Source organism: Corynebacterium sp. 51B, assembly GCF_008930785.1.
Taxonomy (GTDB): Bacteria; Actinomycetota; Actinomycetes; order Mycobacteriales; family Mycobacteriaceae; genus Corynebacterium; species Corynebacterium megadyptis.
Map to the genome: position 1 here is coordinate 57,672 of NZ_PQMK01000008.1, position 57,671 is coordinate 115,342.

At 61.5% G+C, this 57,671-nt stretch carries 50 protein-coding genes and 1 tRNA gene (2 of these 51 cut by a window edge); 32 read left to right on the plus strand and 19 right to left on the minus strand.

The window, feature by feature from the left end:
• A protein-coding gene (gene cysS / locus GBB14_RS09665; protein WP_151529820.1) for a cysteine--tRNA ligase crosses the window boundary here: on the plus strand, window positions 1-229 show its end. 1,148 nt of this gene lie to the left of the window's left edge; the window shows 229 of its 1,377 coding nt (coding positions 1,149-1,377); its start codon lies beyond the left edge, outside the window; it ends in the stop codon at window positions 227-229.
• Window positions 230-362: 133 nt separating this feature from the next.
• Window positions 363-1,307 carry a 23S rRNA (guanosine(2251)-2'-O)-methyltransferase RlmB gene (rlmB, locus tag GBB14_RS09670; protein ID WP_151529819.1) on the plus strand — a complete coding sequence of 315 codons (945 nt, stop codon included), beginning with the start codon at window positions 363-365 and terminating at the stop codon, window positions 1,305-1,307.
• A gap of 88 nt (window positions 1,308-1,395) precedes the next feature.
• On the opposite strand, the gene GBB14_RS09675 is transcribed toward rlmB, so the two are convergent.
• The 6 genes from GBB14_RS09675 to GBB14_RS09700 form a co-directional block, all read right to left on the minus strand.
• The gene (locus GBB14_RS09675; RefSeq protein WP_151530501.1) at window positions 1,396-3,207 is read right to left on the minus strand and encodes an ABC transporter ATP-binding protein; all 1,812 of its coding nucleotides are present in this window, start codon (window positions 3,205-3,207) and stop codon (window positions 1,396-1,398) included.
• Window positions 3,204-4,817: an ABC transporter ATP-binding protein gene (locus GBB14_RS10785; RefSeq protein ID WP_151529817.1), complete on the minus strand. Its 1,614-nt coding sequence runs from the start codon at window positions 4,815-4,817 to the stop codon at window positions 3,204-3,206. Before GBB14_RS10785 ends, GBB14_RS09675 begins: the two co-directional genes overlap by 4 nt.
• 78 nt (window positions 4,818-4,895) lie before the next feature.
• Window positions 4,896-6,278 carry an MFS transporter gene (locus GBB14_RS09685; RefSeq protein ID WP_151529816.1) on the minus strand — a complete coding sequence of 461 codons (1,383 nt, stop codon included), beginning with the start codon at window positions 6,276-6,278 and terminating at the stop codon, window positions 4,896-4,898.
• Window positions 6,279-6,622: 344 nt separating this feature from the next.
• Window positions 6,623-7,504: a metal ABC transporter permease gene (locus GBB14_RS09690; RefSeq protein ID WP_151529815.1), complete on the minus strand. Its 882-nt coding sequence runs from the start codon at window positions 7,502-7,504 to the stop codon at window positions 6,623-6,625.
• Entirely contained in the window at window positions 7,505-8,203 is a 699-nt protein-coding gene (locus GBB14_RS09695; RefSeq protein WP_151529814.1) for a metal ABC transporter ATP-binding protein, read from the minus strand.
• A gap of 94 nt (window positions 8,204-8,297) precedes the next feature.
• Window positions 8,298-9,344, minus strand: coding sequence for a metal ABC transporter solute-binding protein, Zn/Mn family (locus GBB14_RS09700; RefSeq protein ID WP_151529813.1), 1,047 nt, complete (start codon window positions 9,342-9,344; stop codon window positions 8,298-8,300).
• A gap of 77 nt (window positions 9,345-9,421) precedes the next feature.
• Here GBB14_RS09700 and GBB14_RS09705 point away from each other — a divergent pair, with 77 nt between their 5' ends.
• On the plus strand, window positions 9,422-10,558 hold the full coding sequence (locus tag GBB14_RS09705) for a LacI family DNA-binding transcriptional regulator (RefSeq protein WP_151529812.1): 1,137 nt from the start codon (window positions 9,422-9,424) through the stop codon (window positions 10,556-10,558).
• 24 nt (window positions 10,559-10,582) lie between these two features.
• Here GBB14_RS09705 and otsB read toward each other — a convergent pair whose 3' ends face one another.
• From otsB to GBB14_RS09730, 5 genes are all read right to left on the minus strand, one after another.
• Window positions 10,583-11,344 carry a trehalose-phosphatase gene (otsB, locus tag GBB14_RS09710; protein WP_225976615.1) on the minus strand — a complete coding sequence of 254 codons (762 nt, stop codon included), beginning with the start codon at window positions 11,342-11,344 and terminating at the stop codon, window positions 10,583-10,585.
• Between the two features lie 42 nt (window positions 11,345-11,386).
• The gene (locus tag GBB14_RS09715) at window positions 11,387-11,857 is read right to left on the minus strand and encodes an META domain-containing protein (RefSeq protein WP_151529811.1); all 471 of its coding nucleotides are present in this window, start codon (window positions 11,855-11,857) and stop codon (window positions 11,387-11,389) included.
• A complete protein-coding gene (locus GBB14_RS09720) occupies window positions 11,857-13,374 on the minus strand; it encodes a trehalose-6-phosphate synthase (protein WP_151529810.1) in 1,518 nt (505 codons plus the stop codon). Before GBB14_RS09720 ends, GBB14_RS09715 begins: the two co-directional genes overlap by 1 nt.
• Window positions 13,375-13,450: 76 nt before the next feature.
• Window positions 13,451-13,858 (minus strand): hypothetical protein, encoded by a 408-nt coding sequence (locus tag GBB14_RS09725; protein WP_151529809.1) that lies wholly within the window; start codon window positions 13,856-13,858, stop codon window positions 13,451-13,453.
• An 83-nt stretch (window positions 13,859-13,941) separates the two neighbouring features.
• Window positions 13,942-15,405, minus strand: a complete 1,464-nt coding sequence (locus GBB14_RS09730; protein WP_225976616.1) for a threonine/serine exporter ThrE family protein — start codon at window positions 15,403-15,405, stop codon at window positions 13,942-13,944.
• Window positions 15,406-15,703: 298 nt separating this feature from the next.
• On the opposite strand from GBB14_RS09730, the gene GBB14_RS09735 reads away from it, so the two are divergent.
• Window positions 15,704-15,776, plus strand: a tRNA-Thr gene (locus tag GBB14_RS09735).
• 209 nt (window positions 15,777-15,985) lie between these two features.
• Window positions 15,986-16,768: a formate/nitrite transporter family protein gene (locus GBB14_RS09740; RefSeq protein WP_151529808.1), complete on the plus strand. Its 783-nt coding sequence runs from the start codon at window positions 15,986-15,988 to the stop codon at window positions 16,766-16,768.
• A gap of 432 nt (window positions 16,769-17,200) precedes the next feature.
• Here the strand turns inward: GBB14_RS09740 and GBB14_RS09745 are convergent, their stop codons facing one another.
• Window positions 17,201-18,868 (minus strand): ABC transporter ATP-binding protein, encoded by a 1,668-nt coding sequence (locus tag GBB14_RS09745; RefSeq protein ID WP_151529807.1) that lies wholly within the window; start codon window positions 18,866-18,868, stop codon window positions 17,201-17,203.
• 1,812 nt (window positions 18,869-20,680) lie between these two features.
• Between GBB14_RS09745 and GBB14_RS09750 the strand changes: the two genes are divergently transcribed.
• The gene (locus GBB14_RS09750; RefSeq protein WP_151529806.1) at window positions 20,681-21,625 is read left to right on the plus strand and encodes a diaminopimelate dehydrogenase; all 945 of its coding nucleotides are present in this window, start codon (window positions 20,681-20,683) and stop codon (window positions 21,623-21,625) included.
• A gap of 140 nt (window positions 21,626-21,765) precedes the next feature.
• On the opposite strand, the gene GBB14_RS09755 is transcribed toward GBB14_RS09750, so the two are convergent.
• Entirely contained in the window at window positions 21,766-23,082 is a 1,317-nt protein-coding gene (locus GBB14_RS09755) for an MFS transporter (protein ID WP_151529805.1), read from the minus strand.
• A 382-nt stretch (window positions 23,083-23,464) separates the two neighbouring features.
• Between GBB14_RS09755 and GBB14_RS09760 the strand changes: the two genes are divergently transcribed.
• The 3 genes from GBB14_RS09760 (at window position 23,465) to GBB14_RS09770 (ending at window position 27,475) form a co-directional block, all read left to right on the plus strand.
• Window positions 23,465-25,213 carry a pyruvate dehydrogenase gene (locus GBB14_RS09760; RefSeq protein ID WP_151529804.1) on the plus strand — a complete coding sequence of 583 codons (1,749 nt, stop codon included), beginning with the start codon at window positions 23,465-23,467 and terminating at the stop codon, window positions 25,211-25,213.
• Window positions 25,214-25,363: 150 nt separating this feature from the next.
• Window positions 25,364-26,074 (plus strand): response regulator transcription factor, encoded by a 711-nt coding sequence (locus GBB14_RS09765; protein ID WP_151529803.1) that lies wholly within the window; start codon window positions 25,364-25,366, stop codon window positions 26,072-26,074.
• A 6-nt stretch (window positions 26,075-26,080) separates the two neighbouring features.
• Complete coding sequence (locus GBB14_RS09770) at window positions 26,081-27,475, plus strand: cell wall metabolism sensor histidine kinase WalK (RefSeq protein ID WP_151529802.1); 1,395 nt, start codon at window positions 26,081-26,083, stop codon at window positions 27,473-27,475.
• Here the strand turns inward: GBB14_RS09770 and GBB14_RS09775 are convergent.
• Together GBB14_RS09775 and GBB14_RS09780 are read right to left on the minus strand one after the other, a co-directional pair.
• Window positions 27,472-27,750: a 2Fe-2S iron-sulfur cluster binding domain-containing protein gene (locus tag GBB14_RS09775; RefSeq protein WP_151529801.1), complete on the minus strand. Its 279-nt coding sequence runs from the start codon at window positions 27,748-27,750 to the stop codon at window positions 27,472-27,474. The genes GBB14_RS09770 and GBB14_RS09775 overlap by 4 nt on opposite strands.
• 12 nt (window positions 27,751-27,762) lie before the next feature.
• Window positions 27,763-28,185 carry an HIT family protein gene (locus tag GBB14_RS09780; RefSeq protein WP_151529800.1) on the minus strand — a complete coding sequence of 141 codons (423 nt, stop codon included), beginning with the start codon at window positions 28,183-28,185 and terminating at the stop codon, window positions 27,763-27,765.
• An 86-nt stretch (window positions 28,186-28,271) separates the two neighbouring features.
• Between GBB14_RS09780 and purD the strand changes: the two genes are divergently transcribed.
• From purD to GBB14_RS09850, 15 genes are all read left to right on the plus strand, one after another.
• A complete protein-coding gene (gene purD / locus GBB14_RS09785) occupies window positions 28,272-29,561 on the plus strand; it encodes a phosphoribosylamine--glycine ligase (protein ID WP_151529799.1) in 1,290 nt (429 codons plus the stop codon).
• Window positions 29,562-29,673: 112 nt separating this feature from the next.
• A complete protein-coding gene (locus tag GBB14_RS09790; protein ID WP_151529798.1) occupies window positions 29,674-30,327 on the plus strand; it encodes a sugar O-acetyltransferase in 654 nt (217 codons plus the stop codon).
• Between the two features lie 209 nt (window positions 30,328-30,536).
• Complete coding sequence (locus GBB14_RS09795) at window positions 30,537-31,805, plus strand: TrkH family potassium uptake protein (RefSeq protein ID WP_151529797.1); 1,269 nt, start codon at window positions 30,537-30,539, stop codon at window positions 31,803-31,805.
• Entirely contained in the window at window positions 31,798-32,433 is a 636-nt protein-coding gene (locus GBB14_RS09800; protein WP_151529796.1) for a TrkA family potassium uptake protein, read from the plus strand. The genes GBB14_RS09795 and GBB14_RS09800 overlap by 8 nt, the downstream gene beginning before the upstream one ends.
• A gap of 84 nt (window positions 32,434-32,517) precedes the next feature.
• Entirely contained in the window at window positions 32,518-33,945 is a 1,428-nt protein-coding gene (purB, locus tag GBB14_RS09805) for an adenylosuccinate lyase (protein WP_151529795.1), read from the plus strand.
• 81 nt (window positions 33,946-34,026) lie between these two features.
• Complete coding sequence (locus GBB14_RS09810; protein WP_151529794.1) at window positions 34,027-34,920, plus strand: phosphoribosylaminoimidazolesuccinocarboxamide synthase; 894 nt, start codon at window positions 34,027-34,029, stop codon at window positions 34,918-34,920.
• Window positions 34,921-35,247: 327 nt separating this feature from the next.
• A complete protein-coding gene (locus GBB14_RS09815; protein ID WP_151529793.1) occupies window positions 35,248-36,453 on the plus strand; it encodes an ABC transporter substrate-binding protein in 1,206 nt (401 codons plus the stop codon).
• Between the two features lie 68 nt (window positions 36,454-36,521).
• Entirely contained in the window at window positions 36,522-37,670 is a 1,149-nt protein-coding gene (locus GBB14_RS09820; RefSeq protein WP_225976617.1) for an iron ABC transporter permease, read from the plus strand.
• The gene (locus GBB14_RS09825; protein WP_225976618.1) at window positions 37,667-38,455 is read left to right on the plus strand and encodes an ABC transporter ATP-binding protein; all 789 of its coding nucleotides are present in this window, start codon (window positions 37,667-37,669) and stop codon (window positions 38,453-38,455) included. The genes GBB14_RS09820 and GBB14_RS09825 overlap by 4 nt, the downstream gene beginning before the upstream one ends.
• Before the next feature lie 32 nt (window positions 38,456-38,487).
• On the plus strand, window positions 38,488-38,622 hold the full coding sequence (locus tag GBB14_RS10760) for a hypothetical protein (protein ID WP_255443849.1): 135 nt from the start codon (window positions 38,488-38,490) through the stop codon (window positions 38,620-38,622).
• A gap of 135 nt (window positions 38,623-38,757) precedes the next feature.
• A complete protein-coding gene (locus GBB14_RS09830; RefSeq protein WP_151529791.1) occupies window positions 38,758-40,863 on the plus strand; it encodes a S9 family peptidase in 2,106 nt (701 codons plus the stop codon).
• Between the two features lies 1 nt (window position 40,864).
• On the plus strand, window positions 40,865-41,482 hold the full coding sequence (bluB, locus tag GBB14_RS09835) for a 5,6-dimethylbenzimidazole synthase (RefSeq protein WP_151529790.1): 618 nt from the start codon (window positions 40,865-40,867) through the stop codon (window positions 41,480-41,482).
• A 60-nt stretch (window positions 41,483-41,542) separates the two neighbouring features.
• Complete coding sequence (locus tag GBB14_RS09840; protein WP_151529789.1) at window positions 41,543-42,232, plus strand: DUF2334 domain-containing protein; 690 nt, start codon at window positions 41,543-41,545, stop codon at window positions 42,230-42,232.
• Window positions 42,233-42,241: 9 nt separating this feature from the next.
• On the plus strand, window positions 42,242-42,721 hold the full coding sequence (locus tag GBB14_RS09845) for a glutathione peroxidase (protein WP_151529788.1): 480 nt from the start codon (window positions 42,242-42,244) through the stop codon (window positions 42,719-42,721).
• 147 nt (window positions 42,722-42,868) lie between these two features.
• Window positions 42,869-43,156 carry a hypothetical protein gene (locus GBB14_RS09850; protein ID WP_151529787.1) on the plus strand — a complete coding sequence of 96 codons (288 nt, stop codon included), beginning with the start codon at window positions 42,869-42,871 and terminating at the stop codon, window positions 43,154-43,156.
• 253 nt (window positions 43,157-43,409) lie between these two features.
• On the opposite strand, the gene GBB14_RS09855 is transcribed toward GBB14_RS09850, so the two are convergent.
• Window positions 43,410-44,396, minus strand: a complete 987-nt coding sequence (locus GBB14_RS09855; RefSeq protein ID WP_151529786.1) for a sialidase family protein — start codon at window positions 44,394-44,396, stop codon at window positions 43,410-43,412.
• A 430-nt stretch (window positions 44,397-44,826) separates the two neighbouring features.
• Here GBB14_RS09855 and GBB14_RS09860 point away from each other — a divergent pair, with 430 nt between their 5' ends.
• A complete protein-coding gene (locus GBB14_RS09860; protein WP_151529785.1) occupies window positions 44,827-46,218 on the plus strand; it encodes a GntP family permease in 1,392 nt (463 codons plus the stop codon).
• On the plus strand, window positions 46,219-46,776 hold the full coding sequence (locus GBB14_RS09865; RefSeq protein WP_151529784.1) for a gluconokinase: 558 nt from the start codon (window positions 46,219-46,221) through the stop codon (window positions 46,774-46,776). It abuts the gene before it with no gap.
• 193 nt (window positions 46,777-46,969) lie between these two features.
• Here the strand turns inward: GBB14_RS09865 and GBB14_RS09870 are convergent, their stop codons facing one another.
• Window positions 46,970-47,464: a ferritin gene (locus GBB14_RS09870; RefSeq protein WP_151529783.1), complete on the minus strand. Its 495-nt coding sequence runs from the start codon at window positions 47,462-47,464 to the stop codon at window positions 46,970-46,972.
• Between the two features lie 596 nt (window positions 47,465-48,060).
• Here GBB14_RS09870 and nrdF point away from each other — a divergent pair.
• The 6 genes from nrdF to GBB14_RS09900 all read left to right on the plus strand — a co-directional run bounded on the left by nrdF (window position 48,061) and on the right by GBB14_RS09900 (window position 55,515).
• Window positions 48,061-49,074, plus strand: coding sequence for a class 1b ribonucleoside-diphosphate reductase subunit beta (gene nrdF / locus GBB14_RS09875; RefSeq protein ID WP_151529782.1), 1,014 nt, complete (start codon window positions 48,061-48,063; stop codon window positions 49,072-49,074).
• Between the two features lie 327 nt (window positions 49,075-49,401).
• Complete coding sequence (ctaD, locus tag GBB14_RS09880; protein ID WP_151529781.1) at window positions 49,402-51,096, plus strand: cytochrome c oxidase subunit I; 1,695 nt, start codon at window positions 49,402-49,404, stop codon at window positions 51,094-51,096.
• Between the two features lie 359 nt (window positions 51,097-51,455).
• On the plus strand, window positions 51,456-52,667 hold the full coding sequence (serB, locus tag GBB14_RS09885) for a phosphoserine phosphatase SerB (RefSeq protein WP_225976624.1): 1,212 nt from the start codon (window positions 51,456-51,458) through the stop codon (window positions 52,665-52,667).
• A gap of 13 nt (window positions 52,668-52,680) precedes the next feature.
• Window positions 52,681-53,415, plus strand: a complete 735-nt coding sequence (locus GBB14_RS09890; RefSeq protein WP_151529779.1) for a peptidyl-tRNA hydrolase — start codon at window positions 52,681-52,683, stop codon at window positions 53,413-53,415.
• 45 nt (window positions 53,416-53,460) lie between these two features.
• The gene (locus GBB14_RS09895) at window positions 53,461-54,621 is read left to right on the plus strand and encodes a hypothetical protein (RefSeq protein ID WP_151529778.1); all 1,161 of its coding nucleotides are present in this window, start codon (window positions 53,461-53,463) and stop codon (window positions 54,619-54,621) included.
• Between the two features lie 45 nt (window positions 54,622-54,666).
• Window positions 54,667-55,515, plus strand: a complete 849-nt coding sequence (locus GBB14_RS09900; RefSeq protein WP_151529777.1) for a YwiC-like family protein — start codon at window positions 54,667-54,669, stop codon at window positions 55,513-55,515.
• Here GBB14_RS09900 and GBB14_RS09905 read toward each other — a convergent pair.
• Complete coding sequence (locus tag GBB14_RS09905) at window positions 55,512-56,912, minus strand: class I adenylate-forming enzyme family protein (protein WP_151529776.1); 1,401 nt, start codon at window positions 56,910-56,912, stop codon at window positions 55,512-55,514. The genes GBB14_RS09900 and GBB14_RS09905 overlap by 4 nt on opposite strands.
• Window positions 56,909-57,671: the final stretch of an ATP-dependent DNA helicase gene (locus tag GBB14_RS09910; protein ID WP_151529775.1), read on the minus strand. 1,250 nt of this gene lie beyond the right edge of the window; only the last 763 of its 2,013 coding nucleotides appear in the window; the start codon falls outside the window, past its right edge — the gene reads right to left on this strand; its stop codon occupies window positions 56,909-56,911. The genes GBB14_RS09905 and GBB14_RS09910 overlap by 4 nt, the downstream gene beginning before the upstream one ends.

Here is a 57,671-nt window from a genome sequence, read left to right on the forward strand (position 1 = left end):
GGTGCTGGGTGTGGATCCACAGTCGCCAGTGTGGGCCGCCCGCCGCGATAGCGGCGACTCCGAGGCCACCAAGGCCCTGGACGTCTTGGTCGGAGCCGAGCTGGAGCGCCGCGCCGAGGCCCGCGCCGCCAAGGACTGGGCCACCGCCGATGCGGTGCGGGATCGCCTCCAGGCCGCAGGCATCACCGTGGTAGACGGCAAAGATGGCGCGAGCTGGACTTTAAGCTAAGCTAACCGGATGCGCTGGCACCGGCGCCACCGTAGATGCGAGCCCAGTGACAGTTCATCGCAGACGCGGCGTTGCGCCCTGGAGAAGGCACCCGCGGTGTGCGCGAGACGATGTATGAGGAATAGAGACAATCATGGGACAGAAGAACCGGCACGGCGGCGTTCGTAAATCCAATAAGAAGGGCGCGCCCAAGGGCAGCGGCGGTTTGGGGCGCAAGGCTCTGCGCGGCAAGGGGCCGACCCCGAAGGCCGAGGACCGCGAGTACCACAAGGCCTATAAGGCCAAGCAGGAAAAGAAGCGCCGCGATCAGGGCCGTCACTTTAAAAAGACCACCGTGGATGAGTTGGTCGTCGGCCGCAACCCGGTGGTGGAGTGCCTGCACGCCAAGGTGCCCGCCCAGACTCTATACGTGGTGGCGGGAACCGCCTATGATGAGCGCCTCAACGAGGCCGTCACCTTGGCCAAGTCCAAGGACATCGCCATCGTGGAGGTGCCGCGCCCCGAGCTGGATCAGATGACCGGCAATGGCCTGCACCAGGGTATTGGCCTGCTCATCGAGCCCTATAGCTACAAAAACGTGGAGGATCTCATCGCCGAGATCGCCGCGCTCCCCGAACCGGGCATGGTGGTGTGTTTGGATAACATCACCGACCCGCGCAACCTGGGCGCGATCATCCGCTCGGTGGCAGCCTTCGGTGGCCACGGAGTCGTGATTCCCGAGCGTCGTTCCACCCACGTCACGGGCGTGACCTGGCGTAGCTCCGCGGGCACGGCCGCCCGCGTGCCCGTGTCGAAGGTGACGAACATGACGCGCACCGTCAAGACCTTCCAAGACAATGGCTACCAAGTCGTCGGCCTCGATGCCGGCGGCGATCACACCCTCGATACCTACGATGGCACCACTCCTGTGGTGATCGTGGTCGGCTCTGAAGGCAAGGGTATTTCCCGGCTGGTGCGGGAGAACTGTGACACCCTGATGTCCGTGCCCATGGCGGAGTGGGTGGAATCACTCAACGCCTCCGTGGCAGCGGGCGTGGTGCTCAGCGAGTTCGCCCGCCAACGCCGCGTCGGCCACTAGCAGCAGAACGCAGCACTACGCAGCAGCGCCTCCTGGGATTCTTTCGGGAGGCGCTGCTGCGTGTTGCAAAGAGGATATCCGCGCGGGGCTAGCCCGCCCATTGGGCATAGAGGCTGGCGTAGTGTTCCCCATTGGCGATGAGCTCCTCGTGCGTGCCATCTTCGATGATGCGGCCCTGCTCCATGACGAGGATACGATCAGCACTGCGGGATTGGTCGAGCCGGTGCGCGATCACCAAGGCGGTGCGACCCTCGACGGCGCGCTGGGCGGCGGCCTCGAGATCCTGGGCATAGTCCGAGCCCGCCTCTGAGGTGGCCTCGTCCAGGATGAGAACGGGCGGATCCACCAAACTGATCCGGGCCAGCGCTATCTGCTGCATCACCTCTGGGGCGAGGTCCTCGTGCCCAGCACCGACCTCGGTGTCGAGTCCCTGGGGCAGCCAGCGCTGCCAGAGCGGAGACCGCGGCTGCAGTCCCGCGGCCGCCAGCGCCGTCATGAGCTCCGCGTCTTTCGCGCCGGGCCGAGCAAGCTGCAAATCCTCCCGCAAGGTGCCCGAGAAGACGTGCATTTCCTGGTTGGCCATGCTGATATGTCGCGCCACCCAGTTATGCGAGACCTCCGCGGTGTTGATGCGGCCGGTGGGGGTGTCTACGTAGATGGCGCCGCCACTGGGCTCGAGCAACCCGCTCAGCAATTGGGCGAGGGTTGATTTTCCGGCGCCAGAGGTGCCCACGAGCGCGGTGGTACTGCCGGCCTCGAGCGTGAGGTTGAGAGGTTCAATCACATTCGATTGGCCGCCGTCATAGCTGAAGCTCAGATTCTCCACGGTGATCGCGGGAGGGGTGGTGAGATCCTCCTCGTTATCGTCCTTGTCCTGGCCGCTGAGCAGCGCCAAGGACACCGCGCGGCCCAAGGAGGTAGAGGCCGATTGGATCATGCTGGCGAAGTCGAGCACATTGAAAATATGAATTTCCATGCGGAACGCTAGGAGGATCGCGGCGGCCGCTTCGCCGGGGGTGATGATCTCCTGCACCGCCATCCACGCGCCCAGCGCGGTGGTGGAGAGTAAAAGAATAGAGAATCCGACATAGCCGCCGCTGAGGATGCGCGCATTGAGAGGAATAATGATGCGCTCGGCGTTGATGACCTGCCACGAGGTAGTAGTCATGCGGTGGCGGGCCCAGCGGGACAACCCATAATTGTGGATAGTGTCGAAACCCCGGATCGAGTCGAGGAGCACGTTATTGCGCTGCGCCTCGGCGGCAGCGGCACGGTTGACCGCGGCGGGTAGTTCGCTGAGCGAGCGGCGCAAAAATAGCCCCACGGGCACGGCCACGAGCACCCAGCACAGCAGGAACGCGGGGTGGATCGCCACCGTGGCGATGAGCGTGAGCGGAAACATCACCAGGGTGATCACCAGCCGCGCCCCCACCATGGTGACGGTGCGGTAGAGGTTATCGATATCGCGCGTCAGGCGGGTAATCACATTGCCCGTGCCGAGCTCCAAAATGCGTGGTGCGGGGGCGCGGAGCACGGCCGAAAGACAGCGCTGGCGCAGCTCAACCGAGACCGTGCGGGTGAGAATGGACAACATATACACCACGAGCTCGGTGGTGAACATCCGGACTAGGGTGAGAGCGCCGATGGCGATAAGTACCCAGGTGACCGCGGCGGGGCCGGAGCCAAAAATACTGAAGGAACGCCCCGCGAACACGTCGATGGAGCGGCCCATGATGACCGAGCTGAGGTTTTGCGCCGCCACTGTCACTATCGCCACAGCCACCAGCAGTGCCCACCACCAGCGGCGGGGATAGGCGCGCAGGCTACGCAGATAGCGCAGGCTCTCGCGGGGAGTAGCGGGGGCGAGGGCATCGGCCCCAAGATTCTCGCTCTGGCTCATGAGGCGTCCTCCTTATCCTGCGTCGCAGCGCGAGCGGGTGTGTCCTCGGCAGCGAGAATGCGATCGGCGGCGTGGCGCCATGCCCGCGAGCTGCTGATCACCACGGTGAGCTGGGTGGCACGCTGCTGCTTCACGTTGTGAATCACCCGCGAGAGCGTCACCGCGTCCAGGCCGGTGGTGGGTTCATCGAAGATGAGCACCTCAGCGTCGCTGAGTACGGCGCGGGCCACGCCGATGCGCTGGCGCTGCCCGCCCGAGAGATTCAACCCGGCCTCGCCGATGGCCCCAGTGGGTAGCTCGCCATCGGGCCCATAGCCGCCGAGGCGGCGCACGATGTCGTCACAGCAGGCGACATCGAGGGCGTGGCGTAGTTCCGCGTTGCTGTGGCTGTGCTCGGGATCCAGGTTTTCCCGCAGGCTCGTGGCGAAAATGGTGCTCACATGCGGCACCCGCAGCCCTGCCCAGCCGGGATCGCTATCGGCCACAACTAGGCCGGTAGCGGAGGTAGTGGTGTAGCGCTGTGCGGCGCTCGTGGTATCGAAGCCCGCCACGAGCTGGTGAATACGACCGGCGGAGGTGCTGGCGCGGGCCACGGTTTCCACCGAGAGCCCCAGGGCCTTACCGCTGATAAATAGTGCCGGTGGAGCACTGAGCATAATCGTCATGAACTCGCCGGCGGTGATATCACCCGAGCTCACCAAGGTTCCGGCCAGAGCCACGCAGGCAACAATGAACACCACGGGGACGAACTGCCGGGCAAGGGAGGCATAAAACGCGATGCGAGCGTCGTGAAGCATGGCCCGCAGCGAGTGAGTGGCGGCCTCATCGAATCGCTTCTCGCAGGTGTCGACCGCGCCAAGCCCCTTGATCACGCGGGAGCCCTGGGCAAAATCGGTGCCCAAGGAGACAACGTGAGCCTCAGCGGTGCGGCGCGAGGACGCAACCTGAGTGATGAACCGGCCGGTGTACATCGAGGCGGCGAGAGTGGTGAGGCCACCGAGGGGGATGAGCAGGGCTAGGCGGTAGTCGATGGGAATCGCCACGATCGTGGTGGCGAGGAGCATCATCACCATCTGCAGCGGGAAGGTATTGAGGTACTTAGTAAGCGAGACGGTGTGGGAGTCCTCGTCGATGGTGTTCATCACCGTGCCCGGTGATGTGTGCAGATCATGGGCGCTTAAGAGCCGCTCAACCACGGCATTACGGATGCGGTGCACGAGACGGACACGCCCGAGCTCCACGAAGGCGGCGCTGTGTATCTCGGCGATCCAGCTGATGACGTAGAGAACCACGATGATCAGCAGGGGAATGAGCACCTCTGCAAAAGAGATGGTCTCGCCGAGGAGACGATCGGTGATGACACCGAGCAGGCGTGAGACCACGACAGATAGAGGGGTGATCAAAAGCCCCAAGGCCAGCGAGAGCGAGGCGACCTTGGGGAAGGAGAAGAAGGCGCGCCACGTGGCGCGAGTATTACCCGGCCACGAACCCTCCGCCGCAGAACGAACGAGGGCGATCTCTTCTTCCTCGGGCGGGTTCGTGGGCGCGAACCACAGCCACGTAGGAAGCGGGCGCGGCCTCGTGAGCTGAGAAAAAGATGTCCGAGCCATAATGCCCAAGCTACAACACGATAGTGAGATAGCGCACTAAAGGATGCCCTGTGCTCGGCAGGCGAGCACAGCGGGCTACTAGGACATGGTGGCGGACTCTGCCTGCGGGGCCGGCTGGAACCGGAAGTGGCTTTCGGACTGGCGGGACTCGTGGGTGGGAGTCAAGGGAATGCCGGCGCGTTCCCGCAGGATGAACGCGCAGAAGAAGCCAACGCACGAGGCGATGACCAGGTAGACGCTCACAGCGAAGGTCGTGCCGGTGGCGCCCACCAGTGCCGCAGCAATGGTCGGGGCGAAGGCGCCGCCCACGATCGAGCCGAAGGCGTAGGTGATGGACACACCCGAGGCGCGGATAGAGGCGGGGAAGAGCTCGGCGTACATGGCGGACTGCTGGCCATAGGTCAGGCCGAGGCCAACGGTGAGCAGAATGAGCGCCATGTAGAGCTTGCTCACATCGCCGGTATTGGTGAGTGGGAAGAGGGCAGCGGCGCCCACGGCCTGCAGCACGAAGCCGATGAGATAGGTGCCGCGACGGCCGATATAGTCCGAGACCCAGCCCGCGAACAGAGTGAAGATCATCCACGTGAACGCCGAGACGGTGACGGCATTGAGCACCACGGAGCGCTCAATGCCCACATTGTCGCTGGCGTAGTTCTGAATGTAGCCGCCGGCCGTCATATAGCCCACGGCGGAGTTGCCGGCGAAGATGAGGGCGCCGGTGATGACCACGGGGAGGAAATTCTTGAAGAGCACACCGATGGGGTTGGTCACTTCGTCCTGCTTGCGTTCGGCGATCTCGGAGAACACCGGGGACTCGTCTACCCCGCGGCGCACGAAGTAGCCGATCGCCACCAGCACGATGGAGAAGAGGAAGGGGATGCGCCAGCCCCACTCCATGAAGGCATCACCGGGCGCGATATAGGTCATCATCGACAGCGCAGCCGAGGACATCAGCAGGCCCAAAGGCACACCGATCTGTGGGCCGGCGCCGTAGATGCCGCGCTTGTTATTGGGGGCGTGCTCAACGGCCAGCAGTACCGCCGAGCCCCACTCGCCACCGGCAGAGATGCCTTGGATGATGCGTAGGGCAATAAGCAGGATCGGGCCCCAGATACCGGCGGTCTCATAGGTGGGCAACAGGCCAATGAGGGTAGTAGCCAAGCCCATGGCAAAGAGGGTGATCATGAGTACTACGCGGCGGCCGACGCGATCACCGTAGTGGCCAGCGAGGAAGGCACCCAGGGGGCGGAAGAGGAAGGACAGGCCAACGGTGAGGAAGGCAATGACCGTGGCCAATCCACCTTCGAGGGAACCGAACATGGTGGTTTTGAAGACCAGTCCGGCAACCGCGGCATAGAGGAAGTAGTCGTACCACTCGATGGCAGTGCCGATAGTGGTGGCCGCGAGGACGCGGCGTCGCTCGGCAAAAGAAATGCCCTGAGTGTGTGGTTCGTGTGCCATATGTATATCCGTGAGGTAGGAGGGATTTATGGAAATTGACGCAAGTATATTTTCAGCCGTCCTTCCAAGCAACTGCGAGGCACGTGGCATGGAAGGTTAAAATTCGGGGCACGGTCGCCTCGTGAGGGTTAGCTAGCCCGCGGTGTGGCGCGTGTTGTGTGCTGACTCACTGAATACTAGCAAACGTTATTGATTTGTAATATTTTCCGGCTGAGCACCAGCAACTCTGCCGCGGAGTGCATGGAGTGCATCGGGAGTGAGCTAGGGGCACAGAGTGGAAAAGTGAAAAGTGCACGCCGAGCGTTTCGAACGCTCGGCGTGCACTCAACAAAAGGATGCTGCCTTTATAAGGGATCGCAGTGTGGTTCCTGCAGGTGCTGCGAGTGTTCCGCTGGGGTGATGCGGCGGTCCCGAACCGCTCCGATGCCGCGGCATACGAGATAGATGAGAAAGGACAGCGTAGTGACAAATACTGAGACGGGAAGGCCTGGGGCGAGCGAGAGGATAATGCCGCCCACCGCAGAGATTTCCGCAAACAGGGTGGAATAAATCACGGCGCGCACGGGGTGGGAGGTAATCTGCACGGCTGCCGCGCCGGGGGTGATGAGCAGGCTCATCACGAGCAGGGCACCCACAATCTGCACCGACTGGGCAGCGGTGAGGCCAACCAGAACTGCGAAGCCAACAGCCACCCAGCGGGTGGGGATGCCGCTCGCGGCGGCCAGCTGCGGGTCGGCGCTGGCAAAAAGTAGCGGCCGCCAGAAGATCACCACGGCCCCCACCACGACCACGACCACGGCGGCAAGAAGCCACAGCGAGGCAGAGGATACGCCCACGATTTGCCCAGTGAGGAGAGAAAAGGCGGTAGAGGTTTTGCCGGGGTAGAGGTGAATGAACAGCACGGACAGGCCCATGCCGAAGCTCATCACCACGCCCACGGCGCTGTCTTGGCGTTTCATGCCCAAAAGTGCCAGTACAATCGCGGCGATCACGGAGCCAATCACGGCTCCCAGACCGATATTCATGCCAGCCAACAGTGCGGCGGAGGCGCCCATCAGGGCGAGCTCTGAGGTTCCATGCACAGAAAAGGACATCTGTCGTAGCACAATCAGAGGTGTCATCACGCCTGAGACAATGCCGAGCAGAGCGGCTGCGATGAGTGCATCCTGCACGAAGCTGACGCCCAGCAGGTAGGCGGTGTCTTCTATGAGGGTCGAGATAGTCATTTACACCACCACCAAACGGCCATCGACCTCGGCGACCGTGACCTTAGTTCCGTATAGCTCACTGAGGATCTCCGAGCGCATCACCTCAGAAACCGTGCCCAAGGTGTGGCCTCTCGGACCGATGTAAAGCACGCGGTCGGTGACCGAGAGAATCGGGTTAATCGAGTGCGTAACAAACACCACCGCCATGCCGGCGCGACGTCGCTCATCAAGGCGCCGCACTGTCGCGCCAGAGGCGCGGAAGTCGAGGGAGAGCAGGGGCTCGTCACAGAGCAACAGCTCGGGGTCGCCGCCGAAAGCCTGTGCCTGGCGAATCAACTGCTGCTGTCCGCCCGAGAGCCGGCCCACGCGCGTCGAGCCGAAGCTGCTCGCCCCCACCATTGCGAGGAGCTCATCAACTTGGCCGGCCCGTGGGCGGCGATGACGCAGTACCCCGTGTGCCAAGGACAGCGATACAAGGTCGCGGGCGCGTAGTGGCAGTTCGGGATCAAACATTCGCTGCTGGGGAATGTAGCCGATCTTATTGGTTGCGGAGATCGAGCCTGAGGAGAGTTCGCGGTTGCCCATGATGGCGTGGAGCAGCGTGGATTTTCCCACGCCATTGGGGCCCAATACGGCCAGAAACTCCCCTGGCGTGAGATCGAAAGAAAGATCGTGCCATAGGGGAGTCACCGTCGCGCTAGTCAGCGAAAGGATCATTGCTGCAATTCTAGCCTTCGTGTCCGCCGGTTCTGGGACGGTTATCGTCCCAGAACCGGCGGGTTGGCGTTGAGGTAGGTGAAAAGGGGCTGGCCTACTGCTTAATGTGCTCGGCCTTCTCCTTCAGCTCCTTCACGATGTTGTCGAGGAAGTCGAAGAAGTTCTCTCCCTGTGCAGGGGTCTCGGTGATTTCCACGATGGGAATATCCTTCTCCTCCGCGGCATTGCGCAGGCGCTCGGTGTACTCGGTGGAGGTCTCTGGGGTATCGACCATCAACTCCACCTCGCCACCGTTGACAGTCTCCAGCGCCTCGGCGAGGGCTGCTGCCGAGGGCTCCGAGTGGTTCAAGGTGGCCTTGCGGTAATCCTTGGGGGTCACATCGTGGAGCTCGGTGTGCAGGAAGAGCTGGTCTGCGATCGGGTGAGTCTGCAGGAAGTGAATGTGTGGCAGCTCGTGAAGCTGCTCGTGCAGGCTGCCCATGCGCTCGTCGACGCGCTGTGCATCCGCATCAACCCCAGGGTGGTCCTTCTCCAGACGCTGGTCCAGGTCGTTTGCCACGGACATCACGAGCTTCGGGTTGAACCAGGAGTGCTCGTTCTCAGCGGCGCCATCGACATGGGAGTGCCCATGGTCGTGGGCGTCTTCGCCTTCGTGGCTGTGGTCGTGGCCATGATCGTCTTCGCCTTCGTGGTCGTGGTCGTGGCCATGATCGTCTTCGCCCTCGTGGTCGTGGGCGTGGCCATGATCGTGATCATGGTGGTGCTCGGTGAGCGGCAGGGCGTGGATGATCTTGTCGTTGTTGTCGAGGGCGTTGTAGAGCCAGGCGTCGTAGCCGCCGCCACCGACGATGACATAGTCGGCTTCTTCAACCTTGGCCATGTCAGAGGCGGTGGGCTCGAAGGAGTGGGGATCGATACCATCGCCGTCGATAATCGGGGTGATGGTGACGTCGTCGCTGTCCACTACCTCGTCGGCCACATCGGACCAGATGGAGGTAGAGGTGACGATGGTGATGGTGTCAGCGTTAGTGCTGGAATCCGAGGCCGAGCTAGAGTCGGCCGAATCGGAGGCTGAGGAACATCCGGCTAGTGCAAGGGCACTGGCACTGGCAATACCAATGAGGGCTTTTAGGTGCTTCATACTCAACAGTGAACGTGTACTGAAAAGCATTGTCAACTGGAAATCAGTGAAAATGGGCGGCGTGCTAGATTTTGGCTATGGCCACCAACTCTCGCAGGCGTCATAACGGGCGCAGTACCACCGTCAGTAGAGGGACTCTTGCCTCCATAGCCGCGGAACTCGGTGTCAGCCGCACCACGGTGTCGAATGCCTATAATCACCCCGAACAGCTCTCTGAGGCGCTGCGCGAAAAGATACTGGCCACCGCTCGTCGCGTGGGCTATACCGGCCCCGACCCCACCGCCCGCTCGCTGCGGATGAAGAAGACAGGCAATGTGGGCGTGCTCCTCACCGAGCACCTGCCCTATGCCTTCGAAGATTCCGCCTCGGTGGATTTTCTCGCCGGTCTTGCGGAATCCACCCTCGGCCGCGATGTGGCTCTCACCCTCGTGCCCTGCGGCCCAGAAACCAGCGAGGATAAGGACCTCGCCGCGGGAGTGGTGAACTCGAGCTCTGTCGATGGTTTTGTGGTCTACTCCGTCTCCGCTGCCGATCCTTATTTGCATGCGGCGCGGCAGCGCGGACTGCCGCTGGTGGTCTGCGATCAACCCGACCGCTATGAGGACCTGCCCTATGTCGGTATTAATGATTACGACGCGATCGCCCCGGCCGCCCAGGCGCTGATCGACGCCGGCCACAAGAAGATCGGCATCCTCTGTATCCGCTTGGCCAATGTGCGTCATGACGGCATGGTCGATGAGCAGCGCCTGCGCAGCGCCACCATGAATGTGCAGCAAGACCGAGTGCGCGGCGCGCTCGATGTGTTGGCGGCCGCCGGTATCGATCCGGCGACGGTGCCGATTGTGGAGCGTCATATCAACGATCACGAGAACAATGTCGACGCCGCCCGCGAGCTACTGAGCTCTCATCCCGAACTCACCGCCGTGCTGTGCACCACCGACTCTATGGCTATCGGGGTGCTCGAGTATGCCCGCTCCCAGGGGCTCTCGGTGCCGCAGGATCTTTCGGTCACCGGCTTCGATGGCACCGCCGTGGCGTTGCTGCGCAACCTCACCACGGTGATCCAGCCCAATAAACTCAAAGGCAAGACCACCGGCGAGCTGCTCAGTGCAGTCATCGACGCCGCCGAGGGCGGCGCGGAACCGGAATCCACCCGGGTGCAACTGGAAACCACCTTCAACGAGGGCTCCACCGTCGCCCCGCCACGGTCCTAGGCCCCGCCGCCGGCTAGTGGAGCACTATTTATAGTCGCGGCGTGCCTCGTAGAGGGCGGTGAACATATCGGCAACGGCCTCGAGATCGTCCTCGAGGTGCATATGTGCCGCGCTCTCACCCGCTCCCACTTTGGCGCCTAGGTCGAAGTCACCCAGGGCGCGGAAGCCATCCTCGTCGGTGACATCATCGCCGGCGAATACCACGCAATCGCAGTTCAGCTGCTCGCGCACCGCATCGATCCACGTGCCTTTGTTGATGTCCAGCATCGCCAGCTCGATGATGTTCTTGCCGCCCTTGACAATCACATCTTCACCGGAGAGCACCTCGCGGGCGCGGGCCAAGGCGGTCTCGCGCTCCTTGGGATTGTCCATGCGGCGCACATGGAAGACGCGGTGAAAGGGTTTGCGCTCAACATACGCGCCGGGATAGTCCTCGGCCACGGCCTCGAGCGCCGTGGTGCAGCGCTGCAGAACAGTGACCTGCTCGTCGCTGAGCGTCACCGGTGAGGAAGAGGATTCAGCGCCATGCGAGCCCACCAGCATGATGGGGGCGTTGAGCTCCACGAGGGAGGTGAGATTGTCCAGGTCGCGGCCGGACAAGATAGCCACGAAGGTATTGGGCAAAAGGGCGAGCTCCTCGAGGGCGTGCATGGTGCGCGTGTTGATGGGCACCTGCGTGGGATCGTCGGCGAAACCGGCGATCGTGCCGTCGAAGTCAGAGACCACGAGGAGCTTGATGCTCTTGGCGGCGTCGATAATGCGGTCGGTCATGCTGCTCATAGCCATAGGGCCCTAGTGTACTGATGGCGCTGTGCGCATGAGACCCACTTAGAGCGCAGAAGTAAGCCGCAGGGCGGGGGCGTCGATCTCTTCCGCAGAAGAACGCAGCAGCAGGCTGGACTCCTTGTACTCGATGTCGAGCTCACTATTAAGCAGGGAGACGATGTGCTCATGGAAGTACTGGGCGGCACCCTCGCAGGTGGGCTCGTCGATGCGCAGATGCTCGAAACGCAGGTGGGTGGCGTCGGCAGAGGTCGAGCCCTGCCCATCGTGGGAGTAGTGCACCTCGGCCTGGAAGGGGGCGCAGCCGGTATCGCCGGCGACGGTGTGTTCGCCCAGCGCCATAACGGCCTGGCCGGCGATGGAATCGGGCAGCTGGGAGGGCGAATCCGGCTGGGTGTACACGTCGGTGATATACCACGCAGGCCCCGTGATCGGGCTCTCCTGGGGTTCCTCGCTGCCGCAGCCGCTGAGCAGGGCCAGCGACACGAGCGCGGCTACAGCCGCAGACAGCCGCATCACTTCTCACCCCCAGCCGGAGTGGCGAGAGCAGAGAGGAAGGACTCGGCCCAGTAGTGCACGTCATGCTCCATGACGGTGTGGTTCATTGCCTGCATGCGCTCCTTGCTCTGTGTGGAATCGTCTCGCAGATCGCGGACTGCAGAGAGCAGGGCGCGTTTGATCGATTCGATATCGTGCGGATTGCACAGATAGGCGTCGTGCAATTCCGCGGCGGCACCCGCAAATTCGGAGAGCACCAGCGCGCCATCGCCTTCGGGGTGGGCGCAGACATACTCTTTGGCCACCAGGTTCATGCCGTCTTTGAGCGGGGTCACCAGCATGATGTCAGCAGCGGCGTAGAGGTTGACCAGCTCAGTTTTGTCCACGGCGTGATGCAAATAGTGCACCACGGGGCGGCCGATCTCGCCGAAGCGGCCATTAATCCGGCCCACCGTGTGTTCCACGCGGGCGCGGGTGGTGCGATAGTGCTCGATGCGCTCGCGGCTAGGGGTGGCCACCTGGACCACGACGGTGCTGGCCGGGTCGAGCGCCTCGGTGTCGAATAGTTCCTCGCAGGCGTCGAGGCGGGCCTCGATGCCCTTGGTGTAGTCCAGACGATCGACGCCCAAGATTAGTACCTCGGGGTCGCCGAGCCGGGAGCGCAGGGCGGGCACATCCGCCGACTGGAGAGCGGCGGTGATCTCAGAGGTATCGAGCGAGATCGGGAAGGAACCGATGCGCACGCTACGGCCGGTCGCGGTGGTCACCGTGGCCCGGTAGCAGTGGTGTTCTCGGGCGGAGACATCCGTGTCAAGATCGCACTCTCCGTCGGCGCAGTGCTCGCTGATAGCGAGCTCATCGGGCTGGCCGGTATGGGAGCCGGCGAGCCCGCCGACGCTACGGGCCAGGTGGACAAAGTTCGCGGCATCGCGGTCTAAGTGGAAGCCGATCACATCGGCGCCGAGCATGCCGCGCACGATCTCCTCGCGCCACGGCAGCTGCCGAAACAGGTCGGGGGAGGGGAAGGGAATGTGTAAGAAGAGCCCGATGGTGAGATCGGGGCGCAGATGGCGCAAGATGCCGGGGACCAGCTGCAGCTGATAGTCCTGCACCCAGACGGTGGCGCCCTCTTCGGCGATGGCGGCGGTGGCTTCGGCGAAGCGCAGGTTCACCTCGCGGTAGGTCTCCCACCAGTGGCGATGATATTCGGGGGTGACGATGAGGTCGTGGTAGAGCGGCCAGAGAGTGGCATTGGAAAAGCCCTCGTAGAACTCCTCGAAGTCGCGCTGGCGCAGCGTGACAGGATGGAGATCATAGCCCTTCTCGGAGTGCAGCGGCTCGGGCGAAACATCTGGGATGCCGGGCCAGCCCACCCACGCGCCCTCATGGGCAGCGAGCACGGGGGTCAGCGCAGAGACCAGCCCGCCGGGGCTGGGAACCCAGCGTTGATTGCCTTTCGAGTCGCGCTCGAGATCTACGGGGAGTCGGTTGGCAACGACGATAAAGGAATAGCGTTCACTGCTAGCGCTGGACACGGGCGGGCCTTACTTCTCAAGCGGAGGTGGTGCGCGGCATCGTTCCTTCCGCTCAGCGACGACGCCACGCTAGGGTCTAGGTGGCCTTTTTAGTGGCCTTGGAGCTGGCTTTCTTCGTAGCCTTTTTGCGCGTGGTCTTCTTAGAGGACTTCTTGGTGGCCTTTTTGCTGGCCTTCTTCGACGCTTTCTTCGTAGCCTTTTTGCGCGTGGTCTTCTTAGAGGACTTCTTGGAGGCTTTTTTGCTGGCCTTCTTCGTCGCCTTCTTGGTTGCTTTCTTCTCTTCCGGCTCCTCGAACTCGGCGGCCACCTTGGAGTAGATCAGCCCCTCTGGTTCGATTCCGAGCATGCACGAGAGAGTGACAGCGTCGAGGAAGTCTTCGGAGTAGCTGGACACGATCTTCCGTGCGGCTTCGGCTGTCTCCTTTTCAACCGCGTGCAGCGACTCGGCGGCAGTGGAACGGGTGTCAGTCACCTTGGGTGGCAAGGATCCTCCTGTGAGAAATAAGAGAAAGCGTAAACAGACGTCAAGGAAGCAATTATACGCCATGGGTGGCGCGGACGTGCAGCCTAGACGGGGTCAATACCGGAGTGGGGCTGCGTTGTCGTCGTCGCGGTGCTGTAGCGGCGGGGGTGGCGAATAGCACGATAGGCCCGCATGATCGGCGGGCGGCGCAGCTTGCGGGCAATCCACTCACCAAACACCACGCCTGCAGCAAGCCCACCGGCGGTGGCGACTGCCAGAGCGATATAGGTGAAGCCGTTGATCAGCTGCTCATTCAGCATGGAGTACATGCCGCGATAGACCGCCAGACCCGGCAAGAAGGGGGTCACGCCGGAGATGGCGATGATCAGCGGCGGGATCAAGAATCGGCGGGCCAGCAGGCCGCCGGCCAGGCCGATCATGGTGGCGGACATGGCCGTGGAGGTCAGCGCCCCTACTCCGAGCGGCTGCAGCACCAGCAGGTGCAGGGAGAAGCCGGCTGCGCCGGTAAGCCAGGCCACCGCCACGGTCGACCACTCCGCATAGGAGCCCACCGCAAAGGTCGCCGCGGCGAGTGAACCCGCCGCCACCTTCACCACCGAGGAGGAGAACTGCAGCGGCGGAGAGGTCTGAATCGGCGGCAACTCGACGCCCATCGTGGAGGCCACCTCGATGCCGAGGGCGACGCCACCGATGATGCCGCCGGTGATGAGCATCGTTTCAAAGAAGCGGGCAGAGGCCGTCACGGGCGCGCCGGTGATGCCATCTTGTAGTGCCTGCACCAGGGTCAGACCGGCCAGCAACACGATGATGCCGGTAGCAATGACCTGGCTAGGGTTGAAGGACCAGCCCAATTCGGTGGCTAGGCGATAGCCAAAGGCGGCGGGCAGGGTGGCGACGAAGCCCCCGAAAACGTTTTGGAAGAAGGAGGGCATGCCCTGCCGGTCGAGCAGGATATTAACTACCATGATGGCAAGGGTGGTGGCGAAAGAGAGCGAGGCCACTAAGGCATTACCGCCGAGCAGCACCGAGACGGCGGCCGCCATCGAGGCCCAGCCCAGCACCGAAATCTTGGCGCCATAGGGCGGCGGGGCGGCGATGATCTCGGTGAGGATCTTGTCTGCCACCTCCGGCGGGGTGGCGCCGGCCTGGATGGAGCGGATGAGGCGGTCGACGTCGCTCAGCTTGGAAAAGTTCACGTCGATGCGCCCGGCCACGCGGAAGGCGCTTACCGGGCGGCGACGCTTGCCGCCCACGTGGGAGAACACGGTGATGGTGTTCATCGTGATGTCCACGTGGCAGTAGTGCAGGCCATAGGACGAGCACACGGTGTGGATCTGCGATTTCACATCGTTATTGGCGGTGCCGGAAGAGAGCAGGATATCGCCGATACGGATGGCGACGTCCATCACGAAGGCCACTTGGTCGGCATCGGTGAGGTCAATAGGTGCGAGCGGGGAGGGCGGCGCGGCAGCCTGCGAGGCGTCGATGGTGGCCACGCGGCCCGAGGGGAACACCCACTCTTTAAAACGAGAGTAAACGCTAGTCACGGAGGTGGAACTTCCCATTCTGGTGGCGAATGATAGGGGAGAGCGCGCACAGCCGTCCGCCGGCGAGGCAGCATCCGGAAATTCAGGCGTTGTACTGCGCAGATTGGCAGTCTAACGCGCCTGGGCATCTGGCGCATATAGACTGCGCACACCCTACTTTTGTGAAGCCTAAAACACGAGCCCGTCCGCGGTAGCGTGACGACGCCGCCTTGCGGTGGTTCTGGCTTGGAAATCCCGGCCGCCGGACTGTAATATCGTGCCTCGTACCTCGCCGCCTCTACGGGCGGTGCATGTATGTGCTGGAGTGGCGCAATCGGTAGCGCAACGGTCTTGTAAACCGTAGGTTGCGAGTTCAAGTCTCGTCTCCAGCTCAACCTGAAGGCCAGATGTGAGCGTAGCGCGTTCGCATCTGGCCTTTATTGTGTGCGTGGAGGGGGTTCCTGAGTACCTGCTGGTTTTCCTGAGAGTAGCCTAGGAAAATAGAATGTCTCAGGCTGCGAACGTGCCGTGCATGGACACGGCCGTGGTCAGTGTTGTTTCTATCGCCTATTGTCCACGACTATGAAGGGGTTGTTCCCGCATGTCCACTGCCGTTGCACCAGCACCTACTGCCACGCCCGTCGAGGTCGTGGATGCCACGCTAGCCTCGGGCAAAGCCAAGGCAGCCAAGCCGTTGGTATCGCTGATCATTCTGGGTTTCTTCGCCGGTGCCGCCATTAGCCTCGGGGCGGTGGGCAATGTCATTCTCGCCGCCCCGCAGTCGGAGACCGATAGCATCGGGCTGCTGCGCTTCCTGGGTTCGGCGGTATTCCCCGTCGGCCTGATGGCCATCGTGCTCCTCGGGATGGAGCTATTTACCTCGAACACCATGATGGCGGCTGGACCGCTGCGCGGCCGTTTCTCGTGGGGTGCCATGCTCCGCAACTGGGGCATCGTCTATCTTTTCAACTTCGTCGGCGCCTTCGCTATCGCTGCGGCCGCTATTAAATCAGGGCTTTTCGACGCTCAGATGACCGACTTCCTGCTCACGCTCACCGATAAGAAGGCTCACGCTGGCGCGGGCAGCATCGTGGTCAAGGGCATCCTCTGCAACGTTCTCGTCTGTGCCGCCGTGCTCATGGCCACGGCCGCTCGCCACACCGTGGGCAAGCTCTTCGGCATCTGGTTCCCGATCATGCTCTTCGTGCTCCTCGGCTTCGAGCACTGCGTGGCCAATATGTTCTACATGCCGGCCGGTCTGCTCGCCGGGGCGGATTATGGTCTCGGCGGGATGGTGTACAACATCCTGTGGGCCAGCGTCGGCAATCTCATCGGTGGCGCCGGTCTGTTCATCGGGTTGATGCTCAGCCACTCCCGCTCCTAAATCTGGCGCGGTAACTTACGCCCTAGGCCCCTGCCAAGGCGTTTGTGCACTGCGTGATCGGTGGGTTTACGGGGAATCGGGCTGTGAAACAGCCGTTACGGGACTAGCACCCACGTGCGGGGGGGGGACGGTGGAGCTTAACCACCTAGCCCCCGAATCCTCATTTGTCACTGTGATTGTTCAGAAAGATTACGCTAAGGCCGAAAAGGAAGCGGTGAAGTACCTCGCTAAGTAAGGCATCAAGAGGAATGCTATTGTTCTGGCTGATATGTTCGCGTACTGGGGTTGGCAGTGTCGAGCTAGCAGGTAAGTCGTCTTATATCCTGAGACTCGTCTGTTGATTTGTTCTAGACAAAAATTGTCGCCGTCCTGAATCACACGGTTAATCAAGGCCTTCCCAATACCACGAGTTGAACCTGTGATTAAAACCTTCTATTCAACTATTGTCTCCTTCCCTGAGGTTTGATGGGACTCTACGACAATACCGTCGGATAAAGTTATTACCCGATCTGCTCGAGCCGCCATGGACGAATCGTGCGTGCAAAACAACACGGAGGCTGATGTAGATAGCAAATGATCTACCGCCTTAGATCCAGACTTCGCGTCCAGGGCCGACGTTGGCTCGTCGACAATAATCAACGAAGCGTTGCGAATAATCGCACGCGCGATCGCTAGACGCTGACGTTCTCCGCCAGACACTCCCGATCCTGATGAAGCAATCACCTTCTCTAGTCCTTCACTGGACGCAAAAGAGGATAGGCCGACATCGTCAAGAAGATCGATTAACTCTGAATCACGGACTTCACGGTCGAGCCCGAGCGTCAGATTGTCCCGCAAAGTGCCCGGTAAAAGCATGGGCTCCTGTTCAATATAAGAAACATCACGCCGTAAATGTCGTAGATCCCACTCAGATACATCCTCACCTCCAATAAGTACGGATCCACCATTAGGTTCGTAGAAGCGAAGCGCTAGTGAAAGCAACGTCGTCTTACCTGAACCGGATGGGCCAACTACTGCAACTTTCTCGCCTGCTGCGACAGAAAATGATACGGAATCGAGAACTCGATTATCTTCGTACCCAAAGCAGACAGAATTAAAGCAGACAGTCAGTCCCGAACGCTTGGATGCGCTAATTCGGGCAGATGATTCCTCGCTCTCGACAAGGTCCGCTTCAAGCGGCGTATCAAGGACTTTCCGAATTCGCTCGAATGCGCCGGATGCCTCTCGGAATGAAGAAATCGCATCTGCAACTTGTGAAATAGGGCTAACGATCAAGAAAAGGGACGTAATGAAAACAATCAGCTCAGATCCAGTTATTGCACCGCTATCCACCCGAACAGCGCCAAAGATGAGGACGGCTACCAGTGAAATATAGACGGTGACCGTGCTTACAGGCGATAATATTGACTCAACCTTGCCCATCTTCTTTCCGGCTCTAAAAGCGATAGCAATTCGTTTATTGAGTTCCGACGTTATTAAGTTCTCTGCCGTTGAAGACTTCACCGTCCGGATAGCGCTGATGGAGGTCTGAAGAAGTGACCCTACATTAGCGAGATTGTCCTGAACCTCCATTGCCAGAGAAGATACTCTTGTGGATACTCCAACGATAACGAGAAGCGAAATTAGCAGGATGAGTACAACTACCCCGAACAGAACGATGTCAATGTAGGCCATGTAGCCGATCACGCCGATGACAACGACTAAGCCCCCCACGGATTCCACCAGCGCGGAAGAAAATGCGCTGCTCACAACAGAAGTATCAGAGGTCAAACGGGTGACGAAGGAACCTGACCCCTCCTTGTCGTAGACGCGGAGCGGAAGACGCAGGAGATGATGGGTAAGCCTTTTCCTGATGTATAGGATAGATCTGTCTGCAGCTAGTGAAGTCACATACATTTGGACCCCAGAAAGAACGGCTGCGACAAGTATCAGCAATATGAGCACCAAAGTAGGCTGAATCGCGGAATCACTCCCTATGGATTCCACTAGTCTGCCAACTAACGATGGCTGTGCGAGTGTCGCGCATGCACCAAGGAGCGATAGAAGTACGGCTGCGAAGATAAGTCCAGATGATTCTTTTGCGAGCGACTTGAATGTCATAATGACCTTTCAGTAGTTAGAATGTTCGGCTGTTATGATCTTGCGAGGCTATCCGTCGCTCTAAACTTGTAATGGTGAATAGGATTTGCATTCATTTCGTACCCAGCTGTCTTCACCAATAATACGTCGAAATCTGAAAGTTCGCTTCTGGTATTATCAGCGTTGGCAGCGACATAGTTGGCAATGGCCTGCCTTTCGCCCAGTACGACATCCTTGTCGGCTTGATATTGTGTTTCTCCCTCAATTGAATCTCGTGTGGAAAATATGTCTAATGTTCCTAGTCCCTGACGAGAACGTTTTGAGTAGAAGTGAGGTAGAAAAGGTTCCGCATCGCTATACGATATCTCATTTTATCTCCCGTATGATCCGCTTTCGCCGCCCGCAGAAACCGTAATTTCGCGGAAAAATAGGTGATCATTGTGAGTTCCGGGATCCGGAGCCAAAAGGTTCAGTTTGACACGAATATCGTAGAACTCAACCTTTGAAGTAGGTAGCGCGACAGGAGACTTCCTACTAGATGTCGTTCGATGGTCGTGAGTACAAACTGTGAAATGAAAACCAACGATATGATCGACCGCACCTTTGTTACTACCTCCTGTCCGAGATAGTAACATCATTAGGAATCCTGCAGTATGTAACGATGTGTTTCCATCAAACGTTTCCGAGTAAAGGCACCTAAGGGGTCTCCATGTTCTAGGTCATCGGTACGCACTGCTGCAGCGGCATTGACGCGCTCTTGCCAGTTGCTCAAAACCATGTGTCATGGATTACTCCCCTGTCCATAAGCTGTGGAGATCTAGATTCCGTTCCAGTTACTACACAGGTCGAGAATACCTGTCTACGAGACCACCCAAAATAGGTGCGTCACTGGTAGATCACGAGCATGTTCCGACGAAAAGTCGCGGTGGGATACTACGAGGTTGCTCACCCGGTCGAAGGGGCCGTCCCGGCCATCCTAGGCATCTTTGGGGCCACGGACAGTGATCGCCGGCCTCTCCTTGCTCACCTAGGACGTAAGACGTTGCAGGGAAGACCAAGTCGTGAGTTTAAAAAAGCATGGCGTAAAGACAGTCAGGGTAATGCCGTCCCCAAGCTGTACCGTGTGGGACTGCCGCCATGCGCTGGTGTCAGTATGGTGCGTTGACGCAGAAGCAGCGTGCCACTGTGATCGTTATAGATGTGGACCGCCGTGAGTGTCCGGGCGGGACGATTGAGTGCGTCGACGATGATGTTCCCCAGAAGCCGGCACTGTTGACTGCCGGTGGTGATGGTCCTGCATTGGTTGGGGCAGCCCGTCTAATGGGAAGTGTCAGCTGTTGTGGTTGATTGACTCGGTGTATGCCGATGGCGAGGGGTGTCTCGAATGTTCGTCGGTTGTGGGTGGTGATGGCGATGCTGGCGGAGTCGTTGGGTGCTGATCAGGCTTTTCTCACCGGTTGTCGCGCTCGCTGTTTGTGTAGGAGTGACCCTAGAGCATGCGCGTGGCGTGTGGCGCATCAACGCCGTGATTGGTGAGGTTGTATGCGTGATGAAGTGAGAGTCATGACCGGACAATCAGCCCCCGCAAAGGATTAGGTCCAAGGAGGTGTTTATGTGGGGGCTAGTTCTCGTTTTCGGGGTGTGAGGAACGGAAGGGTGGCGTCGATAAGCGAAAAAATGTGAAATAGCTCACCACTCTAGGTTCCTTTTCTATAGGTGAACAGGGAAATTCTTGCAGCTAGAGGATAGTGGCATCCACGAAAAGTGGGCAGAGCGCGGGAATCCATGTAGCGTGTGCTTATCTCAAGAAGTCAAACTATTGAAGGAGAGACAATGAGCACTGTACGCGCCGGCATCGTCGGCTACGGAAACCTTGGTAAGAGCGTGGAGAAGATCATCAACGATCAGCCCGACATGGAGCTGGCCGGAATCTTCACCCGCCGCGATAGCCTCGATACCGATACCCCAGTCTTCCCCGTGGACAAGGTGGAGGACTACAAGGATCAGATCGATGTGCTGTTCCTGTGCGTCGGTTCCGCTACCGATATCCCCGAGCAGGCCGTGAAGTTCGCTGAGCACTTCACCACGGTGGACACCTATGACAACCACCACGACATCCCGCGCCACTACCGCGATATGGATGCTGCTGCGAAGCAGGGCGAGAACGTCGCCGTCGTTTCTACCGGCTGGGATCCGGGTATGTTCTCCCTCAATCGTGTGATGGCTGGCTCCTTCATCAATGGCCAGCAGTCCACCTTCTGGGGCCCGGGCCTGTCCCAGGGCCACTCCGATGCGCTGCGTCGTATCGAGGGCGTGAAGAAGGCTGTGCAGTACACCCTGCCGGACGCCGAGGTACTGGAGAAGGCCCGCAATGGCGAGCAGGTTGAGGCCGTGCACAAGCGTCAGTGCTGGGTCGTTGCAGACGAGTCTGAGCACGCACGGATCGAGGAAGAGATCCGCACTATGCCGGATTACTTCGTCGGCTACGAGGTAGAGGTGAACTTCATTGATGAGGCCACCTTCGATGCCGAGCACACCGGCATGCCGCACGGCGGTTATGTGATCAGCCACGGTCATGCTGGTTTCTCCGAGCACCTTGTGGAATACAAGCTGCAGCTGGAGCGTAACCCCGACTTCACCGGTGGTGTGATGGTGGCCTATGGCCGCGCTGCACACCGCTTGGCTGAGCAGGGCAAGACCGGCGCGTTCACCGTGCTTGAGGTCGCCCCCTACCTGCTCTCCGCCACCCCGCTGGAGGAGCTCATCGCTCAGGTCTAAACCGCGAGCATAGCTCAGCATACGGCCTGCTCTCAGGCCGTATGCACATGCAATCACCGGAGCCCGCTATTTCGAGGTGTCTATTCCCCTCGAGATAGCGTGAGGCTCCGGTTTTTTCTGTGCTGGGGCTTATAGCGCCGCTAGGCGGGCTGGCTGCTGTGGTCCAACTCGGGTTGGCGTACCGGTAGCAGGAGCAGCGCCCCGGCGGCGAGTACGACCACGATGCCCAATACGCCCGCGCGATCGCTGCCGGACAGAGCCACGAACAGCGCGAAGAGGGCGGGGGCGAGCCAGCTGATGGCGCGCCCGGTGGTGGCGTAGAGGCCATACATTTGCCCATTGCGGCCAGCGGGGCTCAGCCGCTGCAAAAAGGACCGCGATGCGCTTTGGGCGGGGCCGACAAAGAAGCACAGGATCAGCCCGAGAATCCAGAAGGCGCGGGGTCCCTCAGCGAAGAAGAGGGCGATCCCATCGAGCACCATCAGCCCCAGCGATGCGAGAATCACCGGTTTCGGGCCGAAGCGATCGTCCAGCCAGCCGGCGCCTAAGGCCCCGAGTGCGGAGATCACATTGGCGGCGATACCGAAGAGGATGACGTCGTCTGCGCCCAATCCATACACCGTGACGGCGAGGACCGCTCCGAAGGAGAAGACGGCGGCGAGCCCATCGCGAAAGACCGCGGAGGCGATGAGGAAAAAGACCGCTCGACGGTCGCTGCGCCACAGCTGGGCGATCACTCGGCCGAGGTCCTTATAGGAATCCACCACCCCGCGCGGTGTGTGCGCCTCAGGCTGTGGCTCGATCTCAGGGACGCGCAGCAAGGTGGGAAGCGCGAAGGCCCCAAACCAGGCGGCCGCGAGTAGTGCCACCATACGCACGTTGAAGCCGCCCTCGGTGGGTAGCCCCAGTAGCCCGCCATCGCCGGAGATAAACCCGAAGAAGCAGATGAGCAGCAGCACGATGCCGCCGAAATAGCCCATGGACCAGCCGAAGGCGGATACTCGTCCCACATTCGCCTTGGTGGAGACCTGCCCCAGCTGCGCAAAGTAATTGACCTCCGCGAACTGGAACGTAATGCTTGCCAGACCCATGATGGTGATGCCCACCCAGAAATAGATGGGGTGATCATTGCGGATAAAAGCCAAGCTGGCCATGAGCGCCACTGTCACGGCCGACCACAACAGCAGAGCGCGTCGACGCGTGCCGCGCACATCGTTCCGGCGCCCCACAATGGGAGCCAGTAGGGCAATGGCCACCCCAGCGAGCGCGATTGCCCAGCCCAAATAGGACGATGCTGGGGTGGATCCGCTGAGCGTCTGGCCCACCGAGTCGGTGAGATACACCCCGAAGATGAAGGTGACGAGTACAGCATTGAAGGCGGCGGAGCCCCAGTCCCACAGCCCCCAACAGAAGACAGTGGTGGAATCGGTGCGCGATGTGGTGCGGCGAGTGTCCATGATGCGTGTGTCCTCTACGAAAAATTAGGTGCTAGGGGATTTCACTCATTCCGCGAAAACAGATAGCTTTCCAGTACTAAGTGAGTGCCAAGGCTCAGAATAACAAGCGCCCTCTACTGCGCGGCCCCTAACCAGTGTGCAGACCACCGCGCCGCCGCAGCCCGCCGGCAGCTCGGATGTGTGATCAGCGGCACGGCGGGGAATAAAAAACCAGCACACAGCCGAGAATCTGGGCCGGCGGGCCCGCTGGGCGCGGGCGGGGCCCTAGCGCGGGGCGCGGGAAAGAGGCACAGTAGAGCGGGGTGGAGGCCCTACTGCAGCTGCGCTGCACGCTCAGCGGCCCCCAATAATCCCCGCACAGAAACCTATAAGGAGAATAGTCATGGCTTCATACGCACAGGTATTGGTGAAATACTTGGAAGATCTCGGTGTCAAGCGCATGTATGGCATCGTCGGCGATAGCTTGAACCCCATCGTGGACGCCGTATCCTCGTCCAGCATTGAATGGGTGCACGTACGCAATGAGGAGGCCGCAGCGTTTGCTGCTGGGGCCGAATCCCTCGTTACTGGTGAGCTCGCCGTGTGCGCCGCCTCCTGCGGCCCAGGTAATACCCACTTCATTCAGGGGCTGATGGATGCCCACCGCAATGGGGCGAAGGTGCTGGCTTTGGCCTCGCACATCCCGGCGGCCCAGATCGGGTCCAACTTTTTCCAAGAGACCAAGCCGGCCGAGATTTTCCGCCAGGCCTCCGGTTACTGCGAGACCGTCTTCAGCGGCGATCAGGGTGCCCGCATTACGCATCACGCCGTGCAGTCCACCTTGGCCGGCAAGGGTGTGTCTGTGCTGATTATTCCCGGCGATATCTCCACTGAAGAGGTAGAGGACACGCGCTGGCTGGACTCCGCGGTCACCTCCAAGCGCCCCGTGGTGTATCCGAACTCCACGGACGCTGCTCGCCTCGTGGAGGCCATTAATGAGGCCGATACCGTGACGCTGTTCTGCGGTGCCGGCTGCGCCGACGCCCGTGAGGAGGTATTCGCCCTCGCGGAAAAGGTGAAGGCCCCGATCGGCCACGCCCTCGGCGGAAAAATGTTTATCCAGCACGGCAATAACTATGACGTGGGCATGTCCGGCCTGCTGGGCTACGGCGCCTGCCACGATGCCTGCGATAAGGCCGATCTGCTCATCCTCTTGGGCACCGACTTCCCTTACGATGACTTCCTGCCGAAGAAGAACGTGGCCCAGGTGGATATCAAGGGCGAAAACATTGGCCGGCGCACCACGGTGCACTACCCGGTGGTGGGCGATGTGAAGGCCACCATCGAAAATATCCTGGAGCATGTGGAGGAAAAGAAGGATCGCAGCTTCCTCGACAAGATGCTCAAGGAGCACTACACCAAGCTCAATGACATCGTGGATGCCTACACCACGGGCGTGGAAAAACTGAAGCCCATTCACCCCGAATACGTGGCCGATGTCCTCGACGAACTGGCCGATGACGATGCCGTGTTCACCGTGGACACCGGTATGTGCAATGTGTGGGCCGCCCGCTACATCAACAACCCCACGGGTGAGCGCACGCTGCTCGGCTCTTTCCGTCACGGCACCATGGCCAACGCCTTGCCGCAGGCCCTCGGCGCCCAGGCCGCCGACCGCGAGCGCCAGGTGATCTCCATGTCCGGCGACGGCGGCCTCGGCATGCTCATGGGCGAGCTGCTGACCGTGAAGCTGCACAACCTGCCGATCAAGACGGTGGTGTTTAATAACTCCTCCCTCGGCATGGTCAAGCTGGAGATGCTCGTGCAGGGCCTGCCGGAAAGCGATACCGACCATGAGGGCGTGAACTATGCCGCGATCGCCGAGGCCATCGGCATCAAGCATGTGCGCATCGAAGATCCGCAGGATGTGCAGCCCAAGCTGGCCGAGGCCCTGGCCTATGACGGCCCCGTGCTCATCGATGTGGTCACCGATCCGAACGCGCTGTCCATCCCGCCGAACATCACCATGGAGATGCTCTTGGGCTTCTCCAAGGCCGCTACCCGCACCGTCTTCGGCGGCGGCGTGGGCCGCATGGTGAACTTGGCTCGAGCCAACCTGCGCAATATCGGCCCCAGCGTCAAGCACCTCTAAGCGCCTCTCAACACCTCGCCGCACCGGCCCCGCGCCCCTGCCTTCTCGCGCTGCAGGGCAGGGGCCGGTGGGGCTCGAGCGCAGCCCCCGGCCACCCCAGCGGCATCCTCCACTTCAACCAGGGTGAAAGGCTAGGGCAGAATAGAAGCCATGAGTGTGACAGTGATGGTTGTAGACGATGAACCGAACATCGTCGAATTGCTCGACGTATCGCTGAAGTTCCAGGGCTTCACCGTGGTCACCGCCTACTCTGGGCCGGCAGCGCTGGAGAAGCTCAAAACCGAGCAGGTGGATGCCTTCATCCTTGATGTGATGATGCCGCATATGGACGGCTTCGAGCTGCTATCGACTATCCGCGCCCAAGGCAATGACGCCCCAGTGCTCTTCCTCACCGCGAAGGATGAGGTACCCGATAAGATCCGTGGGCTGACTCTCGGTGCCGATGATTATGTGACCAAGCCTTTCTCCTTGGAGGAGGTGGTCACGCGACTGCGGGTGATCCTGCGTCGCGCCAAGAGCAGCCAGCCCGCAGAGCCTAGCGCGCGCGCTGGGCAGCGACCGGTACTGCGCTACGCCGATCTCGAGCTGGACGATAACACCCACGAGGTGCGCAAAGCCGGCGAGGTGGTGGAGCTTTCTCCCACCGAATACAACGTGCTGCACTATCTCATGGACAATGCCGAGATCGTGCTGTCGAAGGCCCAGATCCTCGACGCTGTGTGGAACTACGATTTCGGCGGCGATGGCAATGTGGTGGAATCCTATATCTCGTATCTGCGTCGCAAACTCGACACGACCGAGCCGCACCTGATCCACACCGTCCGAGGCGTCGGCTATATTTTGCGCGTTCCGAAGGATTAATCGGCCATGGCTTCCACCTCTCTAGCCGAGAACAATCAGCCCCGCAGGTGGCATCGTCCCCAGCGCCTGCCCCTGCGGGTTTCTGTGGTGCTCATTGTGGTCGCCATCATGGGGGTGGGCATGATCGCCAGCGCCACCGCAGTGAATTCGATCATGCGGAATTTCGCATATAACGAGGTGGATGGCCAGTTAGTGGGCGCCGCGAGCGGTTGGGCCCGCAATAGCGAGCTCTATTCCGCCCAATCCACCCAGCCCCGGCCGCCCTCGAGCTTCTATGTGGAGCAGATCTTTAGCGATGGCACCTCGGTGCGTTACAACGATTCGAATTCCTCCCCTGATTTGTCCATGGTGCGCGTCGGGGAAGGTCCCTTCACCGTGGATGCCTCGCCCGGTTCGGCGGATCAATCAAAGTGGCGGGTGGTGGCGATCAGCGACAATCGCAGTATCACCGTGGTGGCGCGCTCGGTGGCGGACGAGGAGCGGCTGCTGCGGAATCTGCGCACCGCGCAATGGGGTATTGGCCTGATGGTGCTGCTGGCGGCGGCCGGTATCGCCGCGGTGGTGGTGCACCGTTCTTTGCAGCCGCTGCGCAATGTGGCCGATACCGCAGAAGCCATCACCGACGGTGACCTCGATCGGCGCGTGCAGTACACCTCCCACTCCACGGAGGTGGGCAAGGTGGGTGCCGCGATGAACACCATGCTGGAGCAGTTGCAGTCCTCGCTCACCGCCGCCCAGGACAAAGAAGAGCAGATGCGCCGCTTCGTTGGCGATGCCTCCCATGAGCTGCGCACCCCGCTGACCAGCGTGCGCGGCTATGCGGAGCTCTATCAATCGGGGGCGATGAATGACCCGGATCGGGTCGTGGCGAAGGTGTGGGAAGAGGCCGACCGCATGAGCGAGTTGGTGGAGGGGCTGCTGGCCCTCGCCCGAGCGGAGGGCATGACCTTGAACTTGCAAGACACGGATCTCGTGGAGCTGTGTCAGAGGGTGGTTGCCGAGTATTGTAACGCGGAGATCACCGTGGAAGCTCCAAGCTGCGCGCGGGCGACGGTGGACGCCGATAAGATCCGGCAGGTACTGGTGAATCTGCTCAATAATGCCCGTGCTCACGGCGCCGAACCGATTACGGTGCGGGTGCAGTCCACCCCCGAGCAGGTGGAGATCAGTGTGGCCGATTGTGGCCCAGGGATGAATGAACACGACGCCCAGCATGTATTCGAGCGTTTTTATCGCGCCGATACCTCTCGTTCCCGCGCCTCGGGCGGCAGCGGGCTCGGTTTGGCGATCGTTTCTTCGCTTGTCGACGCCCACCAAGGGCAGATCAGCCTCGACACCGCCGAGGGGCGCGGTGCCGTCTTTAGCGTGCGCCTGCCCCGCACCCCTGATCTCGACGCCTAGAAGAGATAGCTGACCTCGTAGGGGCCTTCGGAGTCGCGTTTAGTTTGGCAGGCGAGACGCTGATCATCAGCCACGTCATAGTCATCGAGCACGGCGTTGTTGTCCATATGCGATTCCCCGCCTTCGAGCGTGCATTGGCAGGCCCCGCATTGGCCCATGGTGCAGGAGTGGGGTGCCGGGATGCCGGCGTCGAGCATGGCGCTCAACAACGTGGTGTCGGCGGGCCAGTCGAAACTGTAGTCCTCGCCGTCGAGCTCGACGGTGGTATGTGCCATGGCCACGTCCCCTTAGCGGTGGGGGTAGCCGTTGTCGTCGGTATCGAGCACCGCGCGTAGCTTGGCGGCGGCCTCATCAAGTTTGGCCTCTTCGGGCTCGGCGATGGCGTTGCTAAAGTTGAAATCGCTCATCGCGTTGGCGGGGAAGACGTGAATGTGGGTGTGCGGCACATCGAAACCGGCGATCACGGTGCCGGCACGCTCGCAGCCGAAGGCTTCGATCTGGGCGCGGCCTACCTGCTGTGCCAGCTCGGTGAGAGAACGCAGCTCGGGCTGGGGCAAGTCAGTCCACTTATCCACCTCGGTCACTGGGACCACAAGGGTGTGGCCATAGGTGAGAGGCCGAATATCAAGAAAAGCGACCACACGGTCATCGCGGTAGACGAAACGGGCGGGAAGTTCTCCGGAAATGATTTTCGTGAAAATGCTGCTCATACCTTCAAGGCTAGACGAGATCGCTACGCGAATGTGGCGCCACACGAGACGGGGGGTGAGTGTGTGCGGTCGCTACACTAAGAGCCATGCGCATCTTGGTTATCGGGTCGGGCGCCCGCGAACACGCCCTGCTGCTGGCACTGAGTAAAGACGACGCCGTCACGGATCTGCACATCGCCCCTGGTGGCGATGGCATGACGGATCTGGCGGTGTGTCATCCCGAATGGGAGGGCGCCGCCATCGACGTGGAGGATGGCGCGCAGATCACCGCACTCGCCACCGAGTTGCAGGCCGATCTCGTGGTGGTGGGGCCGGAGATCCCGTTGGTGGCCGGCGTGGGTGATGCCCTGCGCGAGGCGGGTATCGCCGTGTTCGGCCCCTCGAAGGAGGCCGCGATGATCGAAGGCTCCAAGGCCTTCGCCAAGGATGTGATGAACGCCGCTGGGGTGGCCACGGCGACGGCCACTCGTATCGAGTCGAGCGAGGACATCGAGGCCGTGCTGGACGCGTACGGCCCGCAGTACGTGGTCAAAGACGATGGCTTGGCCGGCGGCAAGGGAGTGGTGGTCACCAGCGTCCGCGCAGAGGCAGCGGCCCATGCCCGCTCGGTGCTCGACGCCGGCAATCCGGTGTTGGTGGAATCTTTCCTCGACGGCCCCGAAGTCTCACTCTTCTGCTTTGTCGATGGCGAGACCGTGGTGCCGCTGCTGCCGGCCCAGGATCACAAGCGCGCCTTCGATAATGATGAGGGCCCCAATACCGGCGGCATGGGCGCCTACGCCCCCTTGCCGTGGCTGCCGAAGGATGCCGTCCAGCGCATCGTCGATGAGGTGTGCGAGCCCGTAGCCCGCGAGATGGTTGCCCGCGGTTGCCCCTATTCGGGTCTGCTCTATGCGGGCCTGGCGTGGGGGAGTGCGGGACCCGCCGTGGTGGAGTTCAATTGCCGCTTCGGCGATCCCGAAACCCAGGCCGTGCTGGCGCTGCTGAAAACCCCGCTCGCTGAGGTGCTGGCTGCGACCGCGCAGGGGCGTCTGGCGGAGCTGCCGCCGCTTGAGTGGCACGAAGGAGCGGCACTGACCGTGGTTCTCGCCGCCGCAGGCTATCCGGCCTCGCCGCAAAAGGGCGATGTGATCCATGGCCTTGGTGCCGTGGATTATGAGGGGGATTCCTATGTACTGCACGCCGGCACGAAGCGTACGGAGGCGGGGGAGTTCGTGGCCAATGGCGGGCGCGTGCTCAACGCAGTGGCGCGGGGCACAGATGTGGAAGACGCCCGGGCTAAGGCCTATGAGTTGATCGAGTCCCTCGAGCTCGAGGGCGGTTTTTATCGCAGCGATATCGCCCTGAAGGCACAGCGCGGCGAGATCAGCATCTAGCGATGCGGGACCGGCAGGGCGCCCGGCGCCCTGCCACCCAAACGGGGGCCGTCTACCCCTTGTGATCCAACAAGCCCTTCATCTTAAGTGTGGAGTAGTGCACAATGGATCCATGAGCGAAAACAGTTTTGATCCCGAGACCTACTCCACGCTGGAGCAGATGCGCAGCGGAGAATGGTACTTGCCGAAGTCCAAGGAGCCCGCAGAGGCCCGTCGTGCCGCAGCCCGCACCCTGCGTGATTTCAACAGCACTACCGATGAGATTCGTCAGCAGGACCTGTTGCTCGGTGTGCTCGGCCACTTCGATACCGAGGACACCGAGGTGGAATCGCCGATCTATATCCAATACGGCGTGCACACCTCCATCGGCAAGGGCAGCCGCATCCAAGCCAATGTGACGATCCTCGATTCCGCCGAGGTGAAGATCGGGCAGCGAGTGAATATTTCCCCAGGTTGCCAGCTCTACACCGCCATGCCGCCGGTGCACGATGCGGAGATGCGCTCCTATGGCTGGAAAATAGCCAAGCCCATTACGGTCGAAGACGATGTGTGGATTGGTCCTGGCGTCACCGTGCTGCCGGGCGTGACCATTGGCCGCAAGTCTGTGATCGCTGCTGGTTCCGTGGTGGACCGCGATGTGCCGGCCCACTCCATCGCCTCCGGAAACCCCGTGCAGGTGACGAAGGGGGTTAACCCCGGCGCCAACGCTGAGCGGGATGAGCTCCCTGCGGGGATTCCCTTCGATTTGGGGGAGAGCGGCGCCTAGCGGCGCAACCACCCCGCAGGGTAGCGCAAAAGAGTTCACTGCCTCACACTGTGTCACACCCGCCCGTCGCCGAGATCAGTTCTCGGTGGCGGGCGGGTGTGCGTCGTGGTCTTGGGGCGTGCGCAGCGAAAAGTGTGTGAAACGGGTGTAAGAATGAACACGCCTGTGTAACTACCTATGTACCTAAGAGAGGCATATACTAGCGCTCCATGAAACGACCTGCGTTCCTCGTGGCGGGAGGATTCCTTATCCTCATCGCCATCGGTACCGCGCTACTGAGTCTGCCCGTGGCCCATGCGCCAGGGCAGAGCTACGACTTCATTACCTCTCTGTTCACCGCCACCTCGGCGGTGTGTCTGACCGGTTTGATTGTGGTGGATACCGCCAGCTACTTCTCCCACACCGGACAGGCCATCATCATGGTGCTGATCCAGCTGGGTGGTTTAGGCATTATGACCTTGACCGTGCTGGTGAGCTGGCTGGCCTTGGGCAAAGTGGGTCTCACATCCAGTATCACCACCACCGCCGAAGGGCGAGTCTCGCATCTGGGGGATGTGAAGAAAGCGGTGCTCACTATCGTCGGAATCTCTTTGACCATGGAGCTTTTCACCGCGATCCTGCTCGCCGCACGTTTTGCCAAGGGCTATGACTTCGCCCCCGGCCAGGCCGTGTGGCAGGGCGGATTCCACGCCGTCTCCGCATTCAATAACGCCGGCTTTGCGCTGCACAGCGACTCCCTCATTCCCTATGCCAGTGATGCCCTGATCCTGCTGCCCGTGGCGGCGGCGATCATCATCGGCGGTCTGGGGTTCTATATTGTGGCCGCCCCCTCCCAGGCGATGAAATCGCTTTCTGGCTGGTTCACCGTCTGGGGCACCATCATCCTGCTCATTGTGGGCACCCTCGGTGCGCGCATGTTCGAAGACACTTCGTGGCTGCTGTCCTTCTTCCACTCGACAACCACCCGTACCGCTGGCTTTAATGCCATCGACATGGAAACCATCCACCCCGGCTATATCGTTCTCACCGAGGTGCTCATGGCCATCGGCGGCGGCTCCGGCGGCACCGCCGGTGGTGTCCGCATCACCACGGTGGCCGTTCTGCTCGTGGTGGTGCTGGCCGAGGTGCGCGGCCGCGAAGAGGTAGATATTCGCCGCAAGCGCATCCCCAATGCCACCGTGCGCCAGGCGCTGTCGGTGATCATGATGTCGCTGACCCTGCTCGTTGGCGCTACCCTTGGGGTGACCATGCTGGCGCCGGAGCTGGGCATGGAGAAGGTGACATTCGAAGTCATTAGCGCATTCTCTACGACGGGACTCTCCCTCGGCATCACGGATGCACTGCCGCCGGCGGCCCAGCTGATCCTTATTGTGTTGATGTTCGCAGGCAGGATCGGCCCCATTACCGTGGTGGCCGCGCTGGCCTCCCAAAAACGCAGCCATCTGTCCTATCCCAAAGAAAGGCCCTTCATTGGCTAAGCAAAGAGTTGTCATTCTCGGTCTGGGGCGCTTCGGCCTCGCTCTCGGCGAGGAGCTGGTTGCCTCCGGAGTGGACGTGGTGGGCGTGGACATTTCCGAACGCGCCCTCAAAGAGGCGGAAAAGCTCACCCACAGCGTGATCGCCGACGCCACCGATATCGAGGCCCTCAAACAGCTCGGTGTGCTCGATGCGGAACATGTGATCGTGGGCATCGGCGAGGACATGTCGGCCTCGCTGCTGACGGTGAATAACCTCAAGGAGCTCGGAGTCACGGGGGTGTGGGCCAAAGCGGATTCCAAGGCGCATGCCACGATCCTGCGCTCAATGGGTGTCAATAACCTCATTCGCCCTGGGTTCTCCACCGGCAAGCGTTTGGCGCATGTGATCTCCGGCCACGCCGAGGACTATATCGAGTTCGATGTGGACTATGCCATGGTCAAGCTCGCCGCGCCGCGTTGGTTGCACGGGCACCAGGTCGCCGAAGCTGAACCGGACATTGTGGCCCTCAAGCGCTCTGGGCGTAGCTTCCGGCCCACCGTGCCGGACGATGTCATCGGCCCCGATGACATTCTCATCGCCGCCGGCCCGGTGAAAACCCTCGAGCGTTTCTGCGAGCGGCGCCGCTAACTCCTGCCTGCTCCTAGGGCAGCAGGAGAGCGTCGATAAGCGAATGCCCGCACCCCGAGAGCGCGGCGTGCGATAATAGCCACTATGTCGACACCACGCATCTCTAATGTCCTTGCTTCCCGCTATGCCTCGCCCGCACTGGCGCAGATTTGGAGCCCCGAGTACAAGATCATCACGGAACGCCGCCTGTGGATCGCCGTGATGCGCGCCCAAGCCGAGCTGGGAGTGGACATCCCCGCCGAGGCCATCACCGCCTATGAAGAGGTAGTGGAGCAGATCGACCTCGATTCGATCGCCGCCCGCGAGCGGATCACCCGCCACGATGTGAAGGCCCGCATCGAGGAGTTCAACGCTCTCGCCGGCTATGAGCACATCCATAAGGGCATGACCAGCCGTGATCTCACCGAGAATGTTGAGCAGCTGCAGCTGCACTCCTCGCTTGAGCTCATTCGCAATAAATCCGTGGCAGTGCTTAGCCGCGTCGCCCGCCTCGCCGCGGAGAACAAGGCACTGGTGATGGCTGGTCGTTCCCACAATGTGGCTGCCCAGGCGACCACCTTGGGCAAGCGTTTCGCCTCCGCTGCAGACGAGATGCTCGTGGCGGTGCAGCGCATCGAACACCAGCTGGAGGATTATCCACTGCGCGGCATCAAGGGCCCGATGGGCACCGCCCAGGACATGCTGGATCTCATGGGCGGCGATCCCATGAAGCTGGCCGCTCTCGAGCGCAGCATCGCCGATCACCTCGGCTTCAGCCGCACCTTTGATTCCGTCGGCCAGGTCTATCCCCGCTCCCTCGATTTCGAGGTGCTCTCCGCTCTGGTGCAGCTGGGCGCCGGTCCCTCCTCGCTAGCCACCACGATCCGTCTCATGGCGGGCAATGAGGTAGTCACCGAAGGCTTCAAGGAAGGCCAGGTGGGCTCCTCGGCGATGCCGCACAAGATGAACGCTCGCTCCTGTGAGCGAGTCTGCGGTCTGCAGGTGGTGCTGCGCGGCTATCTCACAATGGTGGCCGATCTCGCCGGCCAGCAGTGGAACGAAGGCGATGTGTTCTGCTCGGTGGTTCGCCGCGTCGCCCTGCCCGATGCGTTCTTCGCCATCGACGGCATGTTTGAAACTTTCCTCACCGTCCTCGACGAGTTCGGGGTGTTCCCCGCCATGATCGAGCGCGAGTTGGATCGCTACCTACCCTTCCTCGCCACTACCCGTATTCTCATGGCCGCCGTGCGCGCCGGGGTGGGCCGCGAACAGGCCCACGAGGTGATTAAGGAAAACGCCGTGGCGGTGGCGCTGAATATGCGCGAAAATGGCGCCGAGCAGGATCTGATCGAGCGCCTGGCCGCCGATGAGCGCCTTCCTTTGGGCGAAGAGGAGCTCAACGCCGCCCTGGCTGATCGTCACGCCTTCATTGGTGAGGCCGAATCGCAGGTGGAGCGGGTGCTCAACCACGTCCAAGAGCTGGCCAATCAGTACCCGGAGGCAGTGAACTACACCCCAGGGGAAATCGTCTAATACCCCGCCTTGCCTGCGGGGCAGAACAAACCTGAGCATAAGGTGTGCACCCGTGGGATGAGAGGTCTACACTGCTTAATCATGCGTCCAGAACTTTCATCGTATGACCACGTCTCCGCAGGCAAGGTCCGTGAGATCTACGAGGTCGATGAGGAGACTCTGCTCATGGTGGTCTCCGATCGCATCTCGGCTTTCGACTACATCTTGGACACCGAAATCCCGGACAAGGGGCGCGTGCTCACCGCCATGAGTATGCACTTCTTCGACATTCTCGATGTACCCAATCACCTCGCCGGCCCCATTGACGATGAGCGAATCCCGGAGGAGGTGCTCGGCCGCGCCGTTCTGTGCAAGAAGCTGAAGATGCTGCCTTTCGAGTGCGTGGCCCGCGGTTATCTCACCGGCTCGGGTTTTGCCGAGTACCAAGAGCACGGCACCGTCTGCGGTATCGAGCTTCCCGACGGCCTGCGTGAGGCCTCCAAGCTGCCGGAGCCGATCTTCACCCCTGCCACGAAGGCGGAATTGGGCGATCACGATGAGAACGTCTCCTTCGAGCGAGTCGTGGAGAAGCTCGGCGAGAAGCGCGCCGATCAACTGCGCAAGGCCACTCTCTCCGTCTACCGCACCGCCGCGGCCCTCGCCGAGGAGCGCGGGCTGATTCTGGCGGACACCAAGCTGGAATTCGGCGTAGATGAAGACGGCACCCTCGTGCTTGCCGATGAGGTGCTCACCCCTGATTCCTCCCGCTATTGGCCGAAGGACGGGTACAAGGAGGGCGCGGTTCAGCCCAGCTTCGATAAGCAGTACGTGCGCAACTGGCTCACCGGCCCGAAGTCGGGGTGGAAGAAGTCGGATCACACCCCGCCGCCGGCCCTGCCCGGCTCCGTGGTGGAGGCCACCCGGGAGCGCTATATCGACGCCTATGAGCGGGTATCGGGTAAGAAGTTCTCCGAGTGGATTGGCACCTGCGTATAGCAGCGTTCCCATCCCCGCCACGGCCGAAGAGGCCTGCGTAGCCTAGCCTAAGTATTTTTCACCACAAGCCGAGAGTGTTCTACGCTCTCGGCTTTTGTGTTCTCGCAGTTCGGCAGGGGGTGTGATGGAAGAGTCACCTACCACACCTAGCCAACTTAGCTAAGCCTATGGTAGCATTCACGAGTTCTATCAAATGGAACGCAGCGTTGCTGAGTTTATTTTTGCTGAGCGTGGCTTTTAGGTGTCAACGCAGGGCGGGGAGTGCCCGCGTGATGGCGTGGGTGTGAAGGGCGCTGCGTTCACACAAGTACCTGCAGGAGGAACTTCATGAGACGTGTGCGTAGTGTGGCACTCGGTCTAATCGCCACCGCTAGTCTCGCGCTGAGCGCCTGCGCCGGAGGAAACGGCGCCGACTCGGAGGCAGAGAAGGAAAGCACCACCCCAGAGGACACGGCGGTGACTGTCACCGACGTGAAGGGCCGGACCGTCACCTTCAACGAGCAGCCGGAGCGGGTGATCCTCGGCGAGGGCCGTGCCCTCTTCGCCACCTCGATTTTGAATAATGAGGACCCAATCGACCACGTGGTGGCGATCGGTAGCGACCTGACCAAGGGCGCTCCCTCCTTTAAGAAGCGCCTCGAGGAGTCCGTGCCCGAGGTCAACGAGTTGCCCGAGATCGGCAATATGGCCAAGGGCGATGTCACCGTGGAGAATCTGCTCTCCTTCGAGCCGGACGCGCTGGTGATGACCGCTGACCACTATGATGCGGTCTCCACCACCGGCATGTTGGACAAGCTCGATCAGGCCGGCATCAAATACATTGTTACTGACTTCCGCCAGCATCCGCTGGAGAACACCACCAAGTCCGTGGCCGCATTGGGTGAGCTCTTCGACCACGAGGACGCGGCCGAGAAGTTCAACAAGGACTGGCAGGACACCATCGACCGCCTCAAGGAGAAGACCAAGGACATCCCCGATGAGGATCGTCCCACCACCCTGCTGTGGCGCGCCGCTGGTCTGAAGGACTGCTGCGCCACCGTGTCCAAGTCCAACCTGGGCGAGTTCATCAACGTCGCCGGCGGCAAGAACCTCGGCGATGAGATCCTCGACACCGAGTCCGGCGATATCACCGCAGAAAAGGTGATCGCCGAGGCACCGGAGGCGATCATCGCTACCGGCGGTTCTTGGGGCGCCGACGTCACCGGCTCCAAGGATGATGCCACCAAGCAGGCTATCCCGCACGTGGAGCTCGGCTATTTCGCCACCGAGGAAAAGGCTCAGGAGACCCTCGCTGGCCTGCTCGCCACCAATGGCTTCGACCAGCTGGAGGCCCCGAAGCAGGGACACCTCTACGGCGTGTGGCACCAGTTCTATGATTCGCCGATGAACTTCCTCGCCCTAGAGCAGTTCGCTGCATGGCTGCACCCAGAGCTCTTCAAGGATGAGGACGTAGCGGCCCACTGGAAGCAGGCCCACGAGGACTACCTGCCCTTCGAGGCATCGGGCGTGTTCTTCGTCAAGCACAACAAGTAGGCACCTACCCACTTTTCGCGGCGCAGTCGGCTCACGGCTGCGCCGCCGTGTACTCAGGGACATTATTCATGACCTCACGCGTGCAAGATTCCAGCACGACACCTCCCACGAACACCGCCGCCGACGCAGAGAACAAGGATGCGTCTGCCCGCCCCACCCCCTTTACCAGCACGGAGGTAACGGCCCAGCTGGTGCGGCAGCACCGCGCCACCACCGTCAAGCGCTGGCTGATTATCGCCCTCCTCGTGGCCGTGGCCATCATCGGCTTCATCGCCGCCACCGTGGTCGGGCCCACCAACTTGGGCGCGCGCGGAGTGGTGCTCGGCCTCATCAACCCCGGCTCGCTGAATAGCCAAGACCACACGGTGCTCTATAGTCTGCGCCTGCCGATGTCGGTGATGGCGCTGCTGGTGGGCATCGTGCTCTCGGTGGCTGGTGCGCAAATGCAAACCATTCTGGGCAATCCGCTGGCCGAGCCCTTTACCCTTGGTATCTCCGCCGCCGCGGCCTTCGGCGGTGCCGCCACCATCGTGCTGGGCTGGGTGATCATCGACCAACCCCAGTTCAACCTCGCCATGGTGGCGTGGGTATCGGCGATGGTCGCCACCTTCGTGATCGTCGGCGCCTCTATCTGGCGTGGCGCCAGCGCCGAAACCATGATCCTGCTCGGCATCGGCCTCGTATTCCTCTTCCAGGCCCTGCTGGCACTCATCCAATACCGCGCCTCCACCGAGGCCCTACAGCAGATCGTCTTCTGGTCCATGGGCTCAATGACCCGCGCCACCTGGGCCGGCAACCTAGTGCTCGCCATTGTGGTGGTCATCAGCACCCCCATCTTCGTCCTGCTGTCCTGGCGACTCACCGCATTAAAGCTTGGCGACGCCCGCGCCCAGGCAATGGGCGTGAACGTCCAACGCCTCCGCGTGGGTGTGCTGGTGCTGTGCTCCCTCATGGCCGCCACCGCTGTAGCCTTCTCCGGAATCATCGGCTTCGTCGGCCTGGTGGGCCCGCATATCGCCCGCATGCTCGTGGGCGAGGACCAGCGCTATTTCATCCCCGCCTCCGCCGCCGCGGGTGCCGTGATGCTCTCTGTATCGCACGCGGTGAGCATGCTCATCATCCCCGGTGTGGCCGTGCCCATCGGCATCATCACCGCCCTAGTGGGCGTGCCCTTCTTCATCACCCTCATCGTGACCAAGAGGAGGAACCTGTGGTGACCACCCTGAACCTCAACCACGTATCGGTGCGCTATGGCCGCAGCGTGATCGTGCCCGGTTTCGATTGCGAACCGCTGCACGCTGGAGAGCTCACCGCCCTGCTCGGCCCCAATGCCGCCGGTAAGTCCACACTGCTCAAAGCAATCTCCGGGGTGAATAAACACCGCGGAAGTGTGGTGCTCGATACGGGAGCGGAACGCTTCCAGGGGGCCAGCCTGCGCCGGCACGTGGGCTATGTGCCCCAGGATTTGCCCAGCACCGCGGCGCTTCACGCCTTCGAGACGGTGCTCATCGCGGCGCGCCGGGCGAGCACCACCACCGGCAAACCGGAGGAAGCGGCCGCCGCCACCATGGAGCGGCTGGGTATCGCGGATCTGGCGCACAGCTATCTCGGCGAGCTCTCCGGCGGCCAGCGGCAGCTGGTGGCCGTGGCCCAAGCCCTAGTGACCTGCCCAGATGTGTTGGTGCTCGATGAGCCCACGAGCGCCCTTGATCTGCACCGACAGCTCTTCCTGCTGGATCTCGTGCGGGAGTGGGTGCGCGAGCACCACGCCATCGGCCTGCTGGCGATTCACGATATTAACCTTGCTGCCCGCTACTCGGACCGCCTAGTCGTGATGCAACAAGGCGAGCTGCACGCCGATGGTGCCCCCGACGCGGTGCTCACCCCAGAACTCATCCAGAACGTCTACGGGGTGCATGCCGAGGTATTCGAGCGTGGCGGGATGCGAATGGTGCAACCGCTACACGCGCTCGAGCACGAGGAACTGGCGCCGCATGTATAGTCGGTGACATCACGACCGACGGAAGGACAGTCATGGGTATCACCGAAATTTTGCTCATAGCCCTATCCCTGCTTCCGTTCATCGCGGTGCTCTACGGGCTCTACTGGATGGCCACGAAGCTCAACTCGATTGAGAAGAAGCTCGACGAGAGTCTCTCCCGGCGCTAAACAGCGCTAAACAGCGCCCCCACCGGCTCGCTAGAGTGTGGACTGGGCGGTGCGGGGGAAGCAGGGAGGCGTCGATAAGCGTGGGCAGTCACCGGCGGGGAAGGGGACTGGGCCTCATTTGTAGAATGTAGGGTTATGACCGTACAGCCCCCTGTCGCTGACATCCGACCGATCACCCGCACCCACCATGGCCGCAGCTTTGTGGACAACTATGAATGGATGCGGGAGAAAACCGCCCCCGAGACGATCGAGTATCTCAACGCGGAAAACGCCTATACCGAGCAGGAAACCGCGCACCTAGCACTGCTGCGCGAGGCGATTTTCTCCGAGATCTCCTCCCGCATCAAGCAAACCGACATGTCCGTGCCCTCACGCACGGAGAAGTACTGGTATTTCGGCCGCACCGAAGAAGGCAAGTCCTATGGGCGCTCCTGCCGCATCCCCGTGGAGGACGACTCCTGGACTCCGCCGGAGATCCACCCGGACAGCCCGCATCCGCACGAGGAAGTAGTGCTGGACATGGACGCCCTCGCCGAAGGCCATGACTTCTTCTCCCTCGGAGCGATGGTCGCCACCCGCTCCGGGCGCTATGTGGCCTATTCCACCGATACCAGCGGCGATGAGCGCTTCGAGCTCGTGATCAAGGACCTCAGCACGGGCGAGCTGCTCTCGGATCGTATCGCCGACACCTTCTACGGGGCGTTGTTCTCCGAGGATGAGCGCTATATTTTCTACACCCGCGTCGATGAGGCCTGGCGCCCCGACTCGGTGTGGCGTCACGAGATCGGCACCGACGCTGCCGCGGATGTGCGCATCTTCCACGAGCCGGACGAGAAGTTCTGGGTGAGCATCGGGAAAACGCGCTCCAATAAGTATCTGGTGATCGATGATTCCTCCAAGCTCACCTCCGAGCAATGGGTGTGCCCGATGTCTGATCCCACCGGCGAGTTCACATGCCTTATGCCCCGCACCCCCGGCGTCGAGTACGGGGTGGATCACGCCGTGGTGGGCGGCGAGGACCGCTGGCTGGTGCTGCACAACGCCACCGGCCCCAACTTCGCGCTGGCCTGGGCCCCCGTGGGGGAGCTGAATACGGTGGAGGACCTCCATGAGCTGCTGCCGCACCGCGAGGACGTGCGCCTCGAGGGCGTGGACTGCTTCGCTGAGCAGCTGATTCTCAGCTATCGCAGCGCGGGACTGGCGCGGCTGGCCATTATGTCCGTGGACGGCGCCGACTTCGGGGATTTCGAGCCGATCGAGTTCGATGAGGAGCTCTACTCCGCCGGGTTCGGCTCCAATGCGCTGTGGCACGCCCCGGTGCTGCGCATGGGCTATAGCTCCTACACCACGCCCACCCAGGTGCTGGACTATGTGGTGGCCACCGGCGAGCGCATCGTGCGCAAGGAGCAGGAGGTGCTCGGCGGCTATGAGCGCGATGACTACACCGCGACGCGGGAATGGGCCACCGCCAGCGATGGTTCGCGCATCCCGATTTCGCTGATTCGTCGTGCCGATCTGGACCTTTCCCAGCCTCATCCGACCATGCTCTACGGCTATGGCTCCTATGAGATGTCGAATGAGCCGGGCTTTTCTGTCTCCGCGCTATCGTTGATGGATCGGGGCATGGTGATCGCCATCGCCCATATTCGCGGCGGCGGCGAGATGGGGCGCGCCTGGTACGACGAGGGCAAGATGCTGAAGAAGATGAACACCTTCACCGACTTCATTGCCTGCGCCGACTACCTACTCGATTCCGGCATGACCACCCCGCAGCAGCTGGTGGCCCAGGGCGGCTCCGCGGGCGGGCTGCTCATGGGCGCGGTGGCCAACCTCGCCCCTGAGAAGTTCGCCGCGATCCAGGCGATTGTGCCCTTCGTGGATCCGCTGACCTCCATTCTCATGCCGGAGTTGCCGCTCACCGTGACCGAGTGGGAGGAGTGGGGCGATCCTTTGCACGATGCGAAGGTCTATGACTACATCGCCACCTACGCTCCCTACGAGAATGTGTGCGCCCAGAACTATCCCAATATCATGGCGATCACCTCGCTCAATGACACCCGCGTGCTCTACGTGGAGCCGGCGAAGTGGATTGCGAAGTTGCGCGCTACCGCGACCGGCGGTCAGTTCCTGCTCAAGACCGAGATGGTTGCTGGTCATGGCGGTGTCTCCGGTCGCTACGACAAGTGGAAGCAGACCGCCTTCGAATACGCCTGGGTGCTCGATCAGGCGGGGGCGGCCTAGCATGGAGCTTTTCGACGCCATCTCCCGGCGCCGCGATGTGCGGGCCGAATACACCGGCGAGCGTATCGACGCCGACTCGCTGCGCCGTATTCTCCGCGCCGGCCATGCGGCCCCCTCGGTGGGTAACTCCCAGCCTTGGGACTTTGTGGTGGTGCAGGATACGGCCCGTCTCGAGGCCTTTGCTGCGCACGTGGCCGAGCGCCGCCGCGCCTTCGCGGACTCGCTGCCGGCAGAGCGCAAAGAGGTATTCAATCCCATCAAGATCGAGGGGATTCGCGAGTCCGGCACTGGGATTGTGGTGACCTATGATCCGGAGCGGGGTGGGCCGCATATTTTGGGCCGCCACACCATCGATGAGACCGGGTTGATGAGCGTCGCCCTCGCCATTGAGAACATGTGGCTCGCTGCGACCGCGCTGGGGCTGGGTATGGGCTGGGTGAGCTTCTATGAGGAGGACTTTCTGGCCGACTTCGTGGGCTGCACGGGCCGCCAGCGCCCCGTGGCCTGGCTGTGCGTGGGGCTGGTGAGCCACCTCGAGGAGGTGCCGGATTTGGTGCGCTTCGGCTGGAACCATGGCCGCAGCCTCGACGACGCCGTCCACCAGGAGCGCCTGCCCTAGCGGCCTGAACCTGAGGCTGCTCGCGCTGCGGGCACGGCGCTGAGGTGCGATAATCGCGCTATGCATTCCACGCTGCTGGTTTCACTCACCTCGGTTTTCGCTAGCACCATCGACGATGCGGCCGCATTTGTGGAGCGGTGCCAGTGCCGAGATCTGCCGGTGTCCATTCTGGTGGCGCCGCGGATCGAGGAGTGGCGGCTGAAGCGCGATCGCGCCGCCCAAGAGTGGCTGCGCGACTGCGCCGAGCAGGGCCATTCCCTCGTGCTCAACGGATTCGATGCCTCGGTGCAGGGCCGCCGCACCGAGTTCGCCACTCTGCCTGCCCACGAGGCGCGGCTGCGGCTCCGTGGGGCGCTGCGGCTGATGGACGATGTCGGTTTCGAGCTCGACCTCTTTGCCCCGCCGCGCTGGCGCATGTCCACCGGCACCCTGCAGGTGCTTCCTGAGCTGGGGTTTCGCGGTGGTGCCTCCACCAAAGGTATCTACGATTTTCAAACCGGTGACTTCGTGCGCACCCGCAATCTTTCCGTGGGTGAAGGCTATGGCAGTGTCTCCTGGTGGCGCAGCAGCATCGTCAAGGCCGCCCGCCGCGGCGCCGCCCGCGGCAATACAGTCCGACTGTCTATCTCCGCCCGCTCGCTGGCGAAACCGGGGGCGGAACGCGACTTTTTCCACGCCATCGACGCCGCCACCGGCTATGGTGCTGAGCCGCACACCTATCGCAGTATCCTCGATCGTTCCTGTGCGTAGGCTGGAAGCATGAGTACTTTTTATGACATTCCCGTGACCACGATCGATGGCAAAAAGACCACCATGGGCACCTGGGCTGGCCATGCCCTACTGATTGTGAACACCGCCTCCGAGTGCGGGCTCACCGAACAATACGAGGAGCTGCAGGAGCTCTTCGAGGAGTACATGATGCGTGGCTTCTATGTGATCGGCATGCCCTGCAATCAATTTGGCGAGCAAGAGCCGGGCAGTGATGCCGAGATCGCCGAGTTCGTGCGCCAGGAATTCGGAGTGGAGTTTCCGATGCTCGCTAAGGCCGATGTGAACGGTGAGGAAGCGCATCCGCTCTTTGCACACCTGAAGGAAAAGACTGGGGGAGAGGAGATCTCATGGAACTTCGAGAAGTTCCTCGTGGATGACTCCGGCGAGGTCAGCGGCCGTTTCGGACCCAAAACCGAACCCTATGACAACGATCTCATTGCGGCACTCGAAGAGATTCTTCCCATATAGATACGGTCCTTTTTCTACCAGCAGATTTGCAATAACGGAGCCTTAGTGAAAAAGTGGGTGCTAGGAGAGTTTCCCGCCGGGAAACTGATTGCTCCCAACTGGAGGCAATCCCCCAAGGATCTGTTTGAAAGAAAGGCGTGTTTTGAGATGACTCACGTACACGAGAACCACGATCACGAGCACGGCGAGGACTGCGGCCACACTGCCTTCACTCACGGCGATCACACCGACTACGCCCACGACGGCCACATTCACCGCAAGGTCGATGGCCAGTGGGTCGAGTGTGAGCAGGATGCTCACACCGTTCACGAGGGTCACGACCACGAGCACGGCGAAGGCTGTGGCCACGAGGCCGTGAAGCACGGCGATCACGTGGACTACATCCACGATGGCCACCGCCACGCCAAGCACGGCGATCACTGGGACGATCACTAAACATCGTTCCGACGCGGGCCGCTAAACCCTGCGTCGAATCGCTAGTTTACGTACACGCTTTAACCGGCACCTACCACGGGTAGGGGCCGGTTTTTGCTGTATATGTCCAGCTTATGGCTGGTGTTGCGGTGGGGTGCCAGGGGCCTAGCACTATGGCGGAATAAGGGGCTTATATCTCGGAGGCGCGCCCACCACAACCCAACCCGCAGCTCAGCCGACACGGCTAAAACGCACCAAGGCCGTGGTGTCCTGCTTATTCCCACCCGGCGAGCGGCGGAGTGTAGAGCTCCGCGAGACAGCCGTCGCTTTCGAAAACCACCAGTAGTCGCTCGTCCACTCGGAGGGCGTCGCTATAGCCGAAACTGCCGGTGGTGAGCGGGATGGTGCTGCCATCAATCATGTTGCTCAGCGCACCGGCACGGCGCTGCTGCTTATCGCGAGGGTGCAATAGCCACGGCCCGAGCTGGGTGCCATTGCAACCGGGATCCTCCAGCTCGCGCACCTGCACTGGGCTAAAGTGCAGGCCATCCTCGCTTGTTGCCCAACAGCGTCGTCCCGCGCCGCGCCCCTCGAAGCCCTGTACGCGGGCGTTGAGCACAATGCGCCCCCGATATATTGACAGGCTGGTTTCGTCCAGACTGAGCTCAGGATGGGCAATCGACTCGGAACAGGCACGAACGTCGGTGCCGACCACGTGCGCGATGCGGATATGGGTGCGTTCGCCCTGCCGCACCACATAGGGCACCAGTGCCGCGCCGTCCCACGTGATAGTGGAACCCGAGGTGGCGAATAGGGCATCGGCCTCCCAGTGCTCATAGAGCTCGTCGAGTCTGCGGTGGACCAGTTCTTCGGGATTGGGGCCGCTGGCCACCCACGGCTCGAGGCGCGGGCCGTGCCGAGTCGAAGAGATATAGGACACGGGGCCGCTGACCGAGGCATAGGCCACCGTCAACCGTCCCTGGCTCGAAGCCGCACAGGCATCGCTGGATACTGCCGGCCCGCCCTGCAGTGTGCGGGGCGAGGACCACTGCCCGGCGGAGCTGCGGTGGAGATATGCCAGCCGATTGGGATTGGGTAGATCCGAGGCCTTTACTTCGCCATTGAAGTCCGAGCCCACGCCGTGTGGGGGCCGGGGGCGTTGATCGAAGAAGCAATACAGAGTGTCGTTATGGCGCACGAGGGCGGGAATGCGAACCTCCCCATCGGCGGTAGGGGAGAGGATTCGACGAGAATCTGGCACTGTTTCATTGTGGCGCGCAGCGAGGCCGAATGACCCGATGTCGGCTGTGACGCTTCACTCCTTTCTGTAGTCCAAGAACACTAATGCCGGTTTATGTCCGAGAAAATGCAGGACACTGCCGATGGGGCGAACTGGCCGGGGTCAGCTGCGTGTGTGGGGCCAATGAGCGGGGTGCATAGCTTTTCCTATAGATAGAAATAAGGGGGCCGTGAGCTGCGAAAACTCTAAATAGATGGGGTTGAATGTTGGGTTATTGACACTAGTCACCCCTCTTTAAGGGGAGCGTTGTTTGGTTGTTCATAGCGGGTGATAAAAGAGATATAGACCTCTTTTCTGTGCGTTCGTGGATTAATCACACGCACTCGACATTCCTGCTCTCATGTCCGCCATCGTGGATTCAGGGGCGGGACCATAGCTGAAAAGGATTTCTATGGAAACGTGGGAACAAACACTCGGGGCCGGGCCATTGCTCGGTATTGCCGCGGGTGCCATCGCGCTCATTCTCTTTCTCATCATCGGGCTGAAACTGCACGCATTTTTGGTGCTCATTCTGATTTCTGCCGTCACCGCACTCGCCACTGGTATCCCGGTGGCCGAGATTCCTGGGGTGATGGTCTCCGGATTCGGCTCCACATTAGGAAGCGTGGCGCTGCTGGTGGGGCTTGGAGCCATGCTGGGCCGGCTAGTGGAAACATCCGGCGGTGCTCAATCCCTGGCTGATGTACTCATCCGGCGCTTCGGTGAAGACAAAGCCCCCTTCGCGCTCGGTGTGGCGTCGCTGTTTATCGGCTTCCCCATCTTCTTCGACGCCGGTTTGATGGTCATGCTGCCCGTGGTCTTCGCCGTGGCTCGTCGCCTTGGCGGCCCGATCCTGCTCTACGGCCTGCCCGCCGTTGGCGCCTTCTCTGTGATGCACGTGTTCATGCCGCCGCACCCGGGTCCGATCGCGGCCGCAGAGTTCTATAACGCCGATGTGGGCGTCACCCTGCTCGTTGGCCTCATCATGGTGTTCCCCCTGTGGTACATCACCGGTTATGTGCTCGCGAAGGTGCTGGGCCCGAAGTACAAACTCCCCGTGCCGGAGTTACTCACCGGTGGCCCCATGGATCACGATCAGCCAGCAAAACCGGCGTCTGCGGGCTCCGTCGTTGCCCTGCTGGCTATCCCGCCGCTGCTCATCTTCCTCAACACCGGTACCTCCATGGCGGTAGCCGCAGGCTGGATTGCTGCGGATTCGCCCTTGGTGAGCATCGGCTCCTTCTTTGGTAACACCGCTATTGCCCTTTTGATTGCCACCCTTATCGCCGCCTATGTGCTGGGTGCGCGCCGCGGACTCGACCGCAGCGCCATGGAGAAGTCCCTCGATGGTGCCCTCGGGCCGATCTGTTCGGTGGTGCTCATCACCGGCGCCGGCGGCATGTTCGGTGGTGTGCTGCGCACCTCCGGTATTGGTGACGCTGTGGCGAGTTCCATGGAAGGCATCGGCATTCCCGTTATTTTCGCCTGCTTCCTTGTTGCCGTCGTGCTGCGCGTAGCACAGGGCTCGGCCACTGTGGCTCTCACGACCGCCGCCGCACTCATGGCCCCAGCGGTCGCCGCAGCTGGCTATAGCGAATGGCAGCTGGGCACCATCGTGATGGCCACTGCCGCCGGTTCCGTCTTCGCCTCGCACGTTAATGACTCCGGCTTCTGGCTTGTGGGTCGACTCATGGGCATGGACGTGGCAACCACGCTCAAGACTTGGACGGTGAACCAGACGCTCATCGGTATCGTCGGTTTCGCCTTCTCCTACGTTCTGTTCCAGATTGGAGCGCTACTCTAAATGACAACTCAGGCTAGCGGCGCGACCTCAACCCCCACCGTGCGGCACATCGTGTGCATGGGTGTCTCGGGCACCGGAAAATCGGTGGTGGGGGAGTACCTCGCCGCAGAACTTGGGGCGGTATTCGCTGATGCGGATAGCTTCCACCCGCAGGCGAATAAAGCCAAGATGGCAGCGGGTATCCCGCTCACTGACGAGGACCGCTGGCCATGGCTGGAGAATCTACGCCAGTGGATCGCCGATCAGGATAAAGATGGTGTGACCACTGTGCTCGCCTGCTCCGCGTTGAAGCGCTCCTACCGAGACATTCTCGCGGCCGGGGCCGAGGGGGTGTTCTTTTTGCACCTCGTGGCTTCAAAGGCGATCACTGCCGAACGAATGAACGCCCGCGCTGGGCACTTCATGCCGGCTAGCCTCCTCGACTCGCAACTGGCTACCCTCGAAGACCTCGCCGAGGACGAGTTCGGCGAAGAGGTATCCAATAACGGCAGCCTGGAGCAAACACAAGCCTCGGCGCTGCGTAGTATCGCCGAGCACTCGCCCGAGGCGACGCATTAGCGTGTTAGCCGCTGCCCGCCTAGAGCGGCGGGCGAGAGATACAGAACAACCCCCGAATCCCAGTTTCTGCTGAGACGGGGGTTGTTGTGTGCCAGTAGGCGGGCGTCGATAAGCGCCTCCGGTGTCGGTAGCGCCACATAACGCGAAATGCCGCGTTCCGACTGTGCGGGGACGCGGCGGTGAGGTGAGAGACTTAGCCCTCGGAGTTCAGCTCGGCGTCGACGCGCAGGATGCCTGCGCCGTCCTCACCGGCCACTGCGAGGCGATCGATGATCTCGGAGACGGTGGCCTCCTCCTCGATCTGCTCGTCGAGGAACCAGTTGAGCATCGGGCGGGAGTCGAAGTCAGAGGCTTCGTCGGCGGCACGAACGAGATCGCGGATCATTTCCGAAACCTTCTTCTCGTGCTCGAGAGCCAGCTTGAAGGCGTCGATGGGCTGGACGACCTTCATCTCCGGAACGCTGACGGTGTTGATCTGGGGAACAACGCCGCGGTTGAGTAGGTGGTTCGAGAAGCGCTCGGCGTGGCCCATCTCCTCGACGGAGTGGTTGCGCATCCAGGCAGCCATGCCGGTGAGGCCCTTGTTCTCCAGCTCGTAGGAGAGCTGGAGGTAGATCATCGAGGCTTGAATTTCAGCCGTGGTCTGGTCGTTGAATTTCTTTGCGAGGTCCTGTGGAAAAGTTGTCATGCTTCAAATAGTAGCACCACACACCCACTGATGTTTAATTCACTGCCCGCTTCACTAGCTTTTTAAAGTATGGTTTACCTGCATTTTCTATGTTAGTAAAGCCTAATGTAAATACGTCTAACGTACTGATGGACGTAAATAAAATATTTATTAAGACCTTTATTTGCCGGACAATCGGGGATGGTCAATATTGTTTGTGTATTTCTCTATGTCGGTATTCACATGAATCTATATGTCGGGCGGGCGCGAAGAAGGTGAGCCTTGCTCTCTCACCGAACGGGGGTAGCGCGGCGGCAAGAGTGGGGTATGGGGTGTCGATATCGTTGATAGGCAGTGTCCTGCACCGGACCGAAGCCGGCGCTGGGGGAGGGGGCGAATCGGCGCCCAGCGGTAGTGCGTGAGGGGCGTGCGGGGGTTAAGCTAGGTGCTCTAATTGTGGCGCGCGCGAGCGCCGCCACTGTTATAGCACCGATTGTTGTAGGTCCTCCATGCGCAACGCCGTGTCCCCGCTTCTATCTATTGAGGCGGGTACACGGCGTGGGCGCTCACGTGTCGCGCGTAGGCGCGACGTTGCTAGATAAGAAGGGAAAGAAACCATGGCGGTTCATCCTGAAGCCCAGACTCCCGTGCACATCACCTCGGGCGAACCTGGCCGCGCCACCCCGGTGCAAGCTATTGACTGGAACACCATCCCCGACGAGAAGGATCAGGAGGTCTGGGATCGTCTCACTGGTAACTTCTGGTTGCCGGAGAAGGTGCCGCTGTCGAATGACATCAAGAGCTGGAGCACACTCAATGAGCTGGAGCAGCGCGCCACTATGCGCGTGTTCACCGGTCTCACCATGCTGGACACGATCCAGGGCACCGTGGGTGCCGTGTCGTTGATCCCCGATGCTATTACCCCGCATGAGGAGGCGGTGTACACCAACATCGCCTTCATGGAGTCGGTGCATGCGAAGAGCTACTCCTCTATCTTCATGACGCTCTCGTCCACTACGGAGATTAACGATGCCTTCCGCTGGTCTGAGGAGAATGAGAACCTTCAGAAGAAGGCTCACCTCATCTTGGACTACTACAAGGGTGATGATCCGCGGCGGAAGAAGGTGGCCTCTACACTGCTGGAGTCCTTCCTCTTCTATTCGGGTTTCTATCTGCCGATGTATTGGTCCAGCCATGGAAAGCTGACCAACACTGCCGATGTTATCCGCCTGATCATTCGCGATGAGGCCGTGCATGGGTATTACATTGGCTATAAGTACCAGCGCAACCTGGAAGCGATCACTGAGGCAGAGCGTGCGGAGTTGAAGGAGTACACCTTCGACTTTCTCTACGACCTCTACGAAAACGAGATCGAGTACACCGAGGATCTCTACGATGATCTCGGCTGGACTGAAGATGTCAAGCGATTCCTGCGCTATAACGCCAATAAGGCGCTGAATAATCTTGGCTATGAGGGGCTCTTCCCAGTCGATGAGACGCGAGTGTCGCCCGCTATTCTCTCCGCGCTCTCGCCGAACGCCGATGAGAACCACGACTTCTTCTCCGGCTCCGGCTCGTCCTATGTGATCGGCACCGCCGAATCCACCACGGACGATGACTGGGACTTCTAAGTCTTGGGAGGCTTGCTCGGGCGCGTCGATCAGTGCCATGCTTATCGACGTGTACCTATCGGCCGAGCTAACCCCCCTTTAGGTGTAGCCTCTCCATAAAAAGTGTGTTCGACGTCACTACCCCTAAGCATTTTCTTAGGTAGGGCGGCGATCGGCGCAGCGGAAACCCCATTCTGGTTCCCAAAAGTGGTGGTAACCGCTAAGGTAGGGGCAAGTCCAGATCCTAGGAGGACTGGCAGAAAAACTTATACTTCCCTTAAGATACGGAGTGTATGAACGTCGGCGGTGGGGGTTTATCTCTCAACGCCACCTAGTCAGGAGGAAATTATGACCGCTGTAGCGCCACGGGTCGACCAACCGGTCGCACCCACGCGGCCTGCGCCTACAGGTCACGCTCGCAAGGGTAATCTGGCCTGGCGGATGCTAACCACCACCGACCACAAGGTCTTGGGCATCATGTACATCATCGTGTCCTTCACCTACTTCTTTGTCGGCGGTTTGATGGCACTGCTTATCCGTACAGAGCTCTTCGAGCCTGGCCTTCAGATGCTGTCTAATGAGCAGTTCAACCAGCTGTTCACCATGCACGGCACGGTGATGCTGCTGCTGTACGGCACGCCCGTCGTGTGGGGCTTTGCCAACTACGTCATGCCGCTGCAAATCGGTGCGCCGGATGTTGCCTTCCCGCGCCTGAATGCCTTCGGCTTCTGGATCACCACCGTCGGTGGTCTCGTTATGCTCGCCGGATTCCTCACCCCTGGTGGTGCTGCGGACTTCGGCTGGACCATGTACTCGCCGTTGAATGACGCCATCCACTCCCCGGGCATCGGCTCGGACTTCTGGATCGTGGGTGTGGGCGCCACCGGTGTCGGTACCATTGCCTCGGCTATCAACATGCTCACCACCATCCTGTGCCTCCGCGCACCGGGTATGACCATGTTCCGTATGCCGATCTTCACCTGGAACATCTTTGTTACCTCGGTGATCGCACTGCTGATCTTCCCGCTGCTGACTGCAGCTGCTCTGGGCGTTCTTTATGATCGCAAGCTGGGCGGCCACATCTACGCTCCGGGTAACGGCGGCGCCCTGCTCTGGCAGCACCTCTTCTGGTTCTTCGGCCACCCTGAGGTGTACGTGCTGGCCCTGCCGTTCTTCGGTATCGTCTCCGAGATCGTGCCGGTGTTCTCCCGCAAGCCTATGTTCGGCTACGTCGGCTTGGTCTTCGCTACCCTCTCCATTGGCGCCCTGTCCATGGCGGTGTGGGCCCACCACATGTTCGTCACCGGTGCCATCCTGCTGCCCTTCTTCTCCTTCATGACGTTCCTCATTTCGGTTCCGACCGGCGTGAAGTTCTTCAACTGGGTGGGCACGATGTGGCGCGGTCACATTTCGTGGGAGACCCCGATGATCTGGACCATGGGCTTCCTGGTGACCTTCCTCTTCGGTGGTCTGACCGGCATTATGCTGGCCTCCCCGCCGCTGGACTTCCACATCTCTGAGTCCTACTTCCTCATTGCTCACTTCCACTACACCCTCTTCGGTACCATCGTGTTCGCATCCTGCGCTGGTGTGTACTTCTGGTTCCCGAAGATGACCGGTCGTATGCTGAGCGAGGGCTTGGGCAAGATCCACTTCTGGCTCACCTTCATCGGCTTCCACGGCACCTTCCTAGTTCAGCACTGGCTGGGCAACATGGGTATGCCGCGTCGTTACGCCGACTACCTTGAGTCCGACGGCTGGACCACCCTGAACCAGGTCTCCACGGTGTTCTCCTTCGTCCTGGGGCTGTCCGTGATCCCGTTCATCTGGAACGTGTTCAAGTCCTGGCGCTACGGCGAGATCGTCACCGTCGACGATCCGTGGGGTTATGGCAACTCCCTGGAGTGGGCAACCTCCTGCCCGCCCCCTGGCCACAACTTCACCTCGCTGCCGCGTATCCGCTCCGAGCGCCCAGCGTTCGAGCTGCACTACCCGCACATGGTTGAGCGCATGCGCAAGGAAGCACACGTGGGTCGCCACTAGGCACCACGTTCGAGGGACACAACCTCCTAGAAACCTCCTCGACTAAGGCGTTACCGTCTGGATCCACCTCCAAGGTGGCCGGGCGGTAGCGCCTTTTGTGCGTTGTGCACCTTGGCCATTCGCCCCCGTATGGGCCTAAAAGGCGGGTAGTCGCGGCATAACTTCAGGAAAACAGCGTCCAAGCGGGTAGCGTGAGGAATTTGTCAGAGCCATTAGCCCGCCTTCCATGCGCCCATAGCGCCTTGGGAGGGGCATCGATATCTCGGAGGACAGCAACTACCGTGACCACCCCGGCGCTTGCCACCAACACCACTAGCGATATTTCCACCACCCTTCGGGAGGGGCTCACACCCGCCGTCATGACTGTCACGGGTCCCGACCGTTCCGGAGTGACCGCCGCCTTCTTCCGTGTGCTTGCCGCCCATCGCGTGCAGCTCTTAGACGTCGAGCAGTCCCAGTTCCGGGGCCGCCTATCACTGGCCGCACTCGTCGGCTTCAATGTGGACAATGAAGAGATGCTGCGCGTCGGACTCACCGAGACCATGCGTGCCTATGGCATGCAGATCACCGTGGAAGTCAGCGATGCACTCTCACCCACCCGCCCCATGTCCACCCACGCGGTCGTGGTGCTCGGCTCTCCAGTGACGGCACAGCATATCTCGGCCATCGGCCAAACTCTGGCGGACTATGGCGCGAATATCGACACCATTAGGGGCCTGTCCGACTATCCCGTCACCGGAATCGAGCTGCTCGTCAGCGTGGCCAACCCCGAGCCCGGTGGCGGCGTCAGCCTGCGCAAGGCACTCGCGGAACTCACCGCCTCCTTGGGCATTGATATTGCGATCGAACGAGCGGGGCTACAGCGCCGCTCCAAGCGACTCATCTGCTTCGACTGCGACTCCACCCTCATCACCGGCGAGGTCATCGAGATGCTTGCTGCCCACGCGGGCAAAGAGGCCGAGGTCAAGGACGTCACCGATCGGGCAATGCGCGGCGAGTTGGACTTCGAGGAATCCCTGCGGGAGCGCGTCGCCGTACTCGAGGGACTGGATGCCTCCATCATCGACGAGGTGGCCCGCGATATTCAGCTCACCCCCGGTGCCCGCACCACCATCCGTACCCTCAAGCGTATGGGCTACCGGGCGGCAGTGGTCTCCGGCGGCTTCATCCAAGTGCTGGAGAACCTCGCCGCGGATCTCGATCTGGATTATGTGCGCGCCAATACCCTCGAGATCAAGGACGGGAAACTCACCGGCAAGGTGATCGGGGAGATCGTCGACCGCGCTGCCAAGGCGCGCTTGCTGTCGGAGTTTGCCGCCGACGCTGGGCTGCAGATGCACCAGACCGTGGCCGTGGGCGATGGCGCCAACGATATCGACATGCTCTCTGCCGCCGGTCTCGGTATTGCGTTCAACGCCAAGCCGGCGCTCAAGGAGATCGCCGACACCAGCGTGAACCACCCGTATATGGATGAGATCCTGCATATCCTCGGCATTTCACGCGAAGAGATCGATTCCGAGGACCTCGCAGAGGGCACGTTCCGTCGCGTGCCGCTTCCCACTCACAGCTAGTTCTTCTATTCGTATGAGCGATATCCCCGATAGCTTCCGCGTCGCCCATGCGCGGCTCGCTGCTCTCAGTGAGCCGCGGCCGCCTCATCACGAGGATCCCTCCGATCCCTCTACGGTGCAGGCGATGCCGATCGTGCTGCACATGCCCAAGAATGAGCGACCGGATCGGTTGAGTCTGTCTGCGGCGGCAGCAATGGCCGTCGTGGCGTGCTGCCTCGACGAGCGCGCCGGCGGCGATACCGCCTACGCTGCGGGGCTCGCGGGCTGGTACGGTGCCAGGATCCGCAAGGTATCGCGCCGCGCTCGGAATATCCATTGGCGGCGCGCCCAAGAGGTACCTGGGGTGACGTGCAGCGTGAACGGCGCCCACGCACGGGCCTGTGTACCCTCGGCCATCGCAGACACCGATCCGATGATTGCGAAACTGCAGATCGACGGAACTGATCTCCCCTCAGTGGAGGAGGAGCCGCCGCTGCGGGATGTGCCCCTGATAGCAGTGGATCGGGATTTGCAGATGAGCGTCGGCAAGCAAACTGCGCAAGTGGGGCACGCCTCCATGCTGTTGGCTGCGGCGCTACCCGTGGAGGACGCCTGGACGTGGGCGCGCACGGGCTTCGAACTGCAGGTCCGTGAGCTGCCCCGGCCGCACTTCCGTGAGTTCTGCGCCCAGCCCGGCGCCGTCGAGGTGGCCGATGCTGGGTTTACAGAGGTGGCGCCAGGGTCTGTGACCGCCGCTGCTATCTACTAGTTTCCACTAGTGCAGTTCTCGTAGTGCATGCGCTACCGTTGTGGCATGACCTACCCCCAGAATCCTTATGGCGGACAGCCGGATCCGAACTTTAACGCGTACAACGGTTACGGCCAGACTGGCGGAACCCAACCCCTCGGTTCCCCAGACTTGAGTAGCGCGCTGACCATCTCGTGGAAAGTATTCGCCCAGAACTGGGTTCCCTTGGTGTTGGGCAATCTGCTGTTCACCATCCTCTCCACGGCCATAGCAGTAGGCCAACTCGGCCTGACATCCTTTGCCACGGATGCGGGCGCCAACGAGGAGCTCACGGGCTCAGAGATCAGCAGCATGATCCTGTTTCTGTTGCTGTTTATGGCGCTGACCTTCCTCTCGAGCTTCTTCCTGTACCGCACCTCCAGCGATGCGCTCCGCGAGGGCAAGCTGTCGTTTAAGGAGTTCTTCCGGGTTGATCGTTTCCTGGGCTTCCTCGGCATCGGCCTTCTCGTAGGACTGTTCACCCTGGTTGGCCTGATACTGCTTATCATTCCGGGCCTCATCGTGGGCGTGTTGCTGTGCTTCTCCCAGATCGCTTATCTGCGTGAACCCGAGCTGGGTGTCTGGGGTGCGATCAAACGCTCCAAGGATGTTGTGAGCAAGAACGTCGGCGTTGTGCTCTTGGCACTGCTGCTCGTGATTCTCGTGAGCATGGTCGGCAGCTGGTTGCTTGTGGCCACCGTGGTCACGACTCCGTTTGTTTCCGTGTTCATGACCGTGCTCTACGAGCAGTCGCGCGGCCCGGCGGGGCTGTTCGCTGACCCCAGCTCCCCCTATGCTGGCGTCGCCACCAACGCAACGCAGCCGCAGGGCTACTACCAGCACAATGGCGGGGCCTATCCGGCCTATGGCCAGCCCGGCCAGGATGGCTATCCGCAGCAGGGCTACCCGCAGGGCGGCTACCAGCAGTACCCAGAGCAGGGCTATCCGCAGCAGGGCTACCAGCAGCCGCAGGAGGATTACTCCCAGTACAACGAGGGGGTGACTGGCTCTGGGCCGAGCAGCTGGCAGGGCTATAGCTCGACCGAGCCCACCGCGCAGCCGGGGGCGCACTCGGGATCCGAGTACCAGCATCCGGAGGGAACCTCGGAGTGGCCAGAGCAGCCGGAGGGGCGTCCCTCGCGCTTCAACGATCCCACAGATGGGGAGGATCCTCGGCCGCAGGGATAAATATCACAGTGTGGGCTTAGCCCAGCGTCGCCTACACTGAGGCCTGTGAACACTTCATCATCACGGTCCTCCGCCCGCGCGGACGCCGCACCGCGGCGCCGCACACCACGGCCCAAGCGCAATCGAGCCTGGGTGCCAGATCAGCACGGCGCTTGGGTGATGGTGATTCTTCCCTTCCTCATCGGTGTGTTCCTCGCGGGGGTGCATCCCTTGCATATTCCGCTCGCCATCGCATGGTTGAGCGGATACTTTTGTTTCTTCGCCGCCGGGCTGTTTCTCAAGGTCCGCACCGCTACCCGCGGCGATCGACGCGCTCAATACGCCACTCCCATGTATGTCTATGGGGCGATGTCGGCGCTCGCGTCCCTAATAGTGCTGGTGTTCCAGCCCCAACTCATTGCCTTCGCGCTGCTTTTCGGCCCGCTCGTGGCTATCGCCGTGTGGGAGGCATGGAATAAACGCGGCCGCTCCTTGGCCTCGGGGCTGTCGACGGTCGTGGCCTCGAGCCTGTTGATTCCCGTGGCGTGCGCCATCACGGATCAGCTCGACCGCAGTGTGTGGATCACCACCTTATTGCTGGCCCTGTATTTCGCTGGCACGGTGCCCTTGGTGAAAACACTGATCCGCGACCGCGGCAGCCGCCGCATGCTGGCTATTTCCTTGGGCATGCATGGCGCCGCTGCAGTGGTGGCGGTGGGGCTGTTCTTCGCCGGTGAGGCATCGTGGTTCACGGCCATCGTGTTCTGCCTCCTCGTGGTACGAGCAGCCGTGCTGCCCTCAATCAACAACCGCCGCATCGCCGAGGACGAGTCCCCTCTCAGCGCCAAGAAGGTGGGCCGCTGGGAAAGCCTGTGGACACTCCTCGTCACCGTGGCGATACTGCTGCCGGTTTAAGAGCGCAGTACCCGCCGCAGCGTTTTGCCCGCCGCCGAGCGGGGAATGGATTCCACAAAGCGCACCTGCCGGATACGTTCGAAAGGGGCGACGCGCTCGGCCACGAAGCGCATGAGCGCTGCTGCATCCACACCGGAAGCATCGGCCACCACACAGGCCACAGGCATCTCTTCGCCATCGTCTCCGACACCGGAGACCACGGCGCAGTCGAGGACCCCAGGGCAGCCTAGGACGATCTCCTCGAGTTTCACCGGTGAGACCTGGAAGCCGTGGGATTTAATGATGTCTTTCAAGCGGTCCACGATGAACACCTCACCGCGATCATTGGCATAGGCCATATCTCCGGTGCGCAGCCAGCCATCGACGAGCGCCCCATAAGAATCGGGCCCCGCCCCGGAATAGCCGCGCATCACCTGCGGCCCGGTAACCCATAGCTCGCCCACCTCGCCGGGCTCACGTTCCTGCAGGCTCAGCGGATCAACGATGCGCTGCTGGGTATCGCGCAGCGGCGGGCCGATAGAGTTCAGCGGCGACCCCGCCACGCAGAGGTGCGTTACCGGCGAGGCCTCGGTGAGGCCATAGCCTTGGCGGATCGGCACGCCCGTGCGCTGCATGGCGGCGCGTGCCATGGTGGACGGCAGTGAGGCCGCGCCACTAATCATCTGGGTGCAGTGGGAGAAATCAATCTCGTCCACCATGGGGTGCTGTGCCAAAAGTCGTGCCAGGGGAGGGGCGATGAAGGTTGTGTTCACCTGCCAGCGCTCGTGGTTGCGCAGGAATTCCATTGCGGAAAAAGGTGCGGTGACCACGCGGGCACGGCAGTACAGCGGCACGGTGAGCAGGGCCGTGAGCCCATAGATATGGCTCAGCGGCAGCATCGACAGGCAGGTCTCGCCCGCGACGATGCCCACTCGCTCGGCGAATTGCAGTACATTAGCGCAGAGGTTGCCGTGGGTGAGCTCCACGGCCTTCGGCGCCCCCGTCGTGCCCGAGGAAAACGGCAGGCACGCGAGATCCTGCTCGCGTGCGGCGGCGAAGTCGGCCAGTGCTGTGTGCGGTTGCTCCACGAGGGCGGCGATATCAGCGCCGCGGCGCAGCGCCAGCTGTGCCCCCGCCTCTCGGAGCTGGGCGGTGGCATCCTTGTCGGAGAGATGGTTGCCCAGAGGGGTAGCCACAGCTCCTGCGGCGAGAACAGCGAAGAAGCTTCGGGCGAAGTCGATTCCATTCGGCAGCTGAATGCCCACCACATCCCCCGCACGGACACCGCTGCTCTGGAGCGCGCCGGCAAGGTCGAGAATATCCGCGCGCAGCTGCGGGTAGCTGATACTGCGGTCGGGGTCCACCACGGCGGTATGAGAGGGGAGGGCGGCGTCGAAAAGCAATGCTGCAAGATTCATGAGCGCACCAGCCTCTGCAGCGCCCCGCGCACCACCGCCGGATCGGCGGTTTCCCACATCGGCGGCAGCGAGCGCCGCAGGAAAGAGCCATAGCGTTTGGTCACAAGCCGCTGATCCAGCACGGCCACCACACCGCGGTCGGTTACCGAACGCAGAAGCCGACCCGCGCCCTGGGCGAGCAAAAGGGCGGCGTGGGTGGCCGCGACCTCCATGAAGCCATTGCGGTGTTCGGCGTCGGCAGCCTCCTTACGGGCCTGCAAGAGCGGATCATCGGGGCGGGGGAAAGGAAGCCGATCAATCATCACCAGCGAGAGCGACCGCCCCGGCACATCGACACCCTGCCACAGGGTGAGAGTGCCAAAAAGACACGTGTTCTCGTGTTTGGCGAACTCGGATACCAGCGCCCCAATGGAGTCATCGCCCTGCAGCAGAATGTCGAAGGGCAGCACAGGGCGCAGCTTTTCGGCCGCTTCGCGGGCGGCCCGCCGCGAGGAGAACAGCCCCAGGGTGCGGCCGCCGGCAGCCATGATGAGCTCGCGCATCTCTTCGAGCGTCTGTGGCGATATACCGTCGCGGCCTGGGGCGGGCAGATGGGTGGCGCAGTAGAGAATGCCTGAGGAGCGGGTATTGAAAGGGGTTCCCGCATCCAAGCTGTCCCAGCTTCCCTGCTTCAGCCCCCAAGAGGCTGCCATCGCGTTGAAGTTGCCGCCCAGCGCCAATGTGGCGGAGGTGAGCACAACGGTGGAGGTGGCAAATAGC

Coding starts and splice junctions, on each gene's coding strand:
- ctaD (WP_151529781.1), top strand. CDS start 49,402: ATGACCGCTGTAGCGCCACGGGTCGACCAACCGGTCGCACCCACGCGG.
- rlmB (WP_151529819.1), top strand. CDS start 363: ATGGGACAGAAGAACCGGCACGGCGGCGTTCGTAAATCCAATAAGAAG.
- GBB14_RS09775 (WP_151529801.1), bottom strand. CDS start 27,750: ATGGCACATACCACCGTCGAGCTCGACGGCGAGGACTACAGTTTCGAC.
- GBB14_RS09755 (WP_151529805.1), bottom strand. CDS start 23,082: ATGGACACTCGCCGCACCACATCGCGCACCGATTCCACCACTGTCTTC.
- GBB14_RS09765 (WP_151529803.1), top strand. CDS start 25,364: ATGAGTGTGACAGTGATGGTTGTAGACGATGAACCGAACATCGTCGAA.
- GBB14_RS09790 (WP_151529798.1), top strand. CDS start 29,674: ATGAGCGAAAACAGTTTTGATCCCGAGACCTACTCCACGCTGGAGCAG.
- GBB14_RS09685 (WP_151529816.1), bottom strand. CDS start 6,278: ATGGCACACGAACCACACACTCAGGGCATTTCTTTTGCCGAGCGACGC.
- bluB (WP_151529790.1), top strand. CDS start 40,865: ATGGAGCTTTTCGACGCCATCTCCCGGCGCCGCGATGTGCGGGCCGAA.
- GBB14_RS09870 (WP_151529783.1), bottom strand. CDS start 47,464: ATGACAACTTTTCCACAGGACCTCGCAAAGAAATTCAACGACCAGACC.
- GBB14_RS09780 (WP_151529800.1), bottom strand. CDS start 28,185: ATGAGCAGCATTTTCACGAAAATCATTTCCGGAGAACTTCCCGCCCGT.
- serB (WP_225976624.1), top strand. CDS start 51,456: ATGACTGTCACGGGTCCCGACCGTTCCGGAGTGACCGCCGCCTTCTTC.
- GBB14_RS10785 (WP_151529817.1), bottom strand. CDS start 4,817: ATGGCTCGGACATCTTTTTCTCAGCTCACGAGGCCGCGCCCGCTTCCT.
- purB (WP_151529795.1), top strand. CDS start 32,518: ATGTCGACACCACGCATCTCTAATGTCCTTGCTTCCCGCTATGCCTCG.
- GBB14_RS09850 (WP_151529787.1), top strand. CDS start 42,869: ATGACTCACGTACACGAGAACCACGATCACGAGCACGGCGAGGACTGC.
- GBB14_RS09740 (WP_151529808.1), top strand. CDS start 15,986: ATGTCCACTGCCGTTGCACCAGCACCTACTGCCACGCCCGTCGAGGTC.
- GBB14_RS09810 (WP_151529794.1), top strand. CDS start 34,027: ATGCGTCCAGAACTTTCATCGTATGACCACGTCTCCGCAGGCAAGGTC.
- GBB14_RS09890 (WP_151529779.1), top strand. CDS start 52,681: ATGAGCGATATCCCCGATAGCTTCCGCGTCGCCCATGCGCGGCTCGCT.
- otsB (WP_225976615.1), bottom strand. CDS start 11,344: ATGGCTATGAGCAGCATGACCGACCGCATTATCGACGCCGCCAAGAGC.
- GBB14_RS10760 (WP_255443849.1), top strand. CDS start 38,488: ATGGGTATCACCGAAATTTTGCTCATAGCCCTATCCCTGCTTCCGTTC.
- GBB14_RS09815 (WP_151529793.1), top strand. CDS start 35,248: ATGAGACGTGTGCGTAGTGTGGCACTCGGTCTAATCGCCACCGCTAGT.
- GBB14_RS09830 (WP_151529791.1), top strand. CDS start 38,758: ATGACCGTACAGCCCCCTGTCGCTGACATCCGACCGATCACCCGCACC.
- GBB14_RS09845 (WP_151529788.1), top strand. CDS start 42,242: ATGAGTACTTTTTATGACATTCCCGTGACCACGATCGATGGCAAAAAG.
- GBB14_RS09695 (WP_151529814.1), bottom strand. CDS start 8,203: ATGATCCTTTCGCTGACTAGCGCGACGGTGACTCCCCTATGGCACGAT.
- GBB14_RS09905 (WP_151529776.1), bottom strand. CDS start 56,912: ATGAATCTTGCAGCATTGCTTTTCGACGCCGCCCTCCCCTCTCATACC.
- GBB14_RS09770 (WP_151529802.1), top strand. CDS start 26,081: ATGGCTTCCACCTCTCTAGCCGAGAACAATCAGCCCCGCAGGTGGCAT.
- GBB14_RS09705 (WP_151529812.1), top strand. CDS start 9,422: ATGGCCACCAACTCTCGCAGGCGTCATAACGGGCGCAGTACCACCGTC.
- GBB14_RS09840 (WP_151529789.1), top strand. CDS start 41,543: ATGCATTCCACGCTGCTGGTTTCACTCACCTCGGTTTTCGCTAGCACC.
- GBB14_RS09820 (WP_225976617.1), top strand. CDS start 36,522: ATGACCTCACGCGTGCAAGATTCCAGCACGACACCTCCCACGAACACC.
- GBB14_RS09745 (WP_151529807.1), bottom strand. CDS start 18,868: ATGACATTCAAGTCGCTCGCAAAAGAATCATCTGGACTTATCTTCGCA.
- nrdF (WP_151529782.1), top strand. CDS start 48,061: ATGGCGGTTCATCCTGAAGCCCAGACTCCCGTGCACATCACCTCGGGC.
- GBB14_RS09865 (WP_151529784.1), top strand. CDS start 46,219: ATGACAACTCAGGCTAGCGGCGCGACCTCAACCCCCACCGTGCGGCAC.
- GBB14_RS09750 (WP_151529806.1), top strand. CDS start 20,681: ATGAGCACTGTACGCGCCGGCATCGTCGGCTACGGAAACCTTGGTAAG.
- GBB14_RS09715 (WP_151529811.1), bottom strand. CDS start 11,857: ATGCGGCTGTCTGCGGCTGTAGCCGCGCTCGTGTCGCTGGCCCTGCTC.
- GBB14_RS09690 (WP_151529815.1), bottom strand. CDS start 7,504: ATGACTATCTCGACCCTCATAGAAGACACCGCCTACCTGCTGGGCGTC.
- GBB14_RS09895 (WP_151529778.1), top strand. CDS start 53,461: ATGACCTACCCCCAGAATCCTTATGGCGGACAGCCGGATCCGAACTTT.
- purD (WP_151529799.1), top strand. CDS start 28,272: ATGCGCATCTTGGTTATCGGGTCGGGCGCCCGCGAACACGCCCTGCTG.
- GBB14_RS09675 (WP_151530501.1), bottom strand. CDS start 3,207: ATGAGCCAGAGCGAGAATCTTGGGGCCGATGCCCTCGCCCCCGCTACT.
- GBB14_RS09860 (WP_151529785.1), top strand. CDS start 44,827: ATGGAAACGTGGGAACAAACACTCGGGGCCGGGCCATTGCTCGGTATT.
- GBB14_RS09795 (WP_151529797.1), top strand. CDS start 30,537: ATGAAACGACCTGCGTTCCTCGTGGCGGGAGGATTCCTTATCCTCATC.
- GBB14_RS09700 (WP_151529813.1), bottom strand. CDS start 9,344: ATGAAGCACCTAAAAGCCCTCATTGGTATTGCCAGTGCCAGTGCCCTT.
- GBB14_RS09760 (WP_151529804.1), top strand. CDS start 23,465: ATGGCTTCATACGCACAGGTATTGGTGAAATACTTGGAAGATCTCGGT.